The 55,993-nt window shown below is 69.1% G+C and carries 54 protein-coding genes (1 of these 54 cut by a window edge); 21 read left to right on the forward strand and 33 right to left on the reverse strand.

The genetic code is table 11. The annotated features are described in order from the left end of the window. A partial coding sequence (locus LVY72_RS16265; RefSeq protein ID WP_237822779.1) for an FAD/NAD(P)-binding protein occupies nt 1-314 on the reverse strand: 314 nt, incomplete at its 3' end. Nucleotides 315-489: 175 nt separating this feature from the next. On the opposite strand from LVY72_RS16265, the gene rarD reads away from it, so the two are divergent. Continuing rightward, complete coding sequence (rarD, locus tag LVY72_RS16270; RefSeq protein WP_372463719.1) at nt 490-1,554, forward strand: EamA family transporter RarD; 1,065 nt, start codon at nt 490-492, stop codon at nt 1,552-1,554. Here the strand turns inward: rarD and LVY72_RS16275 are convergent. Next, nucleotides 1,551-2,429: a universal stress protein gene (locus LVY72_RS16275; protein WP_237822781.1), complete on the reverse strand. Its 879-nt coding sequence runs from the start codon at nt 2,427-2,429 to the stop codon at nt 1,551-1,553. The two genes, rarD and LVY72_RS16275, sit on opposite strands and share 4 nt — an antisense overlap. A 290-nt stretch (nt 2,430-2,719) precedes the next feature. After that, a complete protein-coding gene (gene gabT / locus LVY72_RS16280) occupies nt 2,720-4,096 on the reverse strand; it encodes a 4-aminobutyrate--2-oxoglutarate transaminase (RefSeq protein ID WP_237822783.1) in 1,377 nt (458 codons plus the stop codon). A 209-nt stretch (nt 4,097-4,305) separates the two neighbouring features. Between gabT and LVY72_RS16285 the strand changes: the two genes are divergently transcribed. The 3 genes from LVY72_RS16285 (at nt 4,306) to LVY72_RS16295 (ending at nt 6,967) form a co-directional block, all read left to right on the forward strand. Beyond that, nucleotides 4,306-5,748: a PucR family transcriptional regulator gene (locus tag LVY72_RS16285; protein ID WP_237822785.1), complete on the forward strand. Its 1,443-nt coding sequence runs from the start codon at nt 4,306-4,308 to the stop codon at nt 5,746-5,748. Between the two features lie 58 nt (nt 5,749-5,806). Next, on the forward strand, nt 5,807-6,448 hold the full coding sequence (locus tag LVY72_RS16290; RefSeq protein ID WP_237822787.1) for a putative glycolipid-binding domain-containing protein: 642 nt from the start codon (nt 5,807-5,809) through the stop codon (nt 6,446-6,448). A gap of 84 nt (nt 6,449-6,532) precedes the next feature. Beyond that, entirely contained in the window at nt 6,533-6,967 is a 435-nt protein-coding gene (locus LVY72_RS16295; RefSeq protein ID WP_237822789.1) for a hypothetical protein, read from the forward strand. Between the two features lie 94 nt (nt 6,968-7,061). Here the strand turns inward: LVY72_RS16295 and LVY72_RS16300 are convergent, their stop codons facing one another. The 3 genes from LVY72_RS16300 to LVY72_RS16310 are packed head-to-tail and all read right to left on the reverse strand — an operon-like array spanning nt 7,062 to nt 10,248. Then, the gene (locus LVY72_RS16300) at nt 7,062-8,108 is read right to left on the reverse strand and encodes a polyprenyl synthetase family protein (RefSeq protein ID WP_237822990.1); all 1,047 of its coding nucleotides are present in this window, start codon (nt 8,106-8,108) and stop codon (nt 7,062-7,064) included. Nucleotides 8,109-8,165: 57 nt separating this feature from the next. After that, nucleotides 8,166-9,485, reverse strand: a complete 1,320-nt coding sequence (locus tag LVY72_RS16305; protein WP_237822791.1) for a geranylgeranyl reductase family protein — start codon at nt 9,483-9,485, stop codon at nt 8,166-8,168. 1 nt (nt 9,486) lies between these two features. Further along, nucleotides 9,487-10,248, reverse strand: a complete 762-nt coding sequence (locus LVY72_RS16310) for a demethylmenaquinone methyltransferase (RefSeq protein ID WP_237822793.1) — start codon at nt 10,246-10,248, stop codon at nt 9,487-9,489. Between the two features lie 146 nt (nt 10,249-10,394). On the opposite strand from LVY72_RS16310, the gene LVY72_RS16315 reads away from it, so the two are divergent. From LVY72_RS16315 to LVY72_RS16330, 4 genes are all read left to right on the forward strand, one after another. Then, nucleotides 10,395-11,702 (forward strand): isochorismate synthase, encoded by a 1,308-nt coding sequence (locus tag LVY72_RS16315; RefSeq protein WP_237822992.1) that lies wholly within the window; start codon nt 10,395-10,397, stop codon nt 11,700-11,702. Between the two features lie 116 nt (nt 11,703-11,818). Beyond that, nucleotides 11,819-12,625: a basic amino acid ABC transporter substrate-binding protein gene (locus LVY72_RS16320; RefSeq protein WP_237822795.1), complete on the forward strand. Its 807-nt coding sequence runs from the start codon at nt 11,819-11,821 to the stop codon at nt 12,623-12,625. Nucleotides 12,626-12,703: 78 nt separating this feature from the next. After that, a complete protein-coding gene (locus LVY72_RS16325) occupies nt 12,704-13,489 on the forward strand; it encodes an amino acid ABC transporter permease (RefSeq protein ID WP_237822995.1) in 786 nt (261 codons plus the stop codon). Nucleotides 13,490-13,492: 3 nt separating this feature from the next. Beyond that, nucleotides 13,493-14,284: an amino acid ABC transporter ATP-binding protein gene (locus LVY72_RS16330; protein ID WP_269092606.1), complete on the forward strand. Its 792-nt coding sequence runs from the start codon at nt 13,493-13,495 to the stop codon at nt 14,282-14,284. A gap of 141 nt (nt 14,285-14,425) precedes the next feature. On the opposite strand, the gene menD is transcribed toward LVY72_RS16330, so the two are convergent. From menD to LVY72_RS16345, 3 genes are all read right to left on the reverse strand, one after another. Beyond that, nucleotides 14,426-16,102, reverse strand: a complete 1,677-nt coding sequence (menD, locus tag LVY72_RS16335) for a 2-succinyl-5-enolpyruvyl-6-hydroxy-3-cyclohexene-1-carboxylic-acid synthase (RefSeq protein WP_237822999.1) — start codon at nt 16,100-16,102, stop codon at nt 14,426-14,428. Nucleotides 16,103-16,287: 185 nt separating this feature from the next. Continuing rightward, the gene (locus LVY72_RS16340) at nt 16,288-18,330 is read right to left on the reverse strand and encodes a PhoX family protein (RefSeq protein ID WP_237823001.1); all 2,043 of its coding nucleotides are present in this window, start codon (nt 18,328-18,330) and stop codon (nt 16,288-16,290) included. Between the two features lie 155 nt (nt 18,331-18,485). Continuing rightward, nucleotides 18,486-19,484: an o-succinylbenzoate synthase gene (locus LVY72_RS16345; protein WP_308190831.1), complete on the reverse strand. Its 999-nt coding sequence runs from the start codon at nt 19,482-19,484 to the stop codon at nt 18,486-18,488. Nucleotides 19,485-19,586: 102 nt separating this feature from the next. On the opposite strand from LVY72_RS16345, the gene LVY72_RS16350 reads away from it, so the two are divergent. Beyond that, nucleotides 19,587-20,513: a phosphatase PAP2 family protein gene (locus tag LVY72_RS16350; RefSeq protein ID WP_237822797.1), complete on the forward strand. Its 927-nt coding sequence runs from the start codon at nt 19,587-19,589 to the stop codon at nt 20,511-20,513. On the opposite strand, the gene LVY72_RS16355 is transcribed toward LVY72_RS16350, so the two are convergent. The 5 genes from LVY72_RS16355 to pdhA all read right to left on the reverse strand — a co-directional run bounded on the left by LVY72_RS16355 (nt 20,510) and on the right by pdhA (nt 25,389). Continuing rightward, nucleotides 20,510-21,349, reverse strand: coding sequence for an MBL fold metallo-hydrolase (locus tag LVY72_RS16355; protein WP_237822799.1), 840 nt, complete (start codon nt 21,347-21,349; stop codon nt 20,510-20,512). The genes LVY72_RS16350 and LVY72_RS16355 overlap by 4 nt on opposite strands. Before the next feature lie 187 nt (nt 21,350-21,536). Continuing rightward, nucleotides 21,537-21,734 carry a hypothetical protein gene (locus LVY72_RS16360; protein ID WP_237822801.1) on the reverse strand — a complete coding sequence of 66 codons (198 nt, stop codon included), beginning with the start codon at nt 21,732-21,734 and terminating at the stop codon, nt 21,537-21,539. Between the two features lie 57 nt (nt 21,735-21,791). Beyond that, nucleotides 21,792-23,192 (reverse strand): dihydrolipoamide acetyltransferase family protein, encoded by a 1,401-nt coding sequence (locus LVY72_RS16365; protein ID WP_237822804.1) that lies wholly within the window; start codon nt 23,190-23,192, stop codon nt 21,792-21,794. 1 nt (nt 23,193) lies between these two features. Then, complete coding sequence (locus LVY72_RS16370) at nt 23,194-24,210, reverse strand: alpha-ketoacid dehydrogenase subunit beta (RefSeq protein WP_372463720.1); 1,017 nt, start codon at nt 24,208-24,210, stop codon at nt 23,194-23,196. 12 nt (nt 24,211-24,222) lie between these two features. Continuing rightward, nucleotides 24,223-25,389 carry a pyruvate dehydrogenase (acetyl-transferring) E1 component subunit alpha gene (gene pdhA / locus LVY72_RS16375; protein WP_372463721.1) on the reverse strand — a complete coding sequence of 389 codons (1,167 nt, stop codon included), beginning with the start codon at nt 25,387-25,389 and terminating at the stop codon, nt 24,223-24,225. A gap of 187 nt (nt 25,390-25,576) precedes the next feature. Here pdhA and LVY72_RS16380 point away from each other — a divergent pair, with 187 nt between their 5' ends. Both LVY72_RS16380 and LVY72_RS16385 read left to right on the forward strand, forming a co-directional pair. After that, complete coding sequence (locus tag LVY72_RS16380; RefSeq protein WP_237822808.1) at nt 25,577-26,029, forward strand: Lrp/AsnC family transcriptional regulator; 453 nt, start codon at nt 25,577-25,579, stop codon at nt 26,027-26,029. 24 nt (nt 26,030-26,053) lie between these two features. Continuing rightward, a complete protein-coding gene (locus LVY72_RS16385; protein WP_308190832.1) occupies nt 26,054-26,560 on the forward strand; it encodes a glutathione peroxidase in 507 nt (168 codons plus the stop codon). Nucleotides 26,561-26,866: 306 nt separating this feature from the next. Here the strand turns inward: LVY72_RS16385 and LVY72_RS16390 are convergent, their stop codons facing one another. The 6 genes from LVY72_RS16390 to paaA form a co-directional block, all read right to left on the reverse strand. After that, nucleotides 26,867-27,652, reverse strand: a complete 786-nt coding sequence (locus tag LVY72_RS16390) for an enoyl-CoA hydratase/isomerase family protein (protein WP_237823009.1) — start codon at nt 27,650-27,652, stop codon at nt 26,867-26,869. A gap of 146 nt (nt 27,653-27,798) precedes the next feature. Further along, nucleotides 27,799-28,965, reverse strand: coding sequence for a 1,2-phenylacetyl-CoA epoxidase subunit PaaE (paaE, locus tag LVY72_RS16395; RefSeq protein ID WP_237822810.1), 1,167 nt, complete (start codon nt 28,963-28,965; stop codon nt 27,799-27,801). Next, nucleotides 28,966-29,505, reverse strand: a complete 540-nt coding sequence (gene paaD / locus LVY72_RS16400; RefSeq protein WP_237822812.1) for a 1,2-phenylacetyl-CoA epoxidase subunit PaaD — start codon at nt 29,503-29,505, stop codon at nt 28,966-28,968. Between the two features lie 15 nt (nt 29,506-29,520). Next, nucleotides 29,521-30,348 (reverse strand): 1,2-phenylacetyl-CoA epoxidase subunit PaaC, encoded by an 828-nt coding sequence (gene paaC, locus LVY72_RS16405; protein WP_237822814.1) that lies wholly within the window; start codon nt 30,346-30,348, stop codon nt 29,521-29,523. Further along, the gene (gene paaB / locus LVY72_RS16410) at nt 30,345-30,677 is read right to left on the reverse strand and encodes a 1,2-phenylacetyl-CoA epoxidase subunit PaaB (RefSeq protein WP_237823011.1); all 333 of its coding nucleotides are present in this window, start codon (nt 30,675-30,677) and stop codon (nt 30,345-30,347) included. Before paaB ends, paaC begins: the two co-directional genes overlap by 4 nt. 24 nt (nt 30,678-30,701) lie before the next feature. Further along, nucleotides 30,702-31,688 carry a 1,2-phenylacetyl-CoA epoxidase subunit PaaA gene (gene paaA, locus LVY72_RS16415; protein ID WP_237822816.1) on the reverse strand — a complete coding sequence of 329 codons (987 nt, stop codon included), beginning with the start codon at nt 31,686-31,688 and terminating at the stop codon, nt 30,702-30,704. A gap of 241 nt (nt 31,689-31,929) precedes the next feature. Between paaA and LVY72_RS16420 the strand changes: the two genes are divergently transcribed. The 4 genes from LVY72_RS16420 (at nt 31,930) to LVY72_RS16435 (ending at nt 36,705) form a co-directional block, all read left to right on the forward strand. Then, nucleotides 31,930-34,140, forward strand: a complete 2,211-nt coding sequence (locus tag LVY72_RS16420) for a S9 family peptidase (RefSeq protein WP_372463722.1) — start codon at nt 31,930-31,932, stop codon at nt 34,138-34,140. Between the two features lie 76 nt (nt 34,141-34,216). Then, a complete protein-coding gene (locus LVY72_RS16425) occupies nt 34,217-34,687 on the forward strand; it encodes a hotdog fold thioesterase (RefSeq protein ID WP_237822818.1) in 471 nt (156 codons plus the stop codon). Next, a complete protein-coding gene (gene paaK, locus LVY72_RS16430) occupies nt 34,684-36,024 on the forward strand; it encodes a phenylacetate--CoA ligase PaaK (protein WP_237822820.1) in 1,341 nt (446 codons plus the stop codon). Before LVY72_RS16425 ends, paaK begins: the two co-directional genes overlap by 4 nt. Nucleotides 36,025-36,075: 51 nt before the next feature. Continuing rightward, nucleotides 36,076-36,705 (forward strand): TetR/AcrR family transcriptional regulator, encoded by a 630-nt coding sequence (locus tag LVY72_RS16435; RefSeq protein WP_237822822.1) that lies wholly within the window; start codon nt 36,076-36,078, stop codon nt 36,703-36,705. An 88-nt stretch (nt 36,706-36,793) separates the two neighbouring features. Here LVY72_RS16435 and paaZ read toward each other — a convergent pair whose 3' ends face one another. The 6 genes from paaZ to LVY72_RS16465 form a co-directional block, all read right to left on the reverse strand. Further along, nucleotides 36,794-38,866, reverse strand: coding sequence for a phenylacetic acid degradation bifunctional protein PaaZ (gene paaZ / locus LVY72_RS16440; protein ID WP_237822824.1), 2,073 nt, complete (start codon nt 38,864-38,866; stop codon nt 36,794-36,796). 438 nt (nt 38,867-39,304) lie between these two features. Beyond that, nucleotides 39,305-39,991 (reverse strand): tyrosine-protein phosphatase, encoded by a 687-nt coding sequence (locus LVY72_RS16445; protein ID WP_237823015.1) that lies wholly within the window; start codon nt 39,989-39,991, stop codon nt 39,305-39,307. A gap of 19 nt (nt 39,992-40,010) precedes the next feature. Continuing rightward, entirely contained in the window at nt 40,011-40,877 is an 867-nt protein-coding gene (locus tag LVY72_RS16450) for a 3-hydroxyacyl-CoA dehydrogenase family protein (RefSeq protein WP_308190833.1), read from the reverse strand. After that, on the reverse strand, nt 40,874-41,701 hold the full coding sequence (locus LVY72_RS16455; RefSeq protein ID WP_237822826.1) for an enoyl-CoA hydratase/isomerase family protein: 828 nt from the start codon (nt 41,699-41,701) through the stop codon (nt 40,874-40,876). Before LVY72_RS16455 ends, LVY72_RS16450 begins: the two co-directional genes overlap by 4 nt. After that, on the reverse strand, nt 41,701-42,915 hold the full coding sequence (locus LVY72_RS16460) for a thiolase family protein (protein WP_237822828.1): 1,215 nt from the start codon (nt 42,913-42,915) through the stop codon (nt 41,701-41,703). Before LVY72_RS16460 ends, LVY72_RS16455 begins: the two co-directional genes overlap by 1 nt. Before the next feature lie 208 nt (nt 42,916-43,123). Further along, on the reverse strand, nt 43,124-44,761 hold the full coding sequence (locus tag LVY72_RS16465) for an HNH endonuclease signature motif containing protein (RefSeq protein ID WP_237822830.1): 1,638 nt from the start codon (nt 44,759-44,761) through the stop codon (nt 43,124-43,126). Nucleotides 44,762-44,961: 200 nt separating this feature from the next. Here LVY72_RS16465 and LVY72_RS16470 point away from each other — a divergent pair, with 200 nt between their 5' ends. Genes LVY72_RS16470 through LVY72_RS16480 form a run of 3 tightly spaced genes read left to right on the forward strand, consistent with a single transcriptional unit; the run spans nt 44,962 to nt 47,996 of the window. Next, entirely contained in the window at nt 44,962-45,936 is a 975-nt protein-coding gene (locus LVY72_RS16470) for a 1,4-dihydroxy-2-naphthoyl-CoA synthase (protein WP_372463723.1), read from the forward strand. 7 nt (nt 45,937-45,943) lie between these two features. Then, nucleotides 45,944-47,062, forward strand: a complete 1,119-nt coding sequence (locus LVY72_RS16475) for an AMP-binding protein (RefSeq protein ID WP_308190834.1) — start codon at nt 45,944-45,946, stop codon at nt 47,060-47,062. Between the two features lie 52 nt (nt 47,063-47,114). After that, nucleotides 47,115-47,996 carry a 1,4-dihydroxy-2-naphthoate polyprenyltransferase gene (locus LVY72_RS16480; RefSeq protein WP_237822832.1) on the forward strand — a complete coding sequence of 294 codons (882 nt, stop codon included), beginning with the start codon at nt 47,115-47,117 and terminating at the stop codon, nt 47,994-47,996. A 16-nt stretch (nt 47,997-48,012) separates the two neighbouring features. Here the strand turns inward: LVY72_RS16480 and LVY72_RS16485 are convergent, their stop codons facing one another. After that, on the reverse strand, nt 48,013-48,321 hold the full coding sequence (locus tag LVY72_RS16485) for a DUF4229 domain-containing protein (RefSeq protein ID WP_237822834.1): 309 nt from the start codon (nt 48,319-48,321) through the stop codon (nt 48,013-48,015). Nucleotides 48,322-48,406: 85 nt separating this feature from the next. Here LVY72_RS16485 and LVY72_RS16490 point away from each other — a divergent pair, with 85 nt between their 5' ends. Beyond that, nucleotides 48,407-48,790: a PLD nuclease N-terminal domain-containing protein gene (locus LVY72_RS16490; RefSeq protein WP_237822836.1), complete on the forward strand. Its 384-nt coding sequence runs from the start codon at nt 48,407-48,409 to the stop codon at nt 48,788-48,790. Nucleotides 48,791-48,916: 126 nt separating this feature from the next. Here the strand turns inward: LVY72_RS16490 and ccsB are convergent, their stop codons facing one another. The 5 genes from ccsB to LVY72_RS16515 form a co-directional block, all read right to left on the reverse strand. Continuing rightward, the gene (ccsB, locus tag LVY72_RS16495) at nt 48,917-49,960 is read right to left on the reverse strand and encodes a c-type cytochrome biogenesis protein CcsB (protein ID WP_237822839.1); all 1,044 of its coding nucleotides are present in this window, start codon (nt 49,958-49,960) and stop codon (nt 48,917-48,919) included. A gap of 8 nt (nt 49,961-49,968) precedes the next feature. Next, entirely contained in the window at nt 49,969-51,564 is a 1,596-nt protein-coding gene (gene resB, locus LVY72_RS16500; RefSeq protein ID WP_237823023.1) for a cytochrome c biogenesis protein ResB, read from the reverse strand. A gap of 164 nt (nt 51,565-51,728) precedes the next feature. Continuing rightward, complete coding sequence (locus LVY72_RS16505) at nt 51,729-52,484, reverse strand: cytochrome c biogenesis CcdA family protein (protein ID WP_237823025.1); 756 nt, start codon at nt 52,482-52,484, stop codon at nt 51,729-51,731. Nucleotides 52,485-52,528: 44 nt separating this feature from the next. After that, nucleotides 52,529-53,155 (reverse strand): TlpA family protein disulfide reductase, encoded by a 627-nt coding sequence (locus tag LVY72_RS16510; RefSeq protein WP_372463724.1) that lies wholly within the window; start codon nt 53,153-53,155, stop codon nt 52,529-52,531. A 54-nt stretch (nt 53,156-53,209) separates the two neighbouring features. Then, nucleotides 53,210-53,872 carry a histidine phosphatase family protein gene (locus tag LVY72_RS16515; protein ID WP_237822843.1) on the reverse strand — a complete coding sequence of 221 codons (663 nt, stop codon included), beginning with the start codon at nt 53,870-53,872 and terminating at the stop codon, nt 53,210-53,212. Nucleotides 53,873-53,994: 122 nt separating this feature from the next. On the opposite strand from LVY72_RS16515, the gene LVY72_RS16520 reads away from it, so the two are divergent. Both LVY72_RS16520 and LVY72_RS16525 read left to right on the forward strand, forming a co-directional pair. Next, nucleotides 53,995-54,540: a YceI family protein gene (locus tag LVY72_RS16520; protein WP_237822845.1), complete on the forward strand. Its 546-nt coding sequence runs from the start codon at nt 53,995-53,997 to the stop codon at nt 54,538-54,540. Between the two features lie 207 nt (nt 54,541-54,747). After that, nucleotides 54,748-55,509 carry a hypothetical protein gene (locus tag LVY72_RS16525; protein ID WP_237822847.1) on the forward strand — a complete coding sequence of 254 codons (762 nt, stop codon included), beginning with the start codon at nt 54,748-54,750 and terminating at the stop codon, nt 55,507-55,509. Between the two features lie 105 nt (nt 55,510-55,614). On the opposite strand, the gene LVY72_RS16530 is transcribed toward LVY72_RS16525, so the two are convergent. Continuing rightward, nucleotides 55,615-55,993 carry the 3' portion of a redox-sensing transcriptional repressor Rex gene (locus LVY72_RS16530; protein WP_237822849.1) on the reverse strand. It continues 329 nt past the right edge of the window, so 379 of the gene's 708 nt are visible here — the last part of the coding sequence; its start codon lies beyond the right edge, outside the window — the gene reads right to left on this strand; its stop codon occupies nt 55,615-55,617.

Genomic DNA, 55,993 nt, shown 5'->3' on the forward strand with positions numbered 1-55,993 from the left:
ACGGCATCGTAGAGGTCGCGGAAATCCTTCAGCGTCAGATCACGGCCGTAGTTGACATTGCCCAGGAACCGGATGTCGCCGCGGTCCAGCACCTTGTGCAGCGCCGTGACGATCCCCTTGATCCGCGGGTGGTCCGGGGCCACGCCGTAGCGGATCAGGCCGTAGGGCGCCGGGTACTGGTCGAACAGGTCGATGCTGACCTCGAAGTCCCGCTCGGCCTTGGTCAGGATGTCGGCGGCATAGACACCGGCGGGGCCGGCGCCGACAATGGCCACTCGCAAAGGTCGCTGATGCTCCGCGGCTGGGTTCGACACGAATAGTCCTTCTTCCGGGGGAAAGCTGCTGCGCAATAAGCGCACAGTTGACTATTCTAAATCGCCCGCGGGCCTGCGCCCAAAGCTGCCAGGGTCTCTCAAGTCCGCCGGCCTGGTGCGGAGCCGGCGCCGCCTCCGTCAGCAGGCTTGGAATTCTGTGGTGCGCGGTGGTGTTATGGCCACTGTGCCTAGCAACCCCATCCCGCCCAACCCGCGCGCCGCAGCGCCGGACGACCTTCTGGCTCCCCCGCAGGACGGTCCGCCCGGCGCCGACCCCGTTGCGGCCCCGGAGGCAGCCGCCGTGCAGCCGCAGCCGGGAGGGCGACGGCGGCGCAGCGAGGGCGGGATCGGCCTGGCGTTCGGCCTGGCCGCCTACGGGCTCTGGGGCGTGCTGCCGCTGTACTTCGCGGTGCTGGTCCCGGCCGGGCCGCTGGAGATCGTGGCAAACCGCGTCGTCTGGTCGCTGCTGTTCTGTCTGCTCCTGGTGACGGCCATCCGCGGCTGGGCAGCATTCAGGGCGGCGCTGGCCGCGCCGCGGATCCTGGGCACTCTGGCCCTGGCGGCGGCCCTCATCGCGGTCAACTGGTTTACCTACACCCTGGCCGTCGTCAATGCGGAGACGATCCAGGCCTCGCTCGGCTACTTCATCAACCCGCTGGTGTCCGTCCTGCTCGGCGTGCTCATCCTGAAGGAACGGCTGCGGGTCATCCAATGGGTGGCCTTGGGCATTGCCCTGCTGGCGGTGCTGGTGCTCAGCTTCGCCTACGGGGCGGTGCCTTGGCTCGCGCTGGTACTGGCCCTCTCGTTCGGCTTCTACGGGCTGGTGAAGAAGAATGTCGGCGCCAAGGTCGACGCCGTGACCAGCCTGAGCGTGGAGACCCTGGTCCTGACGCCCGTCTCCCTCGTGGTCATGGCCGTGCTGTTGACCGGCGGTTCCGCCACCCTGCTGACGCAGGGCCCGGGGCACTTCTGGCTGATGGCCGCCGGCGGCCTGATCACCGCCCTGCCGCTGCTGTTCTTTGGCGCCGCGGCGCGCCGGCTGCCGCTGAGCACCGTGGGCATGCTCCAGTACCTCGCCCCGCTGATGCAGTTCGTCATCGCCCTGACGGTCTTCCACGAACCGATGCCGCCGGAGCGCTGGGCGGGCTTCGGCCTGATCTGGCTGTCCCTGATCCTCCTGACTGCGGACATGATCCGGACCTACAGCGCCGCCCGGCGGCAGCCGGCCATAGTCTGCTAGGACGTCCGCAGCCCCTCCAGGCCGCCCTGATGGTCGCGCGGTACCACCACCAGCGGTACCGGCAGCGCGCGCAGCACCTTGTTGGCGGTGCTGCCCAGGAAGAGCCGGTTCCGCTGCGCCAGCCGGCTGGAACCAATCATCGCGATTTCCCCTTCCTCCCAATCCAGGCTGTCGATCGCTTCCTCGATGGTCCGCCCGTGGGCCACCTGGACCGTGGCCTGGTGCTCGGGGATCCTGGTCGCCGCCTCGGCCAGTACGGAATTGGCATGCAGGTGCGCCTGGTGCAGCGGTTCCCCGGTATCGCCGGGATCCTTCACGTCCAAGGCAACAATCGAAACCAGCCGCAGCGGCAGTTTGCGCCGCCGCGCCGCGTTGATGGCAATATCCCGGGCCGCCTGGGCGCCGGGGCGCTCGCCGATGAAGGCGGTCAGCCGCGTGACCGGTTCGGTACGCTGGTAGCCGCGGGGAGCCAGCGCCACCGGGACCGGCGAGGCGTGCAGCAGCGCGTTCGCCACGCTGCCGATGGTGGCGCGCTTGAACAGACCGTTGCTGGCGGCACCGACCACGACCAGCAGCGCCTGTACTTCCCCGGCCGCCTCGATCAGGCCCTCGGCGAAGGACTCGGCGGTCCGGACCTTGAACTCTGCAGGTACATCGTGCGGGACCAGGGCGAGCGCCTCTTCCCGGGCCCGGCTGATCATCTCCTCGCCGCTGCCGATCCGGGTTCCCAAGGCTGTCTCGGACAGGTAGGGGGCGTCCGAGGGCAGAACGTAGACCAAATCCAAGCCGGTGCCCTGGGTTCGGGCAATCGCGACGGCGAGCCGGACCGCGTCCGCTCCCCTGTCATCCGGCTGGTATCCCACGACATAGCGCATCTGAACCATTCCCTTCGGCACCGGGCTGCGGCGGGAGCACCTGCGCTGGAGCATCGCCGTCGAAGCGTCCAAGCATCTGCAGTTCAGACTCTACCGCTGCGGCCCGGATGCGACGAGGGGCGGTCCGGCACCGTCCGCGGTTGCGGATGGCGCCGGACCGCCCCTCGGGCTGGCGCTGGCTGCTAGCGCGTCGCACTTTCCCACCGCTCGCTCCGCTCGCGGCGGGACCCTCGGTGCTAGCGCGTCACACCTTCCCACCGCTCGCTCCGCTCGCGGCGGGACCCTCGGTGCTAGCTGGCGGCGCGGATGGCCGCCTCGAGCACGTCGAGCGCGTCCGCGAGCAGTTCGTCGCTGATCACCAGCGGCGGCAGCAGGCGGATCACGTTGCCGTAGGTGCCGCAGGTGAGGATCACGACGCCGTTCTCCAGGCAGTTGGCCGCGATGGCCTTGGTGGCCTCCGGGTTCGGCTCCTTGGTGGTCGCGGCGGTGCCGGACTTGACGAACTCCAGCGCGAGCATGGCGCCGCGGCCGCGCACCTCGCCGATGATGCCGGATTCCTCGGCCAGCTTGTTCAGGCGCTCCTTGACCTGGACCTCAATGGCCTTGGCGCGGGCGTTCAGGTCCAGCTCCTCCATGGTGCGGATGGCGCCCAGGGCGGCGGCGCAGGCCACCGGGTTGCCGCCGTAGGTGCCGCCGAGGCCGCCGCCGTGCACGGCGTCCAGCAGCTCGGCGCGGCCGGTGACGGCCGAGAGCGGCATGCCGCCGGCGATGCCCTTGGCCATGGTGATCAGGTCAGGAACGATGCCCTCGTGCTCGGAGGCGAACCAGGCGCCGGTGCGGCAGAAGCCGGCCTGGACCTCGTCCGCGATGAAGACGATGCCCTTCTCCTTGGCCCAGGCGGCCAGCGCCGGCAGGAAGCCCTCGGCCGGGACAATGAAGCCGCCCTCGCCCTGGATCGGTTCGATGATGATGGCCGCGACGTTCTCGCCGCCGATCTGCTTCTCGATCATGGTGATCGCGCGCTGGGCGGCCTGGGCACCGGTGATCTGCGGGTTTTCCTCGCGGAACGGATAGCTCATCGGCACCCGGTAGATCTCCGGTGCGAACGGTCCGAAGGAGCCGGCCGGGCTGGACTTGTACGGGTTGGCCTTGGCGGTCAGGCCCATGGTCAGGTTGGTGCGGCCGTGGTAGGCGTGGTCGAAGGCGACGACGGCGCTGCGGCCGGTGGCCAGCCGGGCCACCTTGACGGCGTTCTCGACAGCCTCGGCCCCGGAGTTGAACAGTACCGAGCGCTTCTCGTGGTCGCCCGGGGTCAGCTCGGCGAGCTTCTCGGCCACGGCGACATAACCCTCGTAGGGGCTGATCATGAAGCAGGTATGGGTGAAGTGCTGGACCTGCTCCTGTACTGCGGCAACCACTGCCGGGTCGGAGGCGCCGACACTGGTCACAGCAATGCCGGAGCCCAGGTCGATGAAGCGGTTGCCGTCCACGTCCTCGATGATGCCGCCGTCGGCGTCGGCCACGTACACCGGAACGCTCGAGCTCACACCCGCGGCGACGACCTTCGCGCGACGGACGGCGAGCTCGGTGGACTTGGGACCCGGGAACGTCCCGACCTTGCGCGTCTGCTCGAGGCGGTACTGCGGCTGGGTTGCCTGCGTGGTCATGGTTTGCCTTTCGTTATGGAAAACTGTCCGGTCACCCGGCCCGGTGGCCGCGGCGGCGTCGGAGGCCGCTTCTTAAGTTGAGGAAGGTGCGGCGGTGCCGCGACATAGCCGAGATTACGCCCCGGCGGCGGCCCCTGCCTATGGGTCAACGCACAACCGGACCGTAATCCGTGGTGCATCTGTACAACCGACGACCGTATAGTTGGCCCATGGCTGTCACACTTGCCGACCTCCTGGCCACGCAGTCCCTCCACCTGATGCCCGCGGGGACGGCCAAGGGTAATCCCGACGCGCCGATCACCTGGGTGGCCTCGACCGAGCTCGAAGACCCGCTGCCCTTCCTCAGCGGCGGCGAAGTGGTGCTCACCACCGGGCTGCGCCAGACCAGCGCCTCGACCCAGCGCCGCTTTGTCCGCCGTGTCCACGAGGCCGGGGCGGTGGCCATCGGCTTTGCCCTGGGCCTGACCCACCGCCAGGTGCCGGCGGCCCTGCTGTCCGAGGCGGAGGTCCTGGACCTGCCGGTCTTCGAGGTCCCCTACGAGACTCCGTTCGTGGCCATCAGCCGCATGGTGGCCGATGCCATTTCGGCCGACCACTATGGAAAGCTCGAGCGCCTGCTGCGCGACCACCAGGCGCTGGCCGGCTCGCTGCTGGGCGGCGGCGGGCTGCCCGCGCTGCTGCGCGCGCTGTCGGTCATGGTGGGCACCGACGTCGCCCTGTTCCAGTACGGAACGCAGCTGTTCAGCACCCGCCGCGGCAACGGCGGCGGCACCTGGGACCAGGTGCCGATTGCCACCGGGCTGAAGGACCGCTGCACGCTGGCGCTGGCCGAGCCCTACGAACGCAACGCCATCGTGGCCTATGCCCAAAGCCTGGTCTCGGTGGAACTGAGCAACCAGGCCCAGCGGCGCGCCGGCGACCGCCGCGTTGTGGGCCAGCTGCTGCAGGACATCATCCGGGGCACCCTGCAGGGACCGGACGCGGTCCTGCGCCTGAACACCGTCGGCATCGACGCCGGCCGGCGCCAGCGGGTGCTGCTGGTGCAGGCCGTGGGAGGCCAGCGCCGCGCCTTGCCCACCCTGCCGCTGCCGGCGGCGTTCGAGGACGGGGCCAGCGGCATCCTGGACGAGCGCCTGGTGGTCGTGGTGCCGGATCCCAAGACATCCGCGTCGGCGCAGCGGCTGGGCGAGCAGCTGAGCAGCTACCTGCACGAGGCCGGCCTGGCCGCCAACGTGGGCGTCGGCGGCAGCTACGCCCAGCCGAACGGGCTGCGCTGGAGCTACTTCGAGGCCAAGGAAGCGCTGACCCGCGGCGGCCGGCTGAACCTGCCCGAGCGGCTCTCGCTGACCTCGCTGCTGCTGGCCTCGGAGGATGTGCCGCTGGCGGACCTGGCGGCGGAGGCCCTGCAGCCGCTCGAGGCCTTCGACGCAGCCCACGGCGCCGAACTGCTGTCGACGCTCGAAGCGTTCCTGGACCTGAACGGCTCGGTGGCCGCGGTGGCCGCGGCACTGGACCTGCACCGGAACTCGGTCCGGTACCGGCTTGCGCAGATCGTGGAACTGACCGGCTACGACCCGGCGCTTACCGCGGACCGGGTGCATCTGTGGCTGGCCCTGGCGGTGCGCCGGATGGGCACCGAAGCCGGGGCCTGAACGGCCGCACGCCGCAATGGTATTGCGCCCGGACCCGGTCAGGCACAAGGCTTAGCCCATGGCACACGAAACGCATGAGAGCCGCGTCTGCACCTGGCTCGGGGAGGACGATCCGACCCGCGCGGACACCGCGACCATCAACCTCGAACCCGAGCGGCTGACCGCTCACGGCGCCTCGCGCGCATCCGACTACGCCGCGAGCTGGTCCCTGAGCACCGGCGAGAACTGGATCACCGAGCACGTCACGGTCTCCGTCCATGGGACCGGCTGGAGCCGGCATCTGGACCTGCAGCGGGCCCCCAGCGGCAGCTGGACGGTCCGGGCTGCTTCCTTCGGCGATCCGGCGCAGGCCGGGCTGGCCGGCCTGCCCGAACCCGGCATCGCCGACCCGCACGCCCTGGACCAGGCGCTGGACTGCGACATCGAGTACTGTCCGGCCACCAACTCGATGCCCATCCTGCGCCTGGGCCTGGTCCACGACGCCGAGGCGGCCGCCGAGCTGACCATGGCCTGGATCCGGGTGCCCAGCCTGGCCGTGGAGACCTCGCAGCAGCTCTATGCCGGCAGCAGCGCCTACCGGGACGACGCCGGCGCCGCGGTGGTTTCCTACAGCAGCGGGGACTTCAGCTCCGAGCTGACGGTGGATCCGGACGGCATCGTCATCGACTATCCGGGGCTGGCCGCCCGGCGCCGCGGCTGACCGTAGGATGGTCAATGCGGCCCGGCCGCAACCCGCCGGGCTCCGGCGGTGGAACCACAGCCAGGAATGTGAGCAAAGGAAACCATGCCGGAAATGTTCGTGGATAAGTTCCGCGCCCTTGTCCCCAAGTACCTGGACCGCCAGTGGGCCGAAACGGACGGGATTTCCTACGAGGAACTCGAGGAACTGCTCGGGACCTACAAGTTCCACGTCCCACAGGCGCTCGTGGAGTTCTACCATGCGGTCGGCGGGTGCGAAGACCTGATGGAGGCCCACGACTTCTTCTGGGACCCGGACGAACTGGAAATCGAAGACGGGTTCCTGCTGTTCCTGGACGAAATGGATGAGGAGGCCAACTGGGGCATCCGGGCCGAACACCTTGCCGTGCCGGATCCGATCGTCTGGATCCGCACCAACAGCCCGGCGCCGAGCTGGCAGAGCGAGGAGGCGACCTTCAGCGAGTTCGTCTTCGACATGTTCGACTGGGTCTTCGACGGCGACGTCGATGACGACGACTAACCGTTCCCTGCCCTTCCCATCGATTTAACGGATAACGCCGTTTTCGGCCGTGAAAGGCCGTTATCCGTCAAGTCGATGGCGCTGCGGCGCTTGCTTAAACTTCGCGGTCGACGACGCCTTCGGCGAAGGCGGCCAGGGCCAGCTTCACGGTGCCTTCGGGCAGCGGCTCCAGCACCGCCTTGGCCTCCTCGGCCCATTGGCGGGCCACGTCCCAGGCCCGGCCGGTGACCGGATGCTCGCGCAGGGCCCGGACCGCCCGGGCCAGGGCCTCGTCGGACGTCAGGTCCGCGTCCACCAGCGCCAGCACCTCGGCCGCGGAGGCATCGCCGGTGGCGGCGTCCTGGCGCAGCAGCAGGACCGGCAGGGTGGGCACGCCCTCGCGCAGGTCGGTCCCCGGGGTCTTGCCCGATTTGGCCTTCAGACCGGCGACATCGATCACGTCGTCGGCAAGCTGGAACGCCACGCCCACCTTTTCGCCGTACTCGACCATGATCCGGACGACGTCGTCCGGAGCATTGGCGAACATCGCGCCGAACTGCCCGGCGGCGGCAATCAGCGATCCGGTCTTGTCCGCGATCACCGAAAGGTAGTGCTCTACCGGATCCTCGTCCTCGCGCGGGCCCACCGTCTCATGCAGCTGGCCCAGGCATAGCCGTTCGAAGGTCCGGGCCTGGATGCCCACGGCCTCCGGCCCCAGCTCCGAGCACAGCAGCGAGGCACGGGCGAAAATCAGGTCGCCGGCCAGGATCGCCACATGGTTGCCCCAGACCTGGTGCGCGGTGGGTGCGCCGCGGCGGTACGGCGCCGAGTCCATGACGTCGTCGTGGTAGAGCGTGGCCAGATGCGTCAGCTCCACCACCACCGCGGCCTGGACAACCTCCGGCCGCGCCGCGTCGCCCAAGTGCGAGGCCAGGATGGTCAGCAAGGGCCGGACCCGCTTGCCGCCGGCTTCCATCAGGTGCCGGCTGGTGGCGTCGGCTAGCGGGTCCGAGTGGGCGATCGCCGCGCGCAGCTGCTTTTCGACCCGGGCCAGCGACGTGGAAACACCCGGTCCGAGGTCCGGGTCCAGGGCGACGGCGGCAAAGCCCGCAGGCAGGTTCAGGTTCGTGGCGATGGCGGCGGTGGCCGCATCCAGATCCATGGATTCCGGCAGGCTGGCTCCGGCGGGGGTCCAGTTCGGTTTGGCGTCAGTCACGGTTCAACACTTACCAATCGTTGGGGCAGGTACTTTGCCGGCTGCGGCCACGCCGCCGGTCTGGTTGCTGGCCGGCGGTGCGAGCCGCTCCAGCAAATGGATAACTCTATCCTCAAATCCGCGGCCGCCTTCGTCCGTCAGGTTGGCCAGCATCCTGACCACGAACCGCATCAGCACCGGCACCGGCATACCCGTGCGCAGGGCGAGCTTCATGACCGCAGGCCGGCCGATCAGCTGGGCGAAGACGCTGCCGAGGGTGAAATGGCTGCCCCACTTGCCGCGGATCAGGCCAGCGTACCCGGCAAGGGTCCCGTCGAACAGCCGCGGTCCGGCGGCATAGGCGTCGGCGATGACGCCGGCGGCGTAGCGGGCGGATTCCATGGCATAGGAGATGCCCTCGCCGTTGAACGGGCTCACCATACCGCCGGCATCCCCGAGCAGGAGCAGGCCGGGGCTGTAGTGCGGGGTCCGGTTGAAGCCCATCGGCAGGGCCGCCCCACGGATCTGGCCCACCTGGTTCGCCTCGGTGAAGCCCCACTCGGCCGGCATACCTGCCGTCCAGTCCCGCAGCACCTGCTTGTAGTCCAGCCGGCCGAACGACTTCGAGGAGTTCAGGATGCCGAGGCCGACGTTGGAGGTGCCGTCCCCCACGCCGAAAACCCAGCCGTAGCCGGGCAGCGGATTCCCTGCCTTGTCCGGCAGCTCCAGCCAGCCCTCCATCCAGTCGTCCTCGTGGCGGGGGCTGGAGAAGTAGGTGCGCACCGCTACGCCCAGCGGCCGGTCGTCACGTTTGGCGATCCCCGCGCTAAGCGCGGCACGGGTCGAATTGCCGTCGGCCGCGAGCACGACGTCGGCGTGGAAGTCCCGGGTTTCCCCGGTCTTGCGTCCGGCGGCGTCGAGCAGCCCGGCCCGCACGCCGGTGACCCGCCCGGCGTCGTCCCGGAGCACAGTGGTCACCGAGTGGTGCTCGAGCACCGTGGCGCCGGCGGCCTGGGCGTGCCGGGCCAGCGCCTCGTCGAACCCGAGGCGGGTGCGGATCAGGCCGTAGCCGGGGAAATCGCCCAGCTCCGGCCAGGGCAGCTCCAGCTGCCGGCCGCCGGCGATCAGCCGCAGGCCCTTGTTCCGCCGCCAGCCGGCCGACTCGGGGTGCGGCAGCCCCAGCAACTGGAGCTCGCGCACCGCGCGCGGGGTCAGCCCGTCGCCGCAGACCTTTTCCCGCGGGAAGGCGGTCTTCTCCAGCACCGTCACGTCGATCCCGGCCTTGGCCAGGTGGTATGCGGCCGTCGACCCGGCGGGTCCGGCACCGACAATCAGGACCGGCACGTCAGAATGCTGCCCGGGTGCCGCGGTGCCGCAGCGCGTCCTGCGCGCCGGCGTTGGCGGCCTCGTCCCGGCCGGGCTTCCGCGCCCGGTGGACGGCCACGATGCCGCCGCTGAGGTTGCGGTAGGCCACTTCCTGCCAGCCCGCCGCCGCGATCCGGGCGGCCAGCTCGTCCTGGTCGGGCCAGGCCCGGATGGATTCGGCCAAGTAGACATAGGAGTCCGGGTTGGACGAGATCTTGCTGGCGATGGCCGGCAGCGCCCGCATCAGGTACTCGGTGTACATGGTGCGCCAGAGCGGCACCACGGGGGTGGAGAACTCGGCGATCACCAGGCGTCCGCCCGGTTTGACCACCCGGAACATTTCCGCCAGCGCGGCCGCCGGCTCGTTTACGTTGCGCAGGCCGAAGGAAATGGTCGCCGCATCGAAGGAGTTGTCGGCGAACGGCAGCCGGGTGGCATCGCCGGCGACGAAGTCGATGTCCGGCCGGCGGCGCTTGCCCACCCGCAGCATGCCCAGCGAGAAGTCGCAGGCAACCACGTGCACACCGGCGTCGGCATAGGGCTCGCTGGACGTACCGGTGCCGGCGGCCAAGTCCAGTACCTTCTGGCCCCGGCTGGCCCCTACCGCCTCGACCACGATGCGCCGCCACCGCCGGGCCTGCCCCATCGAAAGGACATCATTGACCACGTCGTACTTGGGGGCAACGCCGTCAAACATGGCGGCTACTTCATCCGGGCGCTTGTCCAACGATGCACGATTCACCGGACCAGTATCTCAAAGTTCTGCCGCAAAGTTTCGCCCGAGTAGGCTTAATGACCATGACCTTCCCGCTGTCCGCCCCCTCCGGCGTGCCCGAAACCCCGCCGGCCGCTGCGGATGTCCCCGTCCGGGACGCTGCCGCGCAGCTGCTGCCGGGCACCCTGCGCGGCATCACGATCCCGTGGCCGGCGCTGCCGGATGCCGCCGGGCTGCTGGACTACCTGATGCGCGACGACGTGCTCTGCTGGGTGCGGCGGGACGGCGGGCTCGTGGGCTTCGGCGAAGCCGCACGCTTCACCACCACGGGACCGGGACGCTTCCGCGAGGCGGCCGCCTGGTGGCGCACCGTCAGCGCGCAGGCCCAGGTCCGCAACCTGGTCCAGGGCCCGGGCACCGGCGCCATGGCCTTCGGTTCCTTCGCCTTCTCCCGAACCTCCGGACACCAGTCCCGGCTGATCGTGCCGTCGGTGCTGGTGGGGCTGGACGGGGACCGCGGCTGGCTGACCTACCTGAGCTGCGATCCCGACGCCGAACTGGACGCCGCGGCCGCCGAAGCGGCCCTGGGTGGCTGGCTGGAGGCCGCCTCCCCCGGCCGGACCCGGGACAGCACCGACCGGCTGGTTTCCGGCCAGGTCTCTGAGCAGGACTACCGGGCGGCCGTTGCCGCCGGCGTCAAGCGCATCGAACGCGGCGAATTGAGCAAGCTGGTGCTGGCCCGCGACGTTGTCGCCGAACTGTCCTCGCCAATCGCCACCGCGCAGGTGCTGCGCGAACTCGCGGTGCGCTACCAGGACTGCTGGACCTACGGCGTGGACGGACTGATCGGTTCCACTCCGGAAATGCTGATCAAGGTGGAGGACAATGTGGCGCGCGCCCGGGTGCTCGCCGGCACGCTGGACCGCGACAACACCCGCAAGCTTGAGGGCGAAAGCGATGCCGGTTATGCCCAGCGGGTGCTGGCCGGCTCGGAGAAGCAGCGGCACGAGCACCAGATCGCCATCGACTCGCTCACCCGCAAACTCGAACCCTATACTTCGGCCATGACCTCGCACAGCGAGCCGTTCGTGCTGCAGCTGCCCAACGTCTGGCACCTGGCCTCGGATGTCTCCGCGGAACTGGCCGCCGGACCCGGGCCGGCGCCGTCGTCGCTGGAACTGGCCGAAGCCGTGCACCCCACCGCCGCCGTCTGCGGCTCCCCCACCGAGGTGGCCGGGGCGCTGATCCGCGAACTGGAGGGCATGGACCGCGGCCCCTATGCCGGGCCGGTCGGCTGGACCGATGCCGCCGGCAACGGCGAATGGGGCATCGCGCTGCGCGGGGCCGTGGTGGAATCCCCGACCCGGGCGCGCCTCTATGCCGGCTGCGGCATCGTCGAGGGGTCCACGCCCGAGGCGGAACTGGCGGAGACCTGGGCCAAGTTCCGGCCCATGCTGGAGGCACTGGACCTGCACCGGTAACAGGGCCGCCCTTGTTGCCTTATATGCAATTCCTGTAGCCTGTGATGCACATCTCCTGTGACGTATTGTTACAGCTACACTTAAGCCTGTTTTCACCCGCGTAGAAGAGGTAGCACATGCGAGTCCGCGTTTCGATTGCCGCCAGGCTCCTGGCCGTCCTGGCTGCCGGCAGCCTGTCCTTGACCGCCTGCGGCAGCGGATCCTCCACCGGCGGCAGCAGCCCGGCCGCGGGCAATGAACTGGGCCTGATCACGCCCGGCACGCTGACCGTGTGCTCGGACATCCCCTACCCGCCGTTCGAGTTCGAAAAGGGCGGCGAATACACCGGGTTCGACATGGACATGATCCGTACGATCGCCGACGGCCTGGGCCTGAAGACCGAGATCAAGGACGTGGGCTTCGACGGCCTGCAGTCCGGTGCGTCGCTGGCAGCGGGCCAGTGCGACCTGGGGGCCAGCGCCATCACCATCACCGAGGAGCGGAAGAAGAACATCGGGCTTTCGGATCCGTACTACGATTCGCTGCAGTCGCTGCTGGTGCCCGCCGACTCGGCGGTCAAGACCAAGGCGGATCTGGCCGGCAAGAAGGTCGGCGTGCAGCAGGGCACCACCGGCGAGGCCTACGCCCGCAAAAACCTGCCCAGCGATGCCCAGATCCTGGCCTATCCCTCGGATGCCGAGCTCTTCCCGGCCCTGCAGTCCGGCAACGTCGACGCCGTGCTGCAGGACTACCCGGTGAACCTGGGCCACACCGAGGGCGGCAAATACAAGATCGTCGAAAAGTACCAGACCGACGAACACTACGGCTTCGCGGTCAAGAAGACCGGCAGCGAGGAACTGCTCAAGGCGGTCAACACCCAACTGGCCGAACTCAAGAAGAACGGCAAGTACCAGGAAATCTACGACAAGTACTTCACGGAGTAATCGATGCGCACTGACAGCGGCGTCGCCCCCGGCACCGAGCCCGCAACGAAGACGGGCGCGGCGGCCGGCCGGACCAGGCTGAAGGCCTCAACGCGCCGGCGGCTGACCCGCGGCGCACTCTACGTCATCTTCGTCCTCGCGGTGCTGCTGGTGGTCTTCCTGGCCGACTGGACGGCGATCCGGACCAATTTCCTGGACCTGGACGTGGCCCGGGCCATGTTCCCGGACATCATCATCACGGCCACCAAGAACACCATCATCTACACGATCATCGCCTTCATCGGCGGCCTCGTCCTGGGCCTGATCCTGGCCCTGATGAAGCTTTCCCCGGTGGGGCCGTACCGCTGGGTGGCCACCGGCTACGTGGAACTGTTCCGCGGCCTGCCGGCGCTGCTGGTCATCTTCGGCTTCGCCTTCGCCGTGCCGATCGCCTTCAACTGGCGTCCGCCGGGCGGCAGCGCCGGGGCCGGACTGATCGCGCTGATCATCGTCTCGGCGGCCTACATCGCCGAAACCATCCGCGCGGGCATCCAGGCGGTGCCCGCCGGGCAGGTCGAAGCGGCCCGTTCACTGGGCATGGGCCCGGCATGGACCATGGTGTCGGTGGTGCTGCCGCAGGCTTTCCGCATCGTCACCCCGCCGCTGACCAACGAGCTGGTCATCCTGATCAAGGACACCTCGCTGCTGTTCATCGCCGGCATGACCCTGGGCGACCGGGAACTGACCACGTTCGCCCGCGACTCGGTCTCGCAGCAGGCCAACTCCACGCCGCTGGTGGTCGCCGCGCTCATGTACCTGATCATCACGCTCCCGCTGACCCGGCTCGTTGCCTGGCTGGAGCACCACAACAAGAGAGGCCGGTAGGCCATGGCTACGGAACTTCCCGCCGACCAGCCGCTGCACACCTCCCGGGCCAAGGGGCCGGCCGCCGTGCCGGCCATAGAAGTGCGCAACCTGTGCAAGAGCTTCGGTGACAACGCAGTCCTGAAAGGGATCGACTTCCATGTGGACCAGGGCGAGGTGGTCTGCGTCATCGGCCCCTCGGGCTCGGGCAAGTCCACCCTGCTGCGCTGCGTGAACCGGCTGGAGGAACCCACCAGCGGCACCGTGCTGGTGGAAGGCGTGGATATCACCGACCCGGAGACGGACTTGGACGCGGTCCGGACCCGGATCGGTATGGTCTTCCAGCAGTTCAACCTGTTCCCGCACCTGTCCGTGCTGCGCAACCTGACCCTGGCCCAGCAGCGCGCCAAGAAGCGGGGCAAGGCCGAGGCCATCGAGATTGCCCGGAAGAACCTGGCCAAGGTGGGTCTGGCCCACCGTGAAGATGCCTACCCGGCCCAGCTCTCCGGCGGCCAGCAGCAGCGTGTGGCCATCGCCCGTGCCCTGTCGATGAACCCGGACATGATGCTCTTCGACGAGCCCACCAGCGCGCTGGACCCGGAGCTGGTGGGGGACGTGCTCGAAGTCATGCGTCAGCTGGCCGCCGAGGGCATGACCATGATGGTGGTCACGCACGAGATGGGCTTTGCCCGCGAGGTGGGTGACCGGCTGGTCTTTATGGACGGCGGCGTGGTGGTCGAGCAAGGCGACCCGCGCGAGGTGCTCGGCAACCCGCAGCACGAGCGGACCCAGGCCTTCCTCTCCAAGGTCCTCTGAATCCCCGGGCCGGCCTACGCCGGCGCGCAAAATCCCTCGTTCCGGGATCCTGCTGGAGAAAATTCCTGCAGGATCCCGGAACGAGGGATTTTGTGTTGGAGTTGCGGTTTTGTGTTGGAGTTTGGGGAAAGCGGTGGGGCGTCACAGCGGGCGGCGGCCCACAGCGTCCCGGACCGCTTCGCGGACGCGCGTGTGCAGCCGGCGCAGCCCGGCCCGGTCGGTGCGGATCTCCACGATGCCACGGCCGGTGAACTCCTCTTTGAGCACCGGCTCCAGCTGCGCCCGGTCCTGCACGAGCCGGTAGTCCAGGCCGTAGGCGGTGGCCAGCTGGGCGATTCCGACCCGGTGCGGGGTTCCGAAGAGCCGTTCGACGGCGGCGGCGTAGCGCGGCCGTCCGGCCACCTCGCCATGTTCGAGCAGCGAGAAAATCCCGCCGCCGGCGTCGTTGAGCACCACCAGCTGCAGGTCCGGTTCCGCTTCCCCATCGCCGAGCAGCAGCCCGCCGGCGTCATGCAGGAAGGTCAGGTCCCCGACCAGGGCCCGGGTCCGCTCCCCTGCGCCCAGGGCGATCCCGGTGGCCGTGGCGGTGGTGCCGTCGATCCCGGCCAGCCCGCGGTTGGCGTGGACCACGCATTGCGGGTCGGGCTGCGGCCGGCCGGCCAAATCCACATCGCGGATGGTGTTCGAGGAGCCCAGGACCAGCCGGCCCCGGGTGTGCTGCCAGACCGCTGCGGCGGCTTCGAAACCTGTCAGTTCCGGCCCGCCGGCCAGCACCGTGTCCAAGGCCGCGGCGGCAGCCCGGTCGGCGCGCTGCCAGTCCTCAAGCCAGCCGGCCGGGCCTTGGCCGGCGAAGGCGGCCAAGGCCTCGTCCCCGGTGATGATCCGCTCGCGCCTGCGGCCGGGCTGGAACCAGGCCACCGGAGCAGGCATAAACAGCGCGGTCTGAACCTGCGGCCGGGACAGCAGGGCCGCCACCGGCCGGGACAGGGTGGGCCGGCCGAAGACCACCACCTTCTCGATGCCGGCGCCGGCGGTGTCCAGCAGCAGCCGGTATGGTCCGACGGCGTTGGGACCGAACCGCGCGTTCGAGGACGGCTCCGCCAGCAACGGCAGGCCATGGGCCCGGGCAAAGGCCTCTGCGTAGCGGCCCGCGCCATGGCCGGCCACCACAACGGTACGGCAGGCTCCGGCCGTGGTGGCCGGCCCCGGCGGCTGGGCAACCTCCGCAGCCGCCGGCGCTGCGGCTGCGGGAGCCTGTCCGGCGGCCGGGAAACCGTCGTCGTCGGGCGCCGGGAACAGTGGATCGCGGAAGGCAAGGTTGATGTGCACCGGCCCCGCAGCACCCTGGTGCGGATCCTGCACCGTGCCCAGAGCGGCGAGCAGCCCGCGGCCGAGAGCGCCGGCAGGTTCCGCCCCGGCCGGGATGTCCACGGCGTAGCGCACATGGCTGCCGAACAGTCCCGGCTGCACCGTGGTCTGGTTGGCTCCGGTCCCGCGCAGTTCCTCGGGTCGGTCCGCAGAAATGACCACGAGCGGCACCGAGGCGTGGTTGGCTTCCATCACCGCCGGCAGCAACTCGCCGACGGCAGTGCCGGAGGTGGTCACCACTGGGACGGGCCGGAGCGAGGCCAGCGACAGGCCGAGCGCGGTGAAGCCCGCCGCCCGCTCGTCGATGCGCACGTGCAGGCGCAGCTCGCCGCGGGACTCTGCCTCGGCCAGCGCATAGGCCAGCGGAGCGCTGCGCGAGCCGGGGGCAACCACCACGTCCCGCACCCCCTCGCGGACCAGGACGGCGACGGCCGAGCGTGCGGCTTCCATCGAGCTGAGCAAGGCGTTCACCTTCCCATCCTAGGGCGGAACCGGGCCCCGGGAATCCGGCCGCCGGCGCAGGGTCCGCCGGCAGGCAGCCGGGACAGGCCGGCTGGCGGCCTCCGGGAACTGGCCGAAACGAACCACGGCCGCGCCCACCCGCCAAGGTGGACGCGGCCGTGGTTCGGGCTGCCCTAGCCCTTGTACATCTGGATCACGGACGGGCGGGGCAGCGCGGCCTTGCCCTTGCCCGGCTTCGATCCGGCCTTCACGTAGTCCGGGAACATGGACGTCTGGGCATCCCACTTGCCGTCCTCGCCCGGATGCTGGACCGCCACGAAGACCAGTCCGTCCTCGTCGTGGATCAGCGGGCCGCAGGTCTCGGCCTCGGCGGGAACCGCCATGAACTGCTCGAGCTTGCCGCGCTGCGGACCCTCGAGCGTGACCCGGAACAGGCCGTCATTGCGCCCGATGGTGCCCGGCTGGCCGTCGGTGGAGATCCACAGGTTGCCGGCGGCGTCGAACGCCAGGTTGTCCGGGCAGGAAATCGGCTGGACCTCGTCCGCCGGGTAGCCGGCGAAGTAGACATTCTTGTCCACCGCCGGGTCCCCCGCCATCAGCAGGATGTTCCAGGTGAACGCCAGCGAATCCTGCTCGCCCAGCTCGTCGATCTCGATGACGTGGCCGTTCTTGTTTTCCTTCCGCGGGTTGGCCTCGTCCACCCCGGGATTGGTGCCCTTGGCGCGGTTCGTGTTGTTGGTGCAGGCCATGTAGACCTTGCCGGTGCGCGGGTTGATTTCCACGTCCTCGGGCCGGTCCATCTTCGTGCCGCCGGCCTTGTCGGCGGCCAGCCGGGTGTACACCAGCACCTGCTCGACGCTCATGCCCTCGACCATGCTCGCGCCGTTCTGGACCAGCGGCAGCCACATGCCCACGCCGTCGAAGCCGCCGTCCGAGGGCAGCGTGCCGGAACCGTCGATCTGGTTCTTCGGGGCGTCGCCGACAAACTTGGCCACGTACAGGTCGCCCTCGGTCAGCAGGGTCATGTTGTGGGTCTTGTCGCCCTCGACGTACTTGCCCTTGGAGACGAACTTGTACAGGTAGTCGAAGCGCTCGTCGTCGCCGGAGTAGGCGACGGCGTGGCCGGACTCGGCGATGATGACGTTGGCGCCCTCATGCTTGAAACGGCCCAGCGCCGTGTGCTTGCGCGGCGTGGAGGTTGGATCGAACGGGTCCACCTCCACGATCCAGCCGAAGCGGTTCTCCTCGTTCCGGCCGTCTTCGGTACCCAGGTCGAAGCGCACTTCTTCCTGGTGCCAGCCGCGCGAGGGGTTCGCGTCCGTGATGCCGTAGCGGCGCTGCTCGGCGGTCGGCGACGCCGCCTTGAAGTACTGGTTGAAGTTCTCCTCGCCGGAGAGCACCGTGCCCCACGGGGTGGTGCCGCCGGCGCAGTTGTTCAGTGTGCCCAGCACCTTGCGTCCGGTGGCATCGGCCTTGGTCTTCAGCAGGTCGGAACCGGCGGCGGGCCCGGTCAGCTCGTACTCGGTATCGATCAGGAAGCGGCGGTTCAGCTTGGCCCCGCGCACGTACTTCCACGGCTGGCCCTTGCCCCGGCGCTCGAGTTCGACGACGGTCAGGCCGTGCGCGGCCATCGCCGTCTTGCGGACGTCTGAGGCGGACATCGTGGCCGGGAACATGATCGGCTCGTTGGTGTACTCGTGGTTGGAGAACAGCACCGCGCGCTTGCCGCGGCTGCCCGGGATCTCGATGATGTCCAGGTAGTCGTTGTTGTAGCCGAACTGGCCGGCCTGGGACTGAGGGGTCTGGTTCTCCGGGTCGAACTCCACCGAGTCCTTGAACAGCGGATCGCCCCAGCGGATGATCGGCTCCCAGGTGTAGCCCCGGGGAACGGTGACGTCGTCAACCGTCTTGGCTACCGCCTTGATGCCGGTGAACTGCAGCCGGCTCCGGTTGCCGAAAGCCTTGGCTGCCGGGGCCAGGCCGCCGGCGGTGCCCGCCGCCGCGGGTGCCGCGCCGCCGGCAGCGGCACCGCCGAGCATCAGCGCCAACGCCCCGACGCCGCCGACGCCCAGCATGGAGCGGCGGGAAAAGCCCGCGGACGCCACATCGCGGAAATAGCTGTTGCCGGAGGTGTTGCAGACCTCGTGCGCGCAGGCGTTGTTGCACTTGAGCGCGCAGGTCACGGCGCTTCGGTTGCCCTTGGTGTGGCCCAGCATCGGCAGCAGGCGCTTCTTGAATTCAGTCACGGGTAAATTGCCTTCCAAATCTGCGAGTGAGGGCCGGCGGACATGCCCCGGAGGACCGGCCATGCCGAGCCTCGCAGTGGAATTCGTCTGGAAAGCCTAGCGAAGGTGAATTTCGGTCAAACTTCTCACGTTTCACCGGCCAGCCGGGCGTAGGTCCGGCCGAGCCGGTCCAGCCACCACTGCCGGCGGTCCCCGGCGGCGGCATAGCGCTCCAGCAGCTCCTCGTCCGCCGCGACGGCCCCCACGCGCAGCTGCCCGCCCACCGGCACCAGCGGCCGGGCCGCAACATCCCCGGCCATCAGCGACACCGTCCCCAGTCCGCAGGCGTACGGCAGGTCCGGCAGGGCCGCGGCCAGCGCGACGCCGGCGCTGATGCCCACCGACGAATCCAGGGCGGAGCTGACGACGGCGGGCAGGCCCGCCTCGGCGACGATCCGCAGCGCACGTCGCACCCCGCCCAGCGGCTGCACCTTGACCACGATCAGGTCCGCGGCATCCTCGCGCGCCACGCGCAGCGGGTCCGATTCCTTGCGCACGCTCTCGTCCGCCGCGACCGGCACGTCGATACCGGCCCGGCGCAGCTGTTCGCGGACCCGGCGCAGCCCGGCGATGTCCATCACCGGCTGCTCGGCGTACTGCAGCCGGTACCCGGACAGCCGGCCCAGAGCATCCACCGCGGTGGGCACGTCCCAGCCGCCGTTGGCGTCCACCCGCAGCGCGGCCTGAGGCAGCACCGCACGCACCGCCGCCACCCGGGCCACGTCCTCGTCAACGCTCTGGCCGCGCTCGGCCACCTTGACCTTGACCGTCTGCGTGCCGTCATAGCGCGCCAGCACCGCCGGCACGTCCCCGGGCGCCACCGCCGGCACCGTGGCATTGACCGGTACCGCGGCGCGCAGCGGCGCGGGGAACCCGTGCCAGCCCGCCTCGATGGCCGCACGCAGCCACGGCACGGCCTCACCGTCGTCGTACTCGGTGAACGGGGAAAACTCCGCCCAGCCGGCCGGCCCGCGGAAGAGCAGTGCCTCGCGCTGCAGCACGCCGCGGAACCTGACCTTCATCGGCAGGCTCACCACCCGTGCCGTGGCCAGCAGTTCGTCCAGGTCCGGGAAGTTGTCGTTCACCGCTCCACTGTACGCCCGGCGAACAGGCGCCCGGCCCCGGCGCAGCGGGCGGATGGCACCCGGACAGCCGGGGCACAGCCAGGTGTGGCAACCTGTTAATTGATGAGTTCCCCGCGTCCGCAGTCCCGCGTCCGCACCCGCGCCGCCGTCCCGCACCGGCCCCGGCGGGCCGGCCGTACCCCCGTGCTCTTCTGGCTCGGGGCGGCGCTGTGTGCCGCCGCCTTCGCCTGCACCTACTATGTCTTCGTCCAAACCACCACCGGCCAGTTCCTGGACGAATCCGCCTGGGCCGAGGCCGCCACCGGCTGGCAGCTGGGCCGCGGCCTGTCGCTGGAGTTCCTGGCGCTGCTGCCGGACATCTCCGCCGCGCTGGCCACGCTGGTGCTGCTCTGGGTGACGCTGGCGCGGCGGCGCTGGCGTGCCGCCGCGGTCGCTGCCGGCGTGGTGGCGGCCTCGGCTGCCACCAGCTGGCTGCTGAAGAACCTGCTGCTGGAGCGGCCGGACCGCGGCGTGTCCATGCTGGACCACAATTCGCTGCCCTCCGGACACACCACCATCGCGGCCGCCGCGGCGCTGGCCATCTTCCTGGTGGTCTCGCCCAGATGGCGGCCCTTCACCGCCGCCGCCGGCGGGATCTATGCCGTGCTGGCCGGCTCCGCCACGCTGATCAACGGCTGGCACCGGCCGGCCGACGTGCTGGCGGCCTTCCTGGTGGCCGGCTTCTGGACGCTGCTGGCCGGGCCGCTGGTGCTGCGCTCCGGCGGGGACTGGAATGTGTTCCGCGGCTACGGTACCTCCTGGCCGTCCTCCCGCTGGTGGCCGCGGCTGTGCTGGCTGCTGGCGCTGCTGGGTACCGCCACGGCGGCCGTGCTGTACTGGGTCATCGCCCGGGCCGGCGCCGCCCCGACCCCCGGAACCGGGCTGCTGCCGCTGTTCTTCTGGGCCGGGATGGCGCTGATCACCGCCGCCGGCATGCTGCTCAGCGCGCTGCTGACCTGGCTGTTCAGCCTGCAGGCGGGACGGACCTAGCGGGCCGTCCGGGCCAGCCGCTCAAGCAGCACGCGGGACTGTACCGGCCCGTAGGGCAGGATCGGGATCGCCTTGGTGGAATCCGACGGCGTCTCCCGGCTGGCCGTACTGGCCATCCGCACCGCCAGTGCCATGGTTTCCCACATGCTCTTGACGAAGGCGTAGCTGACTGTCTGCCCGTGGCCGGGCACCAGCACCTCGTACTCGTGCCGCAGCGCCGAAATCCGCCGCAGGGTGTCCACCCAGTCCCGCGGGTAGGAATCCTCGAACTGCGGATAGCCGCCCTGTTCCACCAGGTCCCCGGCGAAGAGCGTGGACGGGGTGCCGACCAGCAGGTCACCGTCCGTATGGCCGCGGCCCAGGTAGAACAGCTTGACCGGCAGGTTGCCCAGATCCACCGTGACCGGTGTGTCGTCCACCAGCCGGGTGGGCACCCGGATCCCGGTGTGCCGGCCGGTGGCCTCCGCCATCTCCGGCTCGGTGCTGGCCGCCAGCTGGCGCTGGTCGGCGCCGGACTCGGCCATGTCGTGGCCGCAATTGCGGTGCGCATAGAACTCGTGCACACCGTTCTCGGCAAAGAAGGCGTTGCCAAAGACATGGTCGAAGTGCGAGTGGGTGTTCACCACGACCAGGGGAAGCTTCGTCAGGGAACGCACCGCTTGGTAGATCAGGCGGGCCTGGCGCGGGCCGGCGCCGGTATCGATCACCATGGCCTTGTCCCGGCCGACCACCAGTCCGCTGTTGAGCCGGTAGTCCCCGGGCCGGATCACGTAGTTTCCGGGCGCCACCTGCACGTAGTCGGCCTTGGCTTGTTCGGCTTGTGCGGCATCGCTCATGCGGGCCGGCTCCCCTCCACGGTATTAGTCCCCGGCGGCCCATGGCCGCCGCTTGCTCAAGTGTGGGGCGGACGGGTCCCGGTGCGGCACCAGCGCCGGACCGGACCTTGCAGCACCTGCCCCAGCTTCCCAAGTTACCGTGCCTGCGGGCATGACTGCACACCGGCGCAGCTGCCGGTGTGCAGTGTCAGTCTTCCTCGCGCACTTCCCCGTACGGGATCCGCTCGTCGACGAGGGCCTGCACGTAGTGGGTGCCCGCACCGCGGATCAACACCCCGTGTTCGCGTTCGGCCACCGACTCCAGGAAAATCGGGCGCAAGGCCTCCGCGTGCGCGCTTCCGATCCGGTCCAGATAGCGCTGATATGCCTCCGGCAGCTGTGTCATGGACCTAGCGTAGCGGCGCACCTGCGGCCGGGCCAGAGGTGCGCCGCTGCCTGGCGCCTACAGGTCGGCCAGCACCGCGGCCGGGTTCTCGATCGCGTCCGCCACGTAGCGCAGGAAGCCGCCGGCGGTGCCGCCGTCGCAGATCCGGTGGTCGAAGACCAGCACCAGTTCGGCCACCTTGCGTACCGCCAGCTGGCCGTGGGCCACCCAGGGCCTGTCGATGATCCGGCCGACCCCGAGGATCGCAGCCTCCGGGTAGTTGATGATGGCGGCGCTGCCGTCCACCCCGAATACCCCGTAGTTGTTCAGCGTGAAGGTTCCGCTGGTCAGGTCCGCCGGGCTCGCCTTGCCGTCGCGGGCGACGGCGGTGAGCCGCCGGATTTCGGCGTCCAGGCCGCGGGCATTGAGCCGGTCGGCGCCCCGGATGCTGGGCACCAGCAGTCCCCGGTCCGTCTGGGCGGCAAAGCCGAGGTTGACCCCGTCGAACCGGACGATTTCCCCGTCCTCGATCCGCGAGTTCAGTTCCGGGAACCGGGCCAGGCCGGCCAGCACGAAGCGCGCGATGAAGGCGAGCAGCCCGGGGGTGTTCTCCGGGTCCCGCTCCTTCAGGTCCCGGCGCAGTTCCACCAGGGCCGTCGCGTCCACGTCCACCCATACGGTGGCCTCGGGGATCTCGGTGCGGCTGCGGGACATCGCCTCGGCTACCGCCTTGCGCACCCCGCGCAGCGGCGTCCGGGCCGCGATCCCCAGCCCGGTCCGGGCATCCGTGCCGCCGGCAGCGGCGGCCGGTCCGGGCCCCGGGGCGGAGACCGGCGCAGAAGCCGGGGCGCCGGCGGCGAGCGCCGCTTCGACGTCGCGGCGGCGCACCAGTCCGTCCGGGCCGCTGCCGGCAATCTGCTCGAGCCGCAGCCCGCCGTCGCGCGCGAGCTTGCGCACCAGCGGCGAGACCACCAGCGGCGCCCGGTCCGGGCCGGACGCCGCAGCGGCCGGAGCAGGCGCGCCGGCGCCGCGCGGTGGCCCGCCGGCTTTGGGTCGGCGGGTGCGCCGGGCCGAGCCGAGTCCGCCAGGCGTGCCGTAGCCGATCAGCACGTTGCCGGAGCCCGCGTCCGCGGAGCCGTCCGCGGGACTGTCCGTCCGGCCCGGCCCGGCCAGCTCGACCGCCGGCGGCTTCGCCCCGGCGCGCTCTTCGGTCCGGTAGGCGTCGGCGGCCGGTGCCCCGGCGCCGTCCACTGAAATCAATGGCTTGCCGACGTCGATCACGTCGCCGGCGCTGCCGTGCAGCGTCGCCACCGTCCCGGCATAGGGACTGGGCACCTCCACCAGCGACTTGGCGGTCTCCACCTCGGCCACGGGCTGGTCCACCCGGATTTCGTCGCCCACGTTGACCAGCCAGTTGACCAGTTCGGCGTTGGTCAGGCCTTCGCCCAGGTCCGGCAGCATGAATACTTGTCGGGACATGCTAGGCCTCCTCCCACTGAAGTTCGTCCACCGTGTCCAGGATCCTGTCCACGCTGGGCAGGTAGTACTGCTCCAGCTTCGGCGCCGGATACGGAATGTCGAAGCCGGTCACGCGCAGGACCGGGGCGGCCAGTGAATGGAAGCAGCGTTCCTGCACCCGGGCCGCGATCTCGGAAGCCACCGACGCGAAGCCGGGAGCCTCGGCGATGACCACGGCGCGGCCGGTCCGGCGCACCGAGGCACACACGGTCTCGTCGTCGAACGGGACGATCGAGCGCACGTCGATGACCTCCAGGGACCTGCCCTCGGCCGCGGCGGCCTCGGCGGCGCGCAACGCCGTCGGTACGGCCGGACCGTAGGCGATCAGCGTGGCGTCGGCACCCGGGCGGGCCACGACGGCCCGGCCGATCCCGGCCGCACCGGCGCGCAGGGCCTCCAGGTCCACCTCCTCGGTGGACCAGTACAGCTTCTTCGGCTCCAGGAACACCACCGGGTCCGGATGCCGGATCGCCTCGCGCAGCAGCGTGTACGCGTCCGGCACGGTGGCCGGCGAGACCACCGTCAGGCCCGGGGTGTGCGCGTAGTAGGACTCCGAGGAATCGCAGTGGTGCTCCACGCCGCCGATGCCGCCGGCATAGGGAATCCGGATCACCAGCGGCAGCTTGACCTTGCCGCGGGTGCGGTTGGGCATCTTGGCCACGTGCGAGACCACCTGCTCGAAGGCCGGGTAGGCAAAGGCGTCGAACTGCATCTCCACCACCGGGCGCAGCCCGTTCATCGCCATCCCCACGGCCATGCCCATGATGCCGGACTCGGCCAGCGGGGTATCGAAGCAGCGTTCCTCGCCGAAGCGGGCGGTCAGCCCGTCGGTGACGCGGAAGACCCCGCCGAGCGGGCCGACGTCTTCGCCGAAGACGACGACGGTCTGGTCCGCTGCCATTTCATCGGCCAGGGCGGTGTTCAGCGCCTTGGCGAAGGTCAGCGTGGTGCCTGTTGCGGTTGCAGTCATGTCAGCCATTCCGGTTCGGTCTCAGACGGTTTCGCGCGAGAGTTCTTCGCGCAGCTTCGCCGCCTGCTCACGCAGCTGGGCGGTCTTCTCGGTGTAGACAAAGCGGAACAAGTCCTCGGGATCCACCTGCACTTCGGCGTTGAGGCCGTCGCGCATCCGGGCGGCCACCGTCTCCGCATCGCGGGCGAATTCCTCTTCCTTCTGCTCGGTCAGCAGGTGCAGCCCGGTCAGGTAGCTGCGCAGCCGGATGATCGGGTCCCGCGGCAGCCAGGCCTGGACTTCCTCGTCCGTGCGGTAGCGGGTCGCATCGTCGGCATTGGTGTGGGACTGCATCCGGTAGGTGAAGGCCTCGACCAGGACCGGCCCGCCGCCGGCGCGGGCGCGGTCCACGCCCTTGAGCAGGACTCCCAGCAGCGCGGCCAGGTCGTTGCCGTCCACCCGTTCGCCCGGCATGCCGTAACCGATGGCCTTGTGGGCCAGCGACGGAGCCACCGACTGGTGCTTGAGCGGCACCGAAATGGCGTACTGGTTGTTCTGCACGAAGAAGACCACCGGCAGGTGGAACACCGCCGCGAAGTTCAAGGCTTCGTGGAAATCCCCTTCGCTGGTGGCGCCGTCGCCGCACATGGCCAGGACCACGGTGTCCTCGCCCTTGAGCTTGGCCGCGTGGGCCACGCCGACGGCGTGCAGCAGCTGGGTGGCCAGCGGCGTGGCCTGGATGGAGACCTTGTGCTCGTAGGGGTCGTAGCCCGAGTGCCAGTCCCCGCGCAGCAGCGTCAGGGTCTGGATCGGGTCCACGCCGCGGGCCATGACGGCGACAGTGTCGCGGTAGGTCGGGAACATCCAGTCCTGGCCCTGGAGGCAGGCGGCCGCGGCGACCTGGCAGGCCTCCTGACCGTGCGAGGACGGGTAGACGGCCAGCCGGCCCTGGCGCACCAGGGCGTTGGCCTGTTCGTTCACCCGGCGGCCGATCACCAGCTGCCGGTACTCGGCCAGCAGAGTCTGCCCGTCCGGCAGCGGATACATGTCGTTGTGCACGTGCCTGCCGTCCGGGTCGACCAGCTGGACCGGCGCGGCCTGGGGCAGCATAAAGGACTCGGCGCCGTCCTGCGCCGCGGCGGTCTGGGCCATGTGGTCCAAAGGATGCCCCACGGGATCCCTGCGCGGCTTTCCGGTTGAGGTAGTCATGGTGCCTCCTGCACGTCCGGCGGTTCGGGTAACGATTTTGGTGGAAGATACTGCGTGAGTTCAGTATGGAATCGGTGCACTATTCGTATCCACTTCCGGGCCAAACGGTGGAAATTTTCATTCCAATTGCCTATTCTTGAAGACGGATTGCAATTGTGAGCTGGATTACCAACCGAGGTGTGGACACGTGGCCGAAGCCCCTTCCGTGAAGCTGGACGAAATCGACCGGCGGATCCTGGCCGAACTCACCCGGGACGGCAGGCTGTCGGTGACGGCCGTGGCCGAAAACGTGCACATTTCGCGCGCCCACGCATATTCACGGATTGCGCGCCTGACCGAATCCGGCGTGCTGACCAAGTTCACCGCGCTGGTGGACCCGATCAAGGCCGGGCTGCGGGCGTCCGCCTATGTGACCCTGAAGCTGCGCCAGCACTCCTGGCGGGCGCTGAAGGACGCACTCAGGGCCATCCCGGAGGTGCACCACATCGCCCTGGTGGGCGGAAACTTCGACGTCATCCTGCTGGTCCGCGCGGTGGACAATGTGGACCTGCGCCGGGTCATCTTCGACCAGATCCAGTCCATGCCCGGTATCATCGATACGCAGACCTTCCTGGTCTTCGAGGACATGGACACCCGGTGACGGGCAACGAAAAGGATCGCACGCGTGGCAGAAAACAACACGGCAACAGGGCAGCTGCATGACATCGGCCTGACCATGCTCGATGGCGCTGAGGCGAGTTTCGGGGATTTCAAGGGCAAGACCGTCCTGGTGGTCAACGTCGCGTCCAAGTGCGGCCTGACCCCGCAGTACGGGGACCTGGAGGCACTGCAGCGCAAGTACCAGGACCAGGCCTTCACGGTGCTGGGCGTGCCCTGCAACCAGTTCAAGGGCCAGGAGCCGGGCAGCTCGGAGCAGATCCAGGAATTCTGCAGCGTCACCTACGGCGTGACGTTCCCGTTGACCGCGAAGGCCGACGTCAACGGCGCCGCACGCCATCCGCTGTACACGGCCCTGACCAGCTTCCGCACGGACGAACTGCAGGACGAGATCACCTGGAACTTCGAAAAGTTCCTGGTCAGCGGCGAGGGCGAGGTCCTCGCCCGGTTCTCCCCGAAGACCGCTCCGGATTCCCCCGAGGTCATCGCGGCCATCGAGTCCGCACTCAACTGACCCCCGCCTGACGCAGGAAAGCCAGCCGCCGCCGGATTTCTCCGGCGGCGGCTGGCTTTCCCCTCGGGACCGGGGCGCTGCCGCCCCGCTCCTGGCCTGGGCGGTTCCCCTGACTGGTGGCAGCCGCGGGCGCGGCCGCCCTCCCCCATAAGGCGCTCCTTGAGGGAACCACGGGCCTTTCGCAAATTGCCGCCGGATCCGGCTTCCCGCCCCGGGCAGGCAATTCGATGGACAAATCCTCCTCGGCAGCCCCGCCGCCGTCAAGGCTTCCCGGCGGAAATACCGTGGCTGATTAAAGCTTTGATATCAGGCCAGACCCTTGAACACCGGCCTGCGCTTCTCCTGGAAGGCTTTGAACCCTTCGGCGTAGTCCTCGCTCTTGCACAGTTGGCCCTGGGCCACGTTCTCCTCCTCGGTGGCCAGCCACAGGCCCAGCCGCTGGTCCCGGATGTGCGCCACGAGCTCCTTGGACGCCCGGAATGCCCCGGTGGCGCCGTCCGCGACCCGGGCCACGATGGCCCGGGTGCTGGCCAGCAGTTCCTCGGCCGGCATCGCCCGGCTGAACAGGCCGGAGGCCACCGCCTCGCGGCCGCTCATCAGCTCGGCGGTGTAGATCAGGTCCAGGGTCCGGTGCGCGCCCAGGCGCTCGGTGAACAGCCAGTGCCCGCCCGAGTCCAGCGTCGCGCCCAGGTTGGCGAACGGCGAACCGATCTTCGCATTTTCCGCCACGTAGACGACGTCGGTGGCGATCAGCAGGCCCAGCCCGACGCCGAGCGCCGGCCCCTGCACGGCGGCGAAGGTGGGCGCCGGAAAGGCGGCCATCTTCTGCAGCAGCGGAGTGACCAGGTTGCCCAGGTAGTTGTAGGCGTCATCGGTCGCCGGCACGACGCCGGCGATGTCCCGGCCGGCGCAAAAGCCGCGGCCCTCGCCGCGCAGCAGCAGCGCACGGACGCTGCCGCCGGCAGCGGCGGCCGCGGCGTCGTCGTACGCCGCACCCAGGTCGATGAGCGCCTGCTCGTCCAGCGCATTCATCTTCTGCGGTGCATTGAGCACCACCTCGGCAACATTGTTCTCAATCTTGAGCTCGATCATGCTCACCTGGTTCTCCTTGCTTCGGACGGACGAGGCCGGACATGCCTTCGGGAAAGGCGGCTTTAATATTTCCTGCGAGCTCTGCGAGCCGGAAATTTCGTTGCCGCCGGCCGAAGGCATGTCCGGCTGGCGGCAACGGCCACATCCTAGGCGTCGTAGTCTACGGTGATTTCGTCGCTGGTCGGATGGGTCTGGCAGGTCAGCACGTAGCCGCGCTCGATCTCCTCCGGCTCCAGCGCATAGTTCTCGTCCATTTCGAACGTGCCGGACACCACCTTGGCGCGGCAGGTGCCGCAGACACCGCCGGCGCACGCGAACGGAACATCCGGGCGCACCCGCAGCGCCGCGTTGAGCACGGACTCACGGGCATGCTTGGGGCTGGCCACGGTGCCGGACAATCCGTCCAGGCGGAAGTTGATCGCGAAGTTGTCCGCATTCGGGTCCACCTCGACCGGCCGGCCGATGCTGCCCTGCGGCTTGGTGGGTTCGCCGGTGCTGAACAGTTCGTAACGGACCTTCTCGGCGGACACCCCGCGCTCGGCCAGGGTGTCCCGGACCAGCTGGACCAGCTCGAACGGCCCGCAGAGGAACCACTCGTCCACGTCGTCGGTGCGCAGGACGTTGTCGAACAGGCTGGTCAGCTTTTCGGCGTCGATCCGGCCGGACAGCAGCGGCGAGATGCGCTGTTCGCGCGAGAGCACGTGGTGCAGCGCGAAGCGGGAGGGGTACTTGTCCTTCAGGTCAGCCAGTTCCTCCACGAACATCACGTCCATGGCGGCCTTGTTGGCGTAGACCAGGTCGAAGCGGACGTGGTCGTTGGCGGCCAGCACGGTGCGCGCGATGGAGATCACCGGGGTAATGCCCGAGCCGGCGGCAAAGGCTACGAAGACGTCCTCGTTGTCCGTGTCGATGTCCTCGGGGCGGTTCAGCGACGTCATCTGGTGCTTGGAGATGAACGCACCGGCCGGGCTCATCACGTCCAGTACGTCGCCGGCCCTGAGGTTGTCGTTGGCCCAGTTCGAAAACAGCCCGCCCAGGTCCCGCTTGATCGCCACGCGGATCTCGCCGGGTGTGGGCTCGGCGCAGATGGAATAGCTGCGGCGGACTTCCTTGCCCTCCAGCTGGGTGCGCAGGGCAACATACTGGCCCGGAATGTAGTCGAACTGTCCGTGCAGCTCATCGGGGACGGCGAAGGTGACCTCAATCGCCTCGTCGGTGAGACGGCGGACATCAGCGACGGCGAGCGGATGGAAGCTGCCCCGGCGCTTGGCAGCGGAGTCGGCCGCGGAGGCCTCGGGGGTTGAAGTAGTCATCTAGAGCACCTTGAAATAGTCGAAAGGTTCTTTGCAGTCGTTGCACTGGTACAGCGCCTTGCAGGAGGTGGACCCGAAGCGGGTGATCTCCCGGGTGTTCAGCGAGTTGCAGCGCGGGCATTTCACGCTCAGGCCCAGGCGCACCGGTCCGGTGCGGACCCCGGCCAGACCGGTCGGCGGCGCGATGCCGTACTGCTCGAGCTTGGCCTTGCCCTCGCCCGTCATCCAGTCGGTGGTCCAGGCCGGGGCCAGGACCAGCTTCACCCGCACGTCCGCATAGCCGTGCCGGCCCAGCGCCGCCACGATGTCGTCCCGGATGGTGTCCATCGCCGGGCAGCCGGAGTAGGTCGGCGTGATGGTGACCTCGACCGCCGGGGTGCCGGCGGCGTCGTACTCCCCGGGCACCACGGCCACGGCGCGCAGGATACCCAGGTCCTCGATGGTCAGGACGGGGATCTCCGGGTCGCAGATCGTCGCGGCGATATCCCAGGCTTTGGCGGCCGGCGCTTCCGCGGGCCGGACTGCAGTATTAGTGGACATGGCTGTGCCGGTCTCCTACCAGGTGGCGCCGGGATGTTCGCGGGCGACGACCTGCATCTCCGCCAGGAGGTAGCCCAGGTGCTCGCTGTGCCGGGTGCCGCGGTTGCCGGTCATGGCCGGCTGCACGTCCGGGACCTCCAGCGTGGCCTCGCCCAGGACCTGGGCCAGCAGCGCGTCGAAGGGAGCGCGCAGTTCCGAGGGGCGCACGGCCACGCCGGGCAGCCGCTCGATCAGCTCGTCGTCGACGAACAGCTCGTGCACGTACGGCCAGACGGAGTTCAGGCCCTCCTGCATGCGGCGGTGCGATTCCTCGGTGCCGTCGCCCAGGCGCAGCGTCCACTGGATGGCGTGGTCGCGGTGGTAGTCCACTTCCTTGAGCGACTTGGCCGCGATGGCCGCCAGGGTTTCGTCGGCCGAGTCCACCAGCCGCGAGTAGAGCTCGTGCTGGTAGATGGAGAAGACCAGCTGGCGCGCGATGGTCTTGCCGAAGTCACCGTTGGGCTGCTCGACCAGGAAGCAGGACCGGAATTCGCTCTCCTGGCGCCAGTAGGCCAGGTCGTCCTCGCTCTTGCCCCAGGCCGAGCCGGCGTAGGTCAGGAAGGACCGGGCGTGCCCGAGCAGGTCCAGGGCGACGTTGCCCAGGGCGATGTCCTCTTCGATTTCCGGAGCCCGCGAAATCCACCAGCTCAGGCGCTGGGCCAGGATCAATGCGTCGTCGCCGAGGCGGAGGGCGTATTCGGCCACATCCTCGGAAACCTTGGTGCCGGCAGCCACCTGTTCGGCGATGTCCTCCGGGCGCAGGGCGTTGCCCGGGGTGATGCGGGTTGCGCTTTCGCCGCTCACAGGTGCTTCACCCCTTCGCTCTTCTTGTAGTACATGGCATGGCGGTAGTCCTTGCCCTGCGGCGACTCGAAGAACGCCCCCTTGGCGTCCGGGTCGCTGGCCACAATGGCCGAGGCCGGGACCACCCAGAGGGAGACACCCTCGTTGCGCCGGGTGTACAGGTCGCGTGCATTGCGCACGGCCATCTCGGCATCCGGGGCATGGAGCGATCCGGCGTGTACGTGGGACAGGCCGCGTGCGGAACGGACGAAGACCTCCCACAGCGGCCAGGAGCTGCGGTCCACCGGGTGGGCCGCCTCGGCCGCCGGCGTCTTGGCCGAAGTGCTCATTGCTGTCTGGTCTGATGTTGCCATTTAGGCCACCTGTGCTTTCTGTGACTGCTTTGCGGCGTAGGCGGACGCGGCCTCGCGCACCCACGCACCGTTCTCGTGCGCCTCGCGGCGGCGTTCCATCCGCTGCGCGTTGCAGGGACCGCGGCCCTTGAGGACTTCGTAGAATTCGTTCCAGTCCAGCTCGCCGTATTCCCATTTGCCGGTTTCCTCGTTGAACCGGATCTGGTCATCGGGCAGGGTCAGGCCCAGGACCTTGACCTGCTCCTGGATCATGCCCACGAAGCGCTGGCGCAGCTCGTCGTTCGAGAACCGCTTGATGTTCCAGCGCATGGACTGCTGCGAGTTCGGCGATTCGTCGTCGTTCGGGCCGAACATCATCAGGGCCGGGGCGTAGAAGCGGTTGATGGCGTCCTGCGCCATCTGCTTCTGCGCCTCGGTGCCGTTGGCCAGCTCGAGCAGGATCTCGAAGCCCTGGCGCTGGTGGAAGGACTCTTCCTTGCACACGCGCACCATCGCCCGGCCGTAGGGGCCGTAGGAGGCCCGGCAGAGCGGCACCTGGTTGACGATCGCGGCGCCGTCGACCAACCAGCCGATCGCCCCCATGTCCGCCCAGGTCAGGGCCGGATAGTTGAAGATCGAGGAGTACTTGGCCTTGCCTGTCAGCAGCTGGTCGAAGAGCTCCTCGCGCGGGGTGCCCAGCGTCTCGGCCGCGGAATAGAGGTACAGGCCGTGGCCCGCCTCGTCCTGCACCTTGGCCATCAGGATCGCCTTGCGCTTGAGCGACGGGGCGCGGGTGATGAAGTTGGCCTCCGGCTGCATGCCGATGATCTCCGAATGCGCATGCTGGGAAATCTGCCGGGTCAGGGTCTTGCGGTATCCCTCGGGCATCCAGTCCGCCGGCTCGATCCGCGAGTCGTCGGCGATGATCTTGTCGAAGTACGCCTGACCGGCCTGGTCCTCTTCGGACCCAACCGCATGCAGGTCACGCACATCCGTCTGCGTTGCCATGGTGGCCACCTCACTGTGTGGATTGGAAGCTTGGAAATATTTACCGACCGTTCGTTCAGGATATAGTCCCGCAGAAGCCCCGTCAAGAACAGCGGCGCCCACCCCGGGCCCGGACCTGCCCTTCCCCAGGCCCCCGGAACTTGGGCGGGATAGTTGTCGTTTTGGCGGGTCATAACAGCATCTATCCCGCCCAAGTTCCGGTAGTGGGGCGGGCCGCTGGGCCGGTCTATATATTGGTGCCATGATGCACACCGCCGATACCGCCGCCCTGCCTGCCGACGACGGTGCGTCCCGCTTGGCCGCGGCGCACCCTCCCGTCCCGCGGAAAGCGCCGGTCGAACGGCGCCACCACGGCGACGTCTTCGTGGACAACTACGAATGGCTGCGGGCCAAGGAGGATCCCGCCGTCGTCGCCCATTTGGAGGCGGAAAACGCCTACACCGAGGCGGTGACCGGGCACCAGCAGCCGCTGCGCGAGGCGATCTTCAACGAGATCAGGAGCCGCACGCAGGAGACCGACCTCTCCGTGCCGATGCGCAAGGACGGCTGGTGGTACTACAACCGGATGCAGGAGGGCAAGCAGTACGCCATCCACTGCCGCGTGCAGGCCCGGGACACCGGGGACCTGGCCGCGGACTGGACGCCCCCGCAGGTGGATCCGGGCACCGCGGTCCCCGGCGAACAGCTGCTGCTCGACGGCAATGCCGAGGCGGAAGGCATGCCCTTCTTTGCGCTCGGCGGCACGGCCGTGACCAAGGACGGGAACCTTTTCGCCTATGCGGTGGACAACTCCGGGGACGAACGGTTCACCCTGCGGATCAAGGACCTGCGCAGCGGGCAGCTGCTGCCGGACGTAGTGGAGAACGTCTTCTACTCACCGGCCTTCTCCCCCGACGGCAGCCGCGTCTTCTACACCGTGGTGGACCAGACCTGGCGCCCGCATCAGGTGAAATGCCATGTCCTGGGCACCTCGGTGGAGGCCGACACGGTCATCCACCAGGAAGACGACCCGGCGATGTGGACCGGTTTCGACCTCTCCGCGGACCGCCGCCACCTGGTGGTCTCAATCAGCTGCTCGGAGTACAGCGAGACTCGATTGCTGGACTTCGCGGACCAGGACTCCGGCCTGCGCACGCTGATTCCCCGCGCCGAACGCATCCTCTACGACGCCGAGCCGTTCCTGCTGGACGGCCGGCAGATGGTGCTGCTGACGCACAACAAGGACGCGGTCAATTCGATGGTCTCGCTCGCGGCCCTGGCGGAGTTCGACAAGCCGGTGGCCGAGCAGGAGTGGGCCACCGTGGTGGCGCACGACGACGCCGTGCGCGTCAACGGCGCCGGCGTCACCGCCAGCCACGTAGTGCTGTCGGTGCGCAAGGACACCATCGAACGGGTCCAGGCCATCCCGCTGGCCGGGCTGGGCACCGGTGCTCAGGCCGCCCCGGCGGAGCCCGGCTTCGACGAGCAGCTGTTCACCGCCGGCTTCTCGGGCTCGGACTACGAGGCTCCGGTGGTCCGCCTCAGCTACACTTCCTTCTTCACTCCGCCGCGCGTCTACGACTACGAGCTGGCCACAGGCCGGCTGTGGCTGCGCAAGGAGACCCCGGTGCTGGGCGGCTACGACCGCAGCGCCTACGTGGCCGGACGCGAATGGGCCACGGCGCAGGACGGGACCAGGATTCCGCTCTCCGTGCTGCGCCGCGCCGGCGTGCGGCAGGACGGTTCGAACCCCGCCCTCGTCTATGCCTACGGCAGCTACGAGCACAGCATGGATCCGTGGTTCAGCACCGCGCGGCTGTCGCTGCTGGACCGCGGCGTCGTGATGGTCATCGCCCACGTCCGCGGCGGCGGCGAAATGGGCCGGAAGTGGTACGACGACGGCAAGAAGCTGCGGAAGAAGAACACCTTCACCGACTTCGTGGACGCCACCGACTGGCTGGCCGCCTCCGGATGGGCCGACCCGGCGCGGATCGCCGCCATGGGCGGCTCGGCCGGCGGCCTGCTGATGGGGGCGGTGGCCAATCTGGCGCCCGAAAAGTATGCGGCGATCCTGGCCCAGGTGCCGTTCGTGGACCCCCTGACCTCGATCCTTGACCCGGAGCTGCCGCTCTCGGCCCTGGAGTGGGAGGAATGGGGCAATCCGATCGAGGACCCCGCGGTGTATGCCTACATGAAGTCCTACAGCCCGTACGAGAACATCCGGCCGGTGCCGTATCCGCGGATCGCCGCGGTGACCAGCTTCAACGACACCCGCGTGCTCTATGTGGAGCCGGCCAAGTGGGTAGCCCGGCTGAGGGAGCTGGGCACCGGCAGCGAGCCGGTCGTGCTCAAGACCGAGATGGACGCCGGCCACGGCGGCGCCTCCGGCCGCTACGAGGCCTGGAAGGACGCCGCCTGGGATTATGCCTTCGTACTCGACGCGCTCTGCGCCGTCAAACCGGTGAACGTCTAACCCCCGGCAACTTGACAGGGGCCGCCCCGGGGGTATTACCTAATGAACATTCGGTATATAAAGTGAGAGGCCTCACATGACCGGCATTGATGTCGAAACTGCCCCCGCACCGGCCCCGGTGCACCCTGCCTTTGTCAACGACCAGGCTGCCCGCTGGCTGGGCGTCGAAGTCGTACGCGCCGAGTTTGGCGACGTCGTGATCCGGATGACCATCCGCGACGAGATGCTCAACGGCTTTGGCATGGCCCAGGGCGGGATGATCTTCGCGTTCGCGGACGTGGCGTTCGCCTTGGCGTGCAATGACCCGCACGGCGACGGCAGCACGCTCACGGTGGCCAGCGGCGTCGACATTAATTTCCTGAACCCCGGATTCGCAGGCCGGCAGCTCACCGCAACGGCCCGGCTGATCGGCCAGTCCGGACGCAGCGGGCTGTTCGATATCCAGGTCACCCAGGAAACGGCCGGCGGCGAAGCCACCGTCCTCGCCGAAGCGCGCGGCCGCTCCCGCACCATTCCCACCCCCGTAGCACCAAGGACCGCTGAATGAACATCACTGCCGGAACCAAGGCCCGCAAATCCACCCCCGCCGAGCCGGAGACCCTCGATCCCGAGGAGCTGATGAGCCGCGACGAACTGGAGGCCCTGCAGCTGCAGCGCCTGCAGCACACTGTGGCGTACGCGTACGAGCGGGTGCCGATGTACAAGCAGAAGTTCGACGACGCCGGCGTGCACCCGTCGGACCTGAAGGAACTGGCCGATCTGGGCAAGTTCCCCTACACCGACAAGGAAGACCTGCGCCAGAATTACCCGTTCGGGATGTTCGCCGTGCCGCAGCAGGAAGTGGCCCGCATCCATGCCTCCTCCGGCACCACCGGCCGGGCCACCGTCGTCGGCTACACCAAGGGCGACCTGGAGCGCTGGGAAACCCTCTTCGCCCGCTCGCTGCGCGCCTCCGGCGTCAAGCGCGGCTGGAAGGTCCACAACGCCTACGGCTACGGCCTGTTCACCGGCGGCCTGGGCGCCCACTACGGCGCCGAGAAGCTCGGCTGCACCGTGATCCCGATGTCCGGCGGCCAGACCGAGAAGCAGATCCAGCTGATCCAGGACTTCGAGCCGGACGCGATCCTGTGCACCCCGACCTACCTGCTGACCATCGTGGACGCAATGGAACAGCGCGGCATCGACCCGGCCGGCACCTCGCTGAAGGTCGCGGTACTCGGCGCCGAGCCTTGGACCGAGGAGATGCGCCACGAGCTCGAAACCAAGCTCGACATCGACGCCTGCGACATCTACGGCCTCTCCGAGGTCATGGGCCCGGGCGTGGCCGGCGAGTGCATCGACTACAAGGACGGTTCAACCATCTGGGAGGACCACTTCCGCCCCGAGATCGTCGACCCGCTGACCAACACCGTGCTGCCTGACGGGGAGCCCGGCGAACTGGTCTTCACCTCGCTGACCAAGGAGGCCATGCCGGTCATCCGCTACCGCACCCACGACCTGACCCGGCTGCTGCCGGGCACCGGGCGGCCGAACATGCGCCGGATCGGACGGATCACCGGCCGGTCCGACGACATGATCATCCTGCGCGGGGTGAACCTGTTCCCGACCCAGATCGAGGAGATCGCGCTGCGGATCCCGGGCCTGAGCCCGCACTTCGTGCTCGAGATCACCCGCCCGCACCGGATGGACGAGCTGACCGTGAAGATCGAACGGCGGGAGGACTGCAGCACCGAAACCGCCGCCGCGGCCGCCAAGGACCTGCAGAAGCAGATCAAGATCCATGTCGGCTCCTCCTGCCGGATCGAGATCGCCGAACCCGGCACCCTGGCCCGCTCCAGCGGCAAGCTCCGCCGCATCTACGACCTGCGCAACCAGGGAGCGTAGCCCGGCACGGCCGTGCCTATCCGACCGAACGTTCGTGGAAGAATGAAAGCCATGCCTACCTCGAAGATCCCAGAGACCGCACGCCGCGGCCGGCCCGGCTACGACCAGCAGTCCGTGCTGAGCGTGGCGGTCACGGTCTTCAACAAGCATGGCTACGAGGCCACCTCGATGGGGATCCTGGCCGAAAACCTGGGCATCTCCAAGAGCGCCATCTACCACCATGTTCCGTCCAAGGGGGACCTGCTGCGGCTGGCCCTGGACGAGGCGCTGGATTCGCTCGAAGCCATCCTGGAGCAGCCCGGCGCCTCGTCCGGACGGGCCGACGCACGGCTGGAGTACGTCCTGCGCAGCACCATCCGGGTGCTGACCGAGAAGCTGCCCTACGTGACCCTGCTGCTGCGGCTTCGCGGCAACACGGAGATCGAGCGCAGCGCCCTGGAGCGCAGGCGCGCCTTCGACCGGCAGGTGGCCGACCTGGTGGAGGCGGCCCGGGCCGAGGGCTCGCTGCGCAGCGACATCGATCCGCGGACCACCACGCGGCTGCTCTTCGGTACCATCAACTCGATCGTGGAGTGGTACAAGCCCGGCGGCAAGCTGACCGCTGAGAAGCTCGCGGACGACATGCTGAGCATGATCTTCGACGGGCTGCACCTGCCGACGGCGGCCCGCATCCTGGCCTGACCCCGCCCGCATCCCGCCCCTCCCTCGGGTCGATGTACACAGCAAGGGCGGCCCCGCGGGGCCGCCCTTGCTGTGTACCGGGCTCCTGCTACTTGGCCACGAGGGTCAGCACGTCGTAGGTGGCGACGATCTCGTCATTCTGGTTCGTCAGCACGGTATCCCAGGCGACCTCGCCGTATTCGTCCGTCTCGCGCGGGGTGATCTTCTTGGCGGTGATCGTCACGCGGATGGAGTCGCCCGCGGCCACCGGGGTGATGAAGCGCGCGTCATCCAGCCCGTAGTTGGCCAGCACCGGTCCCGGCTCGGGCGAGACGAACAACCCGGCGGCCCAGGACAGCAGCAGGTAGCCGTGGGCGACAATTCCGGGGAAGAACGGATTGGCGGCGGCCGCTTCCTGGTTGGTGTGGGCGTAGAAGGTATCCCCGGTCTCGTTCGCGAACGCGGTGATGTCCTTGAGCGTGACCTGGCGCAGTTCGGACCGGAAGGCATCGCCGATCTTCAGCTCGTAGAGGCTCTTGCGGAAGGGATGCACGTCGCCGAAGTTCTGGTCCGCGCCCGTGTGCCAGACGCCGGTGACGGCAGTGAGCATATTGGGCGAGCCCTGGATCGCGGTGCGCTGCATGTGGTGCAGCACCGAGCGGATACCGCCCAGCTCCTCGCCGCCGCCGGCCCGGCCGGGGCCGCCGTGGATCAGGTGCGGCACCGGTGAGCCGTGGCCGGTGGAGGTTTTGGCGTCCTCGCGGTTGAGCACCAGCACGCGGCCGTGGTGCGCCGCGATGCCGGTGACCAGCTGCTGGGCCACGGCAGGGTCATTGGTGGCCACGGTGGCCACCAGTGACCCGGCGCCCTTGGCCGCCAGCCGGACGGCGTCGTCGAGGTCCTCGTAGCCGATGACGGAGGACACCGGGCCGAAGGCCTCCAGCGAATGCACCGCGTCGGCATCCGCATCGGCCCAAGTGAGCAGGAGAGGCGACATAAAGGCCCCGTCCTCGACGACGCCGACGGCGCCGTCCGCCTGCTTGGCCTGGGGCGAATCCAGCGTGCCGTAGGCCAGTTCGCCGCCGGCGTCCAGCATCGACTGCACCGCAGCGCGCACGTCCGCCAGCTGCTCCAGCGAGGCGAGCGCACCCATGGTCACCCCTTCGGCCCGGGGATCGCCGACGACGACGCGTTCGTTGATCCGGGCGCCGACGGCGGCGACGACGTCGTCCACCACCGCGCGGGGCACGATCGCACGTCGGATGGAGGTGCACTTCTGCCCGGCCTTGGCCGTCATCTCAGTGACCAGCGACTTCACGAAGGCGTCGAACTCGGGGGTGCCGGGAACCGCGTCCGGACCCAGGATCGCCGCATTGAGCGAGTCCGCCTCGGAGGTGAAGCGGACCCCGCCGCGGGCCACGTTCGGATGGGCCTTGAGCATGTTGGCGGTGCCGGCCGAGCCGGTGAAGGATACCGCGTCGCGGTAGTCCAGATGGTCCAGCAGGTCCCGGGCGGAGCCGGAGACCAGCTGCAGCGATCCTGCCGGCAGGATGTTGGACTCGATGATGAACTTCACCGCGGCCGCGGCCACGTATCCGGTGGGCGTGGCCGGCTTCACGATGGTGGGCACGCCGGCGATGAAGGCCGGGGCGAACTTCTCCAGCATGCCCCAGATCGGGAAGTTGAAGGCGTTGATCTGCACTGCCACGCCCGGGATCCGGGTATAGATGTGTTCGCCGACGAAGGAACCGTCCTTGGCGAGCCGTTCGGCCGGGCCGTCCACGATGACCTGGGCGTTGGGCAGTTCGCGCCGGCCCTTGGAACCGAAGGTGAACAGCACGCCGATGCCGCCGTCGACGTCGATCAGGTTGTCGATCTTCGTCGCCCCGGTCCGGTGCGAGAGCTCATAGAGCGCCTCGCGGCGGCCGTTGAGGTACTGGGCCAGCTCCTTGAGCTTCAGCGCCCGCTGATGGAAGGTCAGCTTTCCGAGCCCGGCCTGGCCCACGGTGCGGCCGTGCTCGACCACGGCGGCCAGGTCCAGGCCTTCGGTGCTGACCTTGGCAATGACGGCGCCGGTGCTGGCATCGCGCACGTCGGTGCCGGCCACCTCCCCCTCGGGGGTCCACCAGGCATCCTGCACAAAGCTCGGGACAATCTCGACACCAACAGCGGTAGAGGTCATCGTTGACAGCCTTTCCTTCCCCGCCCCGGCCTACTCACGGCCCGCGCGGTACATTCTGGACATCGAACCGGACAGACATACTGACACATACATACTGAACGATCGGTCGGTAACATATCTAGCCTACATGACCGTGCCGCCGGACACAGCGGGGAGGTCCGGGAATTTCCGGCTCGCGGCATATGCCGTCAGGCGCGCCAGTATAGGCGTGGCAGGCAGACAAGTCGAGAGGCCGGAGGCCTGTAATGTGTCGGTCCCACCGGGTACCTTGGGCATATCGGCCCGTTACAGGGCCGGGCACCGGACTTTGGGGGCCGGATCCCGCGCCATCTGGCCAGCGGGCCGGGCCGGTGCCGGATGCGCCGGTGGCGGTGGCAGTTGGGGGATTGCCGCCGCCACCGGCGACACCGTTTTGCCGCCGGCAGCACGACGGCGGGTTCAGGCCATCCGCCGGCGCAGGCACCCGATCTCCCGGGCTGTCACGCCGGCGGCCAGCAGGTAGGCTTCGGCGTCGAGCCCTTCCAGCGCGGCGAGGAACGCAGCGCGGGTGTCCGCAATCCGCTCGCGCAGCTCATCCTCGGCCAAGTACCGTTCCGTCGGGTGCGGGTACGGACTGATCCGGTGCCACTCGTTGATGCCCCGCAGCCCCGCCACATAGTGGTCCGCATTGGCTTGGACGGTGGCTCCGGCCAGCTGCAGCAGCAGCATGGAAACCAGGCCGGTCCGGTCCCGCCCGGCGGAGCAGTTGATCACGACGGCGCCGCGGGCGGCGGCCAGTGCCCGGAACACCTCCGCGATCCGGTCCGGGAACAGGCGCAGGCAGTCCAGGTAGGACCGCGGGTGTGCCATGTAGCGGCCGAACACCGCGTCGAACTGCTCGTGCGCGGGGTCCTCGGTGGGCCGGTGCAGGACGGTGAAACAGGCCAGGGCCTCGGGCGGCACCGCGGGATCGGTGGGCCGGCGGGTCCGTTCGCCGTCGTTGCGCAGGTCCACCAGGGTGCGCACGCCGTCGTCGTACGCCTGCTGCCAGCCGCGCACGGTCAGCCACTCCGAACGGCCCATCCGGTAGATATCACCGGCCAGCAGCCGGGCGTTGACGGCGCCTTCCCACCGCACTTCCTTCATCACCCGCGGTGCCTCCGGTTTACTGCCAGTCGAAGAAACCCTTGCCGCTCTTGCGGCCTAGTTCGCCCCGGGCCACCTTGTCGCGCAGGATCTGCGGCGGCGCGAAGCGCTCCCCCAGCGTCGAGGCCAGGTACTCCGCAATGCCCAGCCGCACGTCCAGGCCCACGATGTCGGTGGTCTTCAGCGGTCCCACCGGATGCTTGTAGCCGAGCACCATCGCGGCGTCGATATCCTCGGCCGATGCCACGCCCTCCTCGACCATCCGCATGGCCTCGAGGGCGATCGCCACCCCGAGGCGGGAGGAGGCGAAGCCCGGGGCGTCATGGACGACGACGGCGGTCTTGGCAAGTGCCTCGACCCAGGCCTTGGCGGCGGCGGCCAGCTCGGGCGACGTCTCCTGCGCCAGTACCACCTCGACCAGCAGCGAAGCCGGGACCGGGTTGAAGAAGTGCAGGCCGCAGAAGTTCGCCGGCCGCTGCAGGGTTTCGGCCAGCTTGGCCACCGACAGCGACGACGTGTTGGTCGCCAGCCAGGCCGAGGGCGCCAACTGCTCCTCGACAGCCTTCAGCGCGGCGGATTTGAGCTCGAAGTCTTCCGGAACTGCCTCGACCACGAGGCCGCACGAGCCGAAGTCCGCATAGTCGGTGGAGACGTCCAGCCGCTGGGCCCAGACATCCAGGTTCCCGTCGATGGCGCCGCGTTCGAGCGACTTGGCCAGCGAACTTTCCACCCGCTCCCGGGCGCCGGCTGCTGCCTGCTCGTCGCGCTCCACGACGACGACTTCGGCGCCGGCGAGCAGGAAGGCATGGGCGATGCCCGCACCCATCCGGCCGCCGCCGAGCACGCCGACCTTCGCGGGGACTGCGGTATTTACTGTTGCGCTCACTGTCGGGCCTCCTGCTGGGTCTGGTCCTGGGCCGCCCGGGCGGCGGCCTTTGCGGCCTTACGGGCCGCGTTCTTGTCGAGAAAGGCCTGCATGCGGTCGAACTTGGCCTGGGATTCGAAGAGGATGCCCTGGGCCAGCTGGTCGATCACCGGGTGCGCCTCGACGGGCGCGTGGAACACACTCTTGGTGATGCGTACCGCCAGCGGATCCTGCAGGCCGATCCGGTCCGCGAGCTCATGTGCCGCCTGCAGGAGGTCCTCGGACGGGTGGATCTCGGTGATCAGGTGGACGGCCTTGGCCTCCTCGGCACCGAGCACCTTGCCCGCGAGCAGGATCTCCTTGGCCACCGGCTCGCCGACCAGTTCGCGCAGCCGCCACGAGGCACCGGCGGCGGCCAGGATGCCCAGGCCGGTCTCCGGGTTGCCGATCTTCAGCGTCGGGGTGCCGATGCGGAAGTCCGCGGCATAGGCCAGCTCGGCCCCGCCGCCGAGCGCGTAGCCGTCCAGCGCCGCGATGACCGGCATGGGCAGCTGGGCGATGCGCACGAAGATGCCCGAATTAATGCCCATCAGGGCGTCTTCGCGGCGGCGCTCGCGCAGCTGGGCGATGTCGGCCCCGGAGGCGAACACCCCGGCGGTGCCGGACAGGATCATGATCCGGGGCGTTTTTTCCAGCACTGCGCAGACCTCGTGCAGTTCGTCGACCATCTGCTGGTCGATGGCGTTGCGGACCTCGGGCCGGTTCAGCCGGACATGGATCCGGTCCGGCCGGTCGTCGGACTCGTCGATGAGCAGGGTCTGGAAGCTGCTGTCCAGGAAGAGCATCAGGCGAGCTCGACGATCATCGAGGTGCCCTGGCCCACGCCCACGCACATGGTGGCCAGGCCGTGCCGCGCGCCTTCGCGCTCCATCCGGCCCAGCAGCGTGATCGCGATGCGGGACCCGGAGGATCCCAGCGGATGGCCGAGCGCGATCGCCCCGCCGTCGTTGTTCACGATGCCCTGGTCGAGACCGAGCCGGCGCATAACGGCCAGCGACTGGGTGGCGAACGCCTCGTTCAGTTCGACGGCGCCGATCGCATCCAGGGACAGGCCGGCCTTGGCCAGCACCTTCTGCGTGGCCGGCACCGGCCCGATGCCCATAACCTCGGGCGCAACGCCGGCGGAAGCACCCTCGACCACGCGGGCGCGCGGGGTCAGGCCGAACTTCTTCACGGCCGCCTCGGAGGCCACCACGATGGCGGAGGCGCCGTCGTTGAGCGAACTGGAGTTGCCCGCGGTGACGATGCCGCCGGGCTTGACCACCGGGCGCAGCCCGGCCAGCACCTCGAGGCTGGTCCCGGGGCGCGGCCCCTCGTCCGTGTCCACCATGGTCGTCTGGCCCTTGCGGCCGTGGACGGCCACCGGCACGATTTCTTCCTTGAACCGTCCGCCCTCGATGGCGGCGATGGCCCGTTCGTGGGAGCGGACCGCAAACGCGTCCGCATCCTCGCGGCTGATGTTATCCACCGCAGCGACCTCCTCGGCCGTCTCCGGCATGGAGTAGGTCATCTTGCCGCCGCGGGCCAGATCCCCGTGGGTGAAGTGGTGGTTGACGAAGCGCCAGCCGATCGAGGTGTCGAAGACCTCGCCGGGCTTGGCAAAGGCCTTCGCCGGCTTCTCCATCACCCACGGCGCGCGGCTCATCGATTCCACACCACCGGCGACAACGATGTCCGCGGCGCCGGACTTGACCATCTGGGACGCCATGATGATCGCGCTCAGGCCCGAGGCGCAGAGCCGGTTCACGGTGATGCCCGGCACGTGGTCGGGGAAGCCGGCCAGCAGCCAGGCCATGCGGGCCACGTTGCGGTTCTCCTCGCCGGCACCGTTGGCGTTGCCGAGGATGACCTCTTCGACGGCGTCCGGATCGACGCCGGCCCGCATCACGGCTTCCTTGACGGCCACTGCAGCCAGATCATCCGGGCGGACCGACGACAGTGCCCCTCCATAGCGTCCAACCGGGGTGCGCGCCCCGCCAATCAGGAATGCCTCAGCCATTGAATTTCCCTCGCGTCTGAACTTCGTAATTTGGATCGCGGAACACCGGCGCCGTAGCCGAAATTACCGACCGACCGTTCTATAAAGAATCCCACGGCGGGCAGGAGGGGTCAACCGAAGGCCCGGACCGGCCGTAATACCGGCGTGGCCCGCCGGGATCACCGGCACCGGACCGGACGGACAGGGCAACGCTTCGGGCGGCCGTCGATCAGAAGGGCGGCGGGGTGAGATCGGTGGGATAGCCGTTGTGCGTCACATGGGCGTCGGGCGGCCGCAGCGGGTGCAGCTTGTCCCAGTGTGTCTTGAGCAGCCGGTTGAGATCCTCGATCTGGTGCCGTTCGAGAATAGTAGCCAGTTCATCCGGCTGGGTCACGACCGGCGGTTCGGGGCCGCCGGAATACCGCTGTCCTCCGGCGGTGGTCCACACAATGGTGCCTGGGCTCGGCTGCTCCGCAGAACAGTACCCGGCCGTCTTGAGTGCGTGGTGGAGTTTGCAGAAGCAGCACATCCGATCCACATCGGTCCTGCCACCCTGCGACCAGGGGCATGTGTGATCGGCTTCGCAGTGGATGGCGGCCCGGTTACACCCGGCAGCACGGCAGGTCCGGTCCCGCTGGCGCAGGAAGCGCCGTTGGGCACGGGTGGGCCGGTACCGGGTCCGGTCCATGGCCAGCACTTCAGGGCGGACCGGGTCGGTCAGGAACCGGGTGAAGGACGGGGCGTCGGCGCACAGCCGGCGGGCGACGTCCGGTGCGACGGGACCGTAGCCCTCAAGTTCCGCGGGTTCGCCGCCCTGTCCGATCAGGGTCAGCATCGGGACGGTCAGGTTTACGTGGGCGGCGATCCGCGGGCCGGGCCTGCCCATCCGGGGTCCGTCGGTGGTGCCGGTGAGCAGCAGGTCCGCGGCGACGTCCGCGCACAACTGGGTCAGGGTGCGGGGTTCGTCCGGCCCCTGCAGCGAGGCGGCCGTGGACCGGATGCGATTGAAGGCTGCCACCGCGTCCTCGACGGGCAGGTAGGCCTTGAGCCAGGCCATGCCGTCTTGATCCGGGTGCAGCTCGACCCGCCGGCCCCCCACGGCCTTGGCACGGCGGACGGTGGCCGACTCCGGATGCCTCCGTTCGCGCAGCCGGCGTGCCCGATCTGCCAGCTTCGGCCTGTTCATGTCGTCCATCGTGGCCGCCGGCAGCAGGCACTGCTCGAAGTCTTTCCAGGCTTCCGGCGGAATCGACCCGGCCTGGCCGATGATCACATCGGCGAGCGCCAAGGTGGTGTCCCCGCGCTCGAGGGCGGCCTGGGTTCCGGTGAAGCCGCCGGTCAGTTTGAGGGAGAGGTCCAGCCGGGCCGCGGCGGACTGACGCGGAATCCTCAAGGCGCAGGCGATTTCCTCGACGACGGCGCATTCGCCGAACCCGGTGCCGGGATGCAGGCCTTCGGGCCGGAGTCGCGCCGGCCAGCCTTCGGGCCGCTCGGCCACTGCCTGTGCATGCAGTCGCGACGCGAGCCGGCAGATCAGCGCCTCGAGCCGGGCGGCGGAGCGGCCGGCCTGCTTCAGCCTGGCGGCAGCCTCGTTGTAGCTCAGCTGCTCCGGCGCAGGGCTGGCCAGGGTGCCGAGCCATGCCGCCTCGGGGCCGGGGCAGGAATCGCCGTCGTCCGGGCCTGGGAACACCGGATCGCCGCCCCAAAACACATCTTCGTCCGGACCAGGGACATCGCAGTCATCCGGATCTTCCCCATTTGGCAGCGCCGTGTCCCGGTCATCCCACACAGCCCGCACCTCGGCCAGCCAGTCCCTGTCGGGATCGACCGGGATGCCATCCGCGTCATAGTCCGGGATCGTGGACACGGGGCGCCATCCGCTCGCGGAAACCCCCGGCAGGCTTGCCGGGTCTTCAGGAGTCTCCGAGGGGGAGGGTGCCATGCCTCCATGGTATTCGAATATAGATTCGATGACCAGATTATCGCATCGAAACTGTGGATAAGGTGCAGGGCCCGGCTGGCCGCCCCGGTGGGCCCCGCACAACGCACTCTAGGTAGACTCGCTATGTGAGTTCAGAGCAAGCCGCCCAACTGCCCGCCGTCCTGCCGGAAAAGGTTTCGGACATCTTCGACCCGGCCCGGTGGCGCGAGGTCCAGGGATTCGGATTCCAGGACCTGACCTACCACCGCCAGGTCGAGCGGGACGCCGAGGGCAGCATCGTCCGCGACCTGCCCACCGTGCGGATCGCCTTCAACCGGCCCGAGGTCCGCAACGCCTTCCGGCCCGGCACCGTGGACGAGCTCTACCGCGCCCTGGACCATGTCCGGATGACCCCGGACGTGGCCACCGTGCTGCTCACCGGCAACGGCCCCTCCCCCAAGGACGGCGGACACTCATTCTGCTCCGGCGGGGACCAGCGCATCCGGGGCCGGGACGGCTACCGGTACGCACAGGGCGAAACCCAGGAGACCATCGATCCGGCCCGAGCCGGCCGCCTGCACATCCTGGAGGTCCAGCGGCTGATGCGCACGATGCCCAAGGTGGTCATCGCCGTCGTCAACGGCTGGGCGGCCGGCGGCGGACACAGCCTGCATGTGGTCGCGGACCTGACCATCGCCTCCCGCCAACACGGCAGGTTCAAGCAGACCGATGCCACCGTGGGCAGCTTCGACGCCGGCTACGGCTCAGCGCTGCTGGCCCGCCAGATCGGGCAGAAGGCGGCCCGCGAGATCTTCTTCCTTGCCCGCGAGTATTCGGCCGAGGACATGGTCCGGATGGGCGCGGTGAACGAGGCCGTGGAACACGGGCGGCTCGAGGAAGTGGCCCTGGAATACGCCGCGGACATCGCCCGGCAGTCCCCGCAGGCCATCCGCATGCTCAAGTTCGCGTTCAACCTGGCCGACGACGGGCTGGCCGGCCAGCAGGTCTTCGCCGGAGAAGCGACCCGGCTGGCCTACATGACCGATGAGGCGGTGGAAGGCAAGGAAGCCTTCCTGGAGAAACGCGATCCGGACTGGTCCCGCTTCCCCTACTACTTCTAAGCACTGCGTGTCCGACACCATGGATCTCGATGCCGCCTGCACGGCGCTTGCCGCCGCCCTGGCCGGGACCGGCCCGGCCATTGAGCTGGCCCCGGACGGCACCCCCGTCCCCGTGCACGCCCCCGGCCTGGCCGCCGGCACGGCAGCGGTAGTGCGCACCTCCGGCTCCACCGGCACGCCCAAGGCCACCATGCTCGGCCGCGACGCGCTGGCCGCCTCCTCCGCCGCCACCGCGGCCCGGCTGGGCGGCGAAGGCCAGTGGCTGCTGACGCTGAGCCCGAACTACGTCGCCGGCCTGCAGGTGCTGGCCCGGTCCGTCCACGCCGGCACCCGGCCGGTGGTCACCGACCTGTCCGCCCGGTTCACCGCCGCCGGCTTCACCGAGGCCGCGGCCGGGCTGACCCACCGGTTCCGGATCACCTCCTTGGTGCCCACCCAGCTGCACCGGCTGCTCGCCGACCCGGCCGGCGACACGGTCAAGGCGCTGCGGCGCTTCGACGCCATCCTGCTCGGCGGAGCCAGGGCCCCGCAGGAGCTGCTCGCGGCGTCCCGGTGGCACGGGTTGAAACTGGTGCGCACCTACGGCATGAGCGAGACCTGCGGCGGCTGCGTGTACGACGGCGTGCCACTGGACGGCGTGCGCGTCCGGCTCGACGCCGGGCGGGTGGTGATTGGCGGCGCAGTCTTGGCCTCCGGCTACCTGGACAACGCCGAACTGACCGCGGCGCACTTTGGCCGCGGTCCGGACGGCACCGCCTGGTTCCGCACCGAGGACATGGGCGAACTCAACGGCGGGGTACTGACCGTCACCGGACGGGCCGACGACGTGCTCATCACCGGCGGCGTCAAGGTCTCCGCCGCCGCCGTGGCGGCGGCCATCGAAGCGGTACCGGGCGTGGACGCCGTCCTCGTCGCCGGCGTCGCGGACCCCGAATGGGGCACCCAGGTGGCCTGCGCCGTCGTCGGCAGCGCACCGGCGGAACAGATCAGGGCCGCGGTGCGCGCCGAACTCGGACCGGCCGCCGCCCCGCGGACCATCCTGGCCCTGGACGAACTGCCGCTGCTGTCCAACGGCAAGCCGGACCGCCTCGCGGTGGCCCGAATGCTCCAGGCCGCCGCCGGGTAGCCGGCCGGCCTCCCCTCCCCCACTACAAACACCAGCAAAGGATAGGACGTACGTGGCCACAGCAGCCCAATGGATCCAAGGGGCGCGCCCCCGCACCCTGCCGATGGCGATCGCTCCGGTGGTGGTGGGCAGCGCGGCGGCCTTCGCCCTGGGGTCGTTCCGGCCATTCCTGGCCGTGCTCGCGGCGCTGGTCGGCATCCTGTTCCAGGTTGGCGTGAACTACGCCAACGACTACTCCGACGGCGTGCGCGGCACCGATGACCAGCGGGTGGGACCGTTGCGCCTGACCGCCTCGGGCGCGGCACCGGCGCGCAACGTGAAGCAGGCGGCGTTCCTGTGCTTCGGGCTGGCGATGCTGGCGGGCCTGCTCCTGGTCATCCTGTCCCGGACCTGGCCGCTGCTGCTGGTCGGCATCGGCTGCGTGATCGCCGCGTGGGGCTATACCGGCGGCCGCAATCCCTACGGCTACCGGGGCCTGGGCGAGATCTTCGTCTTTATCTTCTTCGGCATCGTGGCCACCATGGGCACCACGTACACCCAGGCGCTGCAGGTGAGCTGGCCGTCCTTCATCGGCGCCGTCGGCACCGGGCTGATCGCCACCGCGCTGCTGATGGCCAACAACGTGCGCGACATTCCGACCGACCGCGAGGTGGGCAAGCGCACGCTGGCGGTACGCCTCGGGGACGAGGCGGCGCGGATCAGCTACGTGATGATGCTGGCCGTGGCCGTGCTGCTGCCGCTGGCACTGACTCCGGACTACCCGTGGGTGCTGCTGGTCCTGCTGCTGGTGCCGCTGTGCCTGCAGCCCAGCTGGACAATGCTCAAGAGCCAGCAGCGACAGAACCTGATCCCGGTCCTGCAGCAGACGGGCATGATCAACCTCGGCTTCGCCCTGACGTACGGCCTGGGGCTGGTCCTGAGCACCGTGGTGTAGCGGCGCGGCCGTGCGTCTAGCTGCCGGGCTGCTGCCGGCGGTCCGGATCCGGCCGGACACCGTCCTGCTCCACGATGGCGTCCTCCGCCATCGCATCGGAGATTTCGGTGGAGGTGCGGATGGACCCGGCCTTGCCGGAGAACCGGTAGGCCACGGCCTCGGCGGCAGCATCCCGCCAGGAGCGGAAGAACAGGTACGTGACGCACCAGGCGATGATGGCCGACGCGATGGCCGAGTAGAGGATGCCCAGACCCAGATAGAGGCAGGCGACGAAGACGGCAGCCATCAGGCCGACGCGCAGTGCAGTGAATTTCCAGAAAGCCACCACACAAGTTTACGCTGCCCGCCCGGTGGTTCCGGCGCCGGGCTTGACAGCCGGGCGGGCAGGACCGCTCAACTACAATTGGGCTATGGCCCGTCTCTATATTCTGCTGGTTGTGCTGGCAGTGTCCGTCATTGTTTATGCGCTCATCGAGTGCATCCGGTCGGCGCCATCCGAAGTCCGGAGCATCCCGAAGGCCGGCTGGATCCTGGCCATCCTGTTCGTGCCGCTGATCGGCGCCGGCCTGTGGTTCCTCTTCGGCCGGCCGCGGCCGGGCGGCCCGGTTCCGCAGGGACCGCGCAGCGGCCCGCTGGCCCCCGACGAGGACACCGCTTTCCTGCGCAGCCTGGACGCGCAGCGGCGCCAGCAACTACGCGAAGAAGAACTGCGCCGGCGCGAGCAGGAACTGCGGGACCGCGACAAGAGCCTGGGCGAGGAAGAACAGGACAACAACGACGGAAGCACCCGCTGACCTTCGCCACTCCCCCTCCCACACACAACTTGGGCGGGATAGATGCTCTTATCCACACGGATAACAGCATCTATCCCGCCCAAGTTCGTGAGGTGGGGTGGGTTGAGGCCGGGAAGGACCGGGCGGTTAGTTCAGCCCGGAGTAGCTGTGCAGGCCGGAGAAGAAGACGTTCACCACGGTGAAGTTGAAGACCACGCAGAGGTAGCCCACGATGGACAGCCAGGCGGCACGGGTGCCGGTCCATCCCCGGGTGGCGCGGGCGTGCAGGTAGCCGGCGTAGACCACCCAGATCACGAAGGTCCAGACCTCTTTGGTGTCCCAGCCCCAGTAGCGGCCCCAGGCCTTCTCGGCCCAGATCGCCCCGGCCATCAGGGTGAAGGTCCAGAGTACGAAGGAAACGGCGTTGATCCGGTAGGCGACGTTCTCCAAGGTCAGCGCCGTAGGCACCAGGCGCATGAAGCCCAGCCGGTCCGGCTGGCCGGCCCGGGACCGGGCCTCGCGGTGGGACTGCAGCAGCTGCAGGACGGACATGGCGAAGGTCAGCGTGAACAGCGAGGAGGAAATCACCGCTACGGAGACGTGGATGATCAGCCAGTAGCTCTGCAGCGCCGGAACCAGGTGGGCCACCGGCGTCGGGAAGCCGATCGCCGCGGCGCACAGCATGATCACCACGAGGCCGATCACGAACGAACCCAGGAAGCGCAGGTCCTTGCGGGTCAAGGCCAGCAGGAACACTACCGATACCACGAGCGCACCGGTGGTGCAGAACTCGTACATGTTGCCCCACGGCACCCGGTGCGCCGCGATGCCGCGCGAAATGACGCCCGCGGCCAGAATCAGGGTGCCGAGAGCGGCGAGGGCGACGCCGATCCGTGCCGCCGGGCGGCGCCGGCCGCCGTAGTCCAGGGAATCGCCGGCCGTTTCAAGCCCCGTCTCCGCGGACGCGGTGCTTCCGGCGCCCGCCGCTGCACCGTTCCGGGCGCCGGCGCCGACCAGTGCCGCTTCGGCCGGCGCCTGCTGGCGGGCGAGCCGGTCCTCGACCGCCTGCAGGGTCTTGCTGGCGGTGGCCAGGTCCCAGCAGAACGAGATCAGTGCCACGGTAAAGGTCATGGCGGCCAGCAGGATGAACAGCTCGCTGTATTGGCCCAAGGTTTCGTCAATGGATGGCATGGGGTTCCTTAGGAGTTCTTGGTGCCTGAGCTTGCGGCACCGGCCTTCTTGCTATTGTCCGCGGGCCGGTCCGGACGGGCCAGCCATTCTTTCTCCAGCAGCTTCCGGATGGCTGTTGCCTCGGCCGCGAGCCGGTGGTCCTCGCCGCGGGCCAGCAGCGCCCACTCCACCATCGTGCGCCCGTCGGGGTGCGTCCCCGCCCGCACCCAGACACGGCGCCGGCCGATGAACAGGGAGGCACAGAGCCCGGCCAGCGCGAGGGTCGAGAACAGCAGCGCTCCGCCCTGGCCCGGATCTGAGGTGATGTCCAGCGCCACATAGCGCTTGAGTCCGTCGAAGGTGATGGTGCCCAGTCCGTCGGGCAGGGTGAACGTCTCCTTGGGCCCGAGCACGATGCCGCCGCTCTTCTGGGTGCGGTCGTTGAGCACCTTGAGCTTGGTGGTGTCCAGCACGTAGACGTTCTTCGGATCGCCCTTGTCCAGGCCCAGGTTCCCGGCATAGGAGTTCAGGTACAGCCGCGGGTTGAACGGATCGGGGTCGCTGCCGAAGGCCACCCCCTTCTCGTTCTCCAGGGCGGTGGGCAGGAACAGTCCCACGAAACCGAGCTGCTCCGGCTTGGCATCGGGCACCTTGAGCACCATGGTGGAGGTGTAGGCGCCGTCGCTGGGCACCGAAACCACCGGGCCCTGGTGGGCGATGTTGCCGTCGCCGTCCCGGACGGTGATCACCGGTGCATAGCCGTTGCCCACCAGGTACACCTGGGTTCCGCCGATCTCCAGCGGCTCGTTGACCTTGAGCGTCTGCGGGCGCGGCGCGGCATCCGGGCCGTCCTTGGTGGTCATCGTGGCAGTGAAGTCCAGCGGCTGCCCGTAGTGGGTCTTGGACTCGCGGTCGAACTGGACCTGGAACTTGTCCAGCTGCAGCGAGAACGGTGCCAGCTGCGTTTCGGAGAAATTGGTTCCCGGCGAGAAGTTGTCATAGCCGACCAGGGTGTTCACGAAGGAATCGCCCTCGACGATGACCTTCTGCCCCCGGTAGCCGAACAGCCCGCCCACGGCCACCGAGACCAGCACGCCGATCAGGCTGACGTGGAAGACCAGGTTGCCGAGTTCCTTCAGGAAGCCGCGCTCGGCGCCGACGGAGGGCATACTGGTGTCCGTGCCGCGCACTTCGACCCGGTAGCCCCGCCGCTTCAGCAGCCGTGCGGCGTTCTCGACCGCGGTAACGGCCGTCACCGGAGATCCGGTGTCCAGCGCCAGGGCGCCGTATTCGGGCAGCCGGGACAGCCGCCGGGGGGTCCGCGGTGGCTGTGAGCGCATCGCCTTCCAGTGCTGGATGGCCCGCGGGATCACGCAGCCGATCAGCGAGATGAACAGCAGCAGGTAGATGGCCGAGAACCAGACGGAGGAATACACGTCGAACAGCTGGAACCGGTCCAGCCAGGGACCGGTGGCGGGGTTGTCCTGGATGTACTGGGTCACCACCGCCGGGTTGGCCGGCCGCTGCGGGAACAGCGAACCGGGGACCGCGGCAACGGCCAGCAGCAGCAGGAGGAACAAAGCGGTACGCATACTGGTCAGCTGGGTCCAGGCCCAGCGCAGCATCCCGATGAACCCCAGCGAGGGCAGGGTCACATCCTGGGCCGCGGACGGTCTCGTGGCCGTTTTGTGCCCGTCGATCTGCCGCACGAACTCCTCCGCGGCATCGGGCACCCCGGATTCGGCTGGCTCCCCGGCGGGGTTCCGGGTGGTCTTGGCTGTCTCGCTCATCAGATGGGGAGCCTCACTTCATTCGCAAACCAATCCTGCAATTGCGTCACCCAGCTCCCCCAGAGCCCGGCGGCCATCAGCACGCCCAAAACTACCAGCACGGCGCCGCCGGTACGCTGCAGCACCAGCCGGTGGCGGCGGAAGAAGGCCATCGCGCCCATGCCCCGGCGTACGCCCAAGGCGATGAGCAGGAACGGAATGCCCAGGCCCAGGCAGTAGATGAAGGCCAGGAAGGCCCCCTTGGCGGCGTCCGCCCCGCCGGAATAGGCCAGCGCCTGCACCGCCGAGAAGGTCGGCCCGATGCAGGGAGCCCAGCCGAGTCCGAACGTCATGCCCAGCACGGGGGCGCCCCAGAGACCGGCAGGCGGGCGGCTGTGCAGCTTGCGGTCCCGCTGGAAGAAGGACAGTCCGCCCATGAAGATAACGCCCATGATGATGACGACGACGCCGAGCAGCTGGGTGACCCAGGCGGCGTCGGTGCCCTTCAGCCAGGCGCCGAGTTGGCCGAAGACCGCCCCGATGGCCACGAAGACCACCGAGAAGCCGAGCACGAACAGTCCGATGCCGGCGATCATCCTGCCCCGCCGCTGCTGTGCCAGGTCCACACCGGTCAGGCCGGTGACATAGCCGAGGTAGCCGGGCACCAGCGGCAGCACGCACGGGGAGAGGAAGGAGATCAGCCCGGCGAGCATCGCCACCGGGATGGCCAGCAGGACCGAGCCGTTGAGCACGGCGTCGCCGAAAGCGCTGCCGATGCTCAGGGGCAGCGAGGCGGTGAGGAATGTCGTGGGACCCACGGCTACTCGGCCACGGCGTCTTTGATCAGGGTCTTGAGGGTACCCTTGTCGGCCACCCCGAGGATCCGTGCCGACACCCGGCCCTGCTTGTCCAGCACGAGCGTGGTGGGCACGGCCTGCGGCGGAACATAGCTGGTCATGGCCAGCAGGATGTTGCCGTTCTTGTCCGCAAAGCTGGGATAGGTGATGCCGAAATTGCGTTCGAACGCCTCCGCGGTGCGCACCTCGTCGCGGATGTTCACCCCGAAGAACTGCGCCTGGCCCTTGTATTCCTGGCTCAGCGCCTGCAGGTCGGGTGCTTCCAGCCGGCAGGGCGCGCAGGCGGCGTACCAGAAGTTCAGCACGGTCACCTTGCCGGCCCAGTCGGCCGAATCCACTGCGGTGCCGTCGAAGAGTTTGGCCGCCAGCTTCACCGGTTCCCCGCGCTGGCCCGGCGCGTACTCGGTGACCGAGCCGTCCCCGGCGATGTAGTTCTTGTTGTCCCCGGCGTTGGCCTGTTGGGCCAGCGGGTCTTCCACGCTGCAGGCGGCCAGCGACAACGTCAGCGAGACGGCAGCAGCCAGCCCCGCACCGGCTTTCAGCAGGGAGCGGCGGTTGATTGGTTCAGGGATTTTCGCAGTCACGTTCACACTCTTCTTTGCGGGCCGCGGCGATACCCGCTTCTACAACGCGTAGTAATACTATTACGCTCCGGGCAGGTTTGCCGCGCCGGGCAGCAGGTCTGCGCTCGGTTCCGCATAGCGGACAGTCAGCAACCTGTCGCCGTCGAACTCGAGCGTGGTCACCGAAGTCAGGGTGCATTGCCGGCGCCGCGGGTCGTGCCACAGGCTGCGTGACTCGGCCGCGCGCCGGGTCACCCAGATCGGCAGCTGGTGGCCGACCAGGACCGCCTCGGCGCCGTCCCCGGCCAGCCCGACGGCGATCCGCCGCGCGTCGCCGACGGCCGCCATCATGCGCCGGACCTGGCTGCGGTAGGGCTCGCCCCAGGACGGCCGGAACGGATTGAGCAGGTACGGCCAATGCCGCGGGTCCCGCAGCTGGCCCCGGATATTGGCCAGTCCCTCGAAATGGTTCAGTGCCTCAAGCAGGCGCTCGTCGGTGACCACGTCGAGGCCCAGGGCCTGCGCCGTCGGCCGGGCGGTCTCCTGCGCCCGGGTCAGCGGCGAGGCCGCCAGGTACGCGAAGTTGGCGCCCGCGCGGGCCCGCTCGGCAAAGTAGCCGGCAGCCCGCTCAGCCATCTGGCGTCCCAGTTCCGAGAGGTGGAAATTCGGCAGCCGGCCGTAGAGCACGTGGTCCGGATTGTGGACCTCGCCGTGGCGGAGCAGATGGACGCTGGAACGGGGCATGGGCTTAAGTGTCTCAAAGCGAAGGGCATTGCCCAAAAACCGGTCGTCCCGAAGAATGGCAGGGACGGCCGGTGCGGCTGCCGAATGCTCCAATCCTTCCGCCCTATCCCGAGGAGATAACGATGACGCTGCCCAAGGAATTGAGCCCCGGTGTCTGGAAGCTGGACATGTCCCACAGCGAGATCGGTTTCACCGTCCGGCACGCCGGGATCAGCAAGGTCCGGGGACGGTTTACCAGCGCCGAGGCCGAGGCGCGGGTGGGCGAATCCCTGGCCGACTCGACCCTGCATGCCACCGTGCAGACCGCGAGCTTCGACTCCGGCGACGCCAACCGCGATGCCCACGTACGCAGCGCCGACTTCTTTGACGTGGAACAATTTCCGGTCATGACCTTCAAGGCGACCAGCGTCGAAGGCGACGGGGAGGACTACACCCTGACCGGCGACCTGACCATCCGCGATGTGACCAAGCCGGTTGAACTTGAAGTGGAGTTTGGCGGCGTGGCCGTGGATCCGTTCGGCAACACCCGCGCCGGCTTCACCGCCGAAACGGAAATCAGCCGCAAGCAGTTCGGCCTGACCTGGAACGCGGCACTGGAGGCCGGTGGCCTGCTGGTCAGTGACAAGGTCAAGATCAGCCTGGACGCGGCACTGGTCAAGCAGGCCTAGGCTCCGAGCCCGGCACAGGCTGCCTTCCGCCTCCGGCGGCAGGGGTGCAGGGCAGCCGGTGCCGGGCTGCAGCTGGCTGGCAGGATCATCCTTTCGGCGCAGTCCCGGTGGACGGGCCGCATTGTAGGGTGGAAGCAAGTGCAGCGGTGGCTGCAGCAGGCAGTCCAGCCCCGCGTCGAGAGTTCCCCCGAGGAAAAGGATCCGGCCATGAGTACGCCAGAGAACACCCCCAACGAACCGGGCAGCGGGCAGCCGGGCGGCCCCGTCCCGGGACCGGGCCAGCAGCCGCCCCAGTACGGGCAGCCGGCGCCGCAATATGGCCAGCAGGCACCGCAATACGGCCAGAACCTTCCCCCCTACGGTCAGCAGGTGCCGCAGTACGGCCAGCCGGCGCCGCAATATGGCCAGCCGGCACCCCAGTACGGCCAGAACCTTCCCGCGTACGGCTATCAGAAGCCGATGCCGGGCCAGTACGGTCAGCCGCAGTACGGCGGCAAGCTCACACCCCCGCGCGAGGTGCTCATCGCCTTCTGGCTGATCATCGCGGCGGCTGTCGTGAACCTGGTCAATTCCTTCATCCTCGCCGGGACAGCCCACCAGGCCATCTCCGCCGTCTGGAACGATCCCGCCTTCCAGGACCAGCTCCGGCAGGCCGCCCAGGGACAGGACATTTCCTCGATCACCCCGGACCTGGTCGCCGGGATGGTCGGCACCATGTACATCGTCGGCGCGCTGATCGCGGCCGCTCTGTACCTGCTGGTGGCCTTCGGCGTGAAGGCCGGACGGAACTGGGCGCGCATCCTCGGTACCGTCTTCGCCGTGCTCTCGCTGGTGCTGCTGGCCTTCGGGGTGCTGGGCGTGCTGACCTTCCTGCTCGGCGCGGCGGCCATCGTGCTGCTGTTCCTGCCGGTCTCCAGCGCCTTCTTCAAGGAGGCAGCCGCCCGCAAGTCCGGCTACTACGCCGGATAGGGCGTTACGCTCTCCCGTTCGCAGCCTGCCCCACGCGCTCCGCGCGCGGGGACCCCGGGCCGCTCTCTTCGCCCGCTTCGCTCGCGGCGGGACCCTCGGCGCCAGCTACTGCGCCGACCGGGCGCGGGAACCGGACTCCGTTTCCTGCGCCCGCTGGGCATGGTAGGCCAGGATCTGGAGTTCGGTGCCCATGTCCACCTTGCGCACCTGCACGTGCGGTGGCACCTGCAGGACCACGGGCGCGAAGCTGAGGATGCTGGTCACGCCGGCCGCCACCAGACGGTCGCACAGCTGCTGGGCCACCGCCGCGGGAACGGCGAGCACCGCCATGTTGGTCTGCGTGCGCTCGAGCTCGAATTCCAGGTTGTCCGCATTGCTGACCGTGAGCCAGCCGATCCTGGTCCCGACGATCCGTTCGTCCGCATCGAACACGGCCACCACCTCGAAGCCCCGGCTGGCAAAACCGCTATAGCGGGCCAGCGCC

The sequence above is a fragment of the Arthrobacter hankyongi genome (genome assembly GCF_022012395.1).
Classification (GTDB): Bacteria; Actinomycetota; Actinomycetes; order Actinomycetales; family Micrococcaceae; genus Crystallibacter; species Crystallibacter hankyongi.

Coding starts and splice junctions, on each gene's coding strand:
- LVY72_RS16290 (WP_237822787.1), top strand. CDS start 5,807: ATGGCACACGAAACGCATGAGAGCCGCGTCTGCACCTGGCTCGGGGAG.
- LVY72_RS16525 (WP_237822847.1), top strand. CDS start 54,748: ATGAGTACGCCAGAGAACACCCCCAACGAACCGGGCAGCGGGCAGCCG.
- LVY72_RS16435 (WP_237822822.1), top strand. CDS start 36,076: ATGCCTACCTCGAAGATCCCAGAGACCGCACGCCGCGGCCGGCCCGGC.
- paaZ (WP_237822824.1), bottom strand. CDS start 38,866: ATGACCTCTACCGCTGTTGGTGTCGAGATTGTCCCGAGCTTTGTGCAG.
- LVY72_RS16515 (WP_237822843.1), bottom strand. CDS start 53,872: ATGCCCCGTTCCAGCGTCCATCTGCTCCGCCACGGCGAGGTCCACAAT.
- LVY72_RS16295 (WP_237822789.1), top strand. CDS start 6,533: ATGCCGGAAATGTTCGTGGATAAGTTCCGCGCCCTTGTCCCCAAGTAC.
- LVY72_RS16360 (WP_237822801.1), bottom strand. CDS start 21,734: ATGACACAGCTGCCGGAGGCATATCAGCGCTATCTGGACCGGATCGGA.
- LVY72_RS16350 (WP_237822797.1), top strand. CDS start 19,587: ATGAGTTCCCCGCGTCCGCAGTCCCGCGTCCGCACCCGCGCCGCCGTC.
- LVY72_RS16355 (WP_237822799.1), bottom strand. CDS start 21,349: ATGAGCGATGCCGCACAAGCCGAACAAGCCAAGGCCGACTACGTGCAG.
- LVY72_RS16455 (WP_237822826.1), bottom strand. CDS start 41,701: ATGCTCTTCCTGGACAGCAGCTTCCAGACCCTGCTCATCGACGAGTCC.
- LVY72_RS16425 (WP_237822818.1), top strand. CDS start 34,217: ATGACCGGCATTGATGTCGAAACTGCCCCCGCACCGGCCCCGGTGCAC.
- menD (WP_237822999.1), bottom strand. CDS start 16,102: ATGGAAGCCGCACGCTCGGCCGTCGCCGTCCTGGTCCGCGAGGGGGTG.
- LVY72_RS16285 (WP_237822785.1), top strand. CDS start 4,306: ATGGCTGTCACACTTGCCGACCTCCTGGCCACGCAGTCCCTCCACCTG.
- LVY72_RS16420 (WP_372463722.1), top strand. CDS start 31,930: ATGATGCACACCGCCGATACCGCCGCCCTGCCTGCCGACGACGGTGCG.
- gabT (WP_237822783.1), bottom strand. CDS start 4,096: ATGACCACGCAGGCAACCCAGCCGCAGTACCGCCTCGAGCAGACGCGC.
- LVY72_RS16365 (WP_237822804.1), bottom strand. CDS start 23,192: ATGTCCCGACAAGTATTCATGCTGCCGGACCTGGGCGAAGGCCTGACC.
- ccsB (WP_237822839.1), bottom strand. CDS start 49,960: ATGCCATCCATTGACGAAACCTTGGGCCAATACAGCGAGCTGTTCATC.
- pdhA (WP_372463721.1), bottom strand. CDS start 25,389: ATGACTACCTCAACCGGAAAGCCGCGCAGGGATCCCGTGGGGCATCCT.
- paaE (WP_237822810.1), bottom strand. CDS start 28,965: ATGACTACTTCAACCCCCGAGGCCTCCGCGGCCGACTCCGCTGCCAAG.
- LVY72_RS16370 (WP_372463720.1), bottom strand. CDS start 24,210: ATGGCTGACATGACTGCAACCGCAACAGGCACCACGCTGACCTTCGCC.
- LVY72_RS16300 (WP_237822990.1), bottom strand. CDS start 8,108: ATGGATCTGGATGCGGCCACCGCCGCCATCGCCACGAACCTGAACCTG.
- paaA (WP_237822816.1), bottom strand. CDS start 31,688: ATGGCAACGCAGACGGATGTGCGTGACCTGCATGCGGTTGGGTCCGAA.
- paaK (WP_237822820.1), top strand. CDS start 34,684: ATGAACATCACTGCCGGAACCAAGGCCCGCAAATCCACCCCCGCCGAG.
- LVY72_RS16330 (WP_269092606.1), top strand. CDS start 13,493: ATGGCTACGGAACTTCCCGCCGACCAGCCGCTGCACACCTCCCGGGCC.
- LVY72_RS16390 (WP_237823009.1), bottom strand. CDS start 27,652: ATGATCGAGCTCAAGATTGAGAACAATGTTGCCGAGGTGGTGCTCAAT.
- LVY72_RS16520 (WP_237822845.1), top strand. CDS start 53,995: ATGACGCTGCCCAAGGAATTGAGCCCCGGTGTCTGGAAGCTGGACATG.
- LVY72_RS16320 (WP_237822795.1), top strand. CDS start 11,819: ATGCGAGTCCGCGTTTCGATTGCCGCCAGGCTCCTGGCCGTCCTGGCT.
- LVY72_RS16340 (WP_237823001.1), bottom strand. CDS start 18,330: ATGCTGGGCCACACCAAGGGCAACCGAAGCGCCGTGACCTGCGCGCTC.
- LVY72_RS16460 (WP_237822828.1), bottom strand. CDS start 42,915: ATGGCTGAGGCATTCCTGATTGGCGGGGCGCGCACCCCGGTTGGACGC.
- paaB (WP_237823011.1), bottom strand. CDS start 30,677: ATGAGCACTTCGGCCAAGACGCCGGCGGCCGAGGCGGCCCACCCGGTG.
- LVY72_RS16445 (WP_237823015.1), bottom strand. CDS start 39,991: ATGAAGGAAGTGCGGTGGGAAGGCGCCGTCAACGCCCGGCTGCTGGCC.
- paaD (WP_237822812.1), bottom strand. CDS start 29,505: ATGTCCACTAATACTGCAGTCCGGCCCGCGGAAGCGCCGGCCGCCAAA.
- resB (WP_237823023.1), bottom strand. CDS start 51,564: ATGCTGCGCTGGGCCTGGACCCAGCTGACCAGTATGCGTACCGCTTTG.
- LVY72_RS16490 (WP_237822836.1), top strand. CDS start 48,407: ATGGCCCGTCTCTATATTCTGCTGGTTGTGCTGGCAGTGTCCGTCATT.
- rarD (WP_372463719.1), top strand. CDS start 490: ATGGCCACTGTGCCTAGCAACCCCATCCCGCCCAACCCGCGCGCCGCA.
- LVY72_RS16275 (WP_237822781.1), bottom strand. CDS start 2,429: ATGCGCTATGTCGTGGGATACCAGCCGGATGACAGGGGAGCGGACGCG.